Raw genomic sequence first — 57,671 nt, forward strand, 5'->3', positions numbered from 1 at the left:
CCACGATCAGTCACTTGCTTGACCGCCGCGACCTTGAATTCTTCCGTGTACCGCTTTCCACTCATGTTGACTCCTTTTGCCTAGAATTATGACTCAGGAGTATCTAGCGTAGTGGTGGCGATTCAGGGACGAAGCGGTCCTGGAATCGAACTATGTCCTCGCATGCGAGGAAATCCGCCTCGGGTTGCCGTTACCGGATTGGCGGTCGTGATGAGGATCTACGAGGATACGCCACCTCGAAATCCTAAGGAATGGTGCTGGCACCGCAGCTGGTTGACTGGCCACGACTCTGCATATGCTCTGCTGATGAAGTTCGCGTTCCTCAATGCGCTGACTGCACGTGAACTGGCCCAACTCTTCGCCTCACGCGAGCGCGGTAAGCGCACCCAGCTTCTACGAACTCTGCATTTTGATTTGCGCAACAGTGAGAATTTCGATCTTGCCGCCATGGCACGGGCATTTGGCACCGATATGAAGACAGTGGAGGGCGCGTTTCTGGACCGTCGCTTTACCAACCCGCTCGCATCCGATGGAGACCTCAAGTGGTGCGAGGAGTGCCTGGCCTACGGGATGCATTTTCCGGGATTGCAGATGGACTCGATTACCCGATGCCCGCATCACAACGTCCTCCTACGAAAAACCTGCCTGGAATGCGAACAAGCAATCCCGTACACGTTCGCACCAGCCAACTTCAATAAACCGTTCTGCTGTCCCAACTGCCAGGCCGAGATGGGATCACATTTGAAGGTAGCGCGGTCCAAACTTCCAGCATTGCCGCCAGAGTCGGCCACCAACATCGAGCGAATGAACCGGTTCATCGAAGCCTACTCGGCGAGAGTCGAGCGACAGCCTGCATTCCCTCATCCGGATATGCTAACTCTTCCCTGTGCCGAACCCGGAGAGACCGGCGCCTTTCGAGTCTTCGTCGAGCTAGTGGTCGAGGCGTTGCGGACTACAAACAGCCGACATCGGGCAAATGATGGTCTGATCGTCGCGAAATGTGGTTGCGGCGGCCGCCGTCCGTACGAACAGATGCATGAACACTTCAAGTTGGTTGACGATGCTGCGTTTCCGTTCGGAGCGGAGGCCGAACTGACTGTTGCCATACAGGTGTATCGTGCGCTTCGGCGCCGGCACTGGATAGCGTTACGCAACCACCGCGAGTGCGTGCGATCTGCCTGCCGACATTTGTGGTGGGACATGCGAGGGCAGAGGACCACAAGCTTCTGCGCGAAAGCTGGGACCTATATCCGGTGGCGCATGCTTTGGGAGGGGTGCGGCTCTCCACGATATCTGCAGGCCCGACGGAAAACGCCATATTTCGGCATTCTTGGATGGCTACAAGCTAGACCTGCCCCTTATCCTGATGCATGGGAGGACGATCAAAAAGCCTGGATGCTGTCCCACATCTTTGCCAGCGTCTGCTTGGCAAGTTACGACGCGATCGACCGGGCGGCCGAGGAAACGCGTGAATCAATGTGCTGGAGCACAGCGGCCGAAGCCCCGTTTGCTACAACGCACTGGGCTTTACGTGATGGCGAAGCCGGCATACCAACGACTTTGTTTTTACCGGCACGGCGCCCGAAGGGTACCGATGATGCATCGGCCACTTCATCGGCGCAGCACCATGCATGGCATTGCGCCCGGGTTCGGCAAATTGCAGAATCCAAAGCAAAACATCCGACTACCCGGGCCGACGCCATTATTACGAATAACCGTTTCGAAGTTAGACCGACGTAATCAGAACCTGACTCTGTCCGACGCAACATGAGCGGGCAAGTCACGCGTCCACTACTCACTGCGTCAGCCGACGGGCGGAAACGCGAGGTGACAAAGCAGGGCTCGGCAAATCGACATGTACCGTCGCCCGGTCGCGAGGTGTGACGCGCGCTCCTGAAGCGACGTCGCCGTTTCGCCTGTTTGATATCGGGTCGGCTGTTGGGGCGTATGGAGACCCTGAGAGACGCACGCGTCACATTTATTGCAGCAGCCAAGAACTTCCCTTACGTGATTATTGTTATTATCACGTAAGCGTCCTCTAAAACTCCTTTACAATCAGTCTTGCCGAGGTACTGGCACTAACTCACCAATGCCACAAATTTTGGTCGCAATGTTCAAGTACTACCTTCGCAAAGCGGTGAACCGACCAGATTGGCACGTGAAGGGGGTACGATCCCATGTGCTAAACTCAAAGGATGGTTCGTCACATACTTTACTCGTTGCTTGTAGTGATAGCGCTTCAGCTAAGCTGGAGTGTCGTCACCGTATACTGCATGCACGAGACTGGGATTTCGGCGAACCACTTGGGTCACCATGAGCACAATTCCAGTACGGAGGAGTTGTCGCTGGCGGCCAAGGACGGACAATCTACTGTCAAGAAAAGTGCTGTGCACGATGCGCATTGCGCGTCATATGCGAATCTTGCGCTCGCCGCGCCCGATTCACTTGAGGCGCCTCCCATCACATTGACCTGTGCGAATGCTGCGATCGGAGCAATCGTTCCACCCACGTCCATCTTCCCCTCTCCCCCAGAACGTCCTCAGTGGATCAGTCTCGCCTGATCCAGCGGCTGCTCCTTTTTTGTTCCTTCTTTGACAAGCCCAACCTTGCATCTTTGACTGTGCAATAGGGATGCCGCTGGCTATTTCTCATCAATAGCCCAAGGAGTTCCTATGCAATTCATTGAAACCGTGCAGGGCGAATTGTCTCTGCACGTAAGAGTGCCCTGCGCTCTAACCAAAACGCTTTTACGAAACTGGTTTGACGCTGCTCTGACTTTTCCCAAAAAAGGAGAACAGCCATGAGCATCAAGCAAGTCGAATATTCGGAGCAGTTGTCGAACGTTGAGCGGTGCAATGTCGCTGCTGGCGACCACGATGAAGCGGACATGACCGAAATGCTCAACGAACTGCGCGTCCTGCTGCCGGGTGCCCAGCTTCTAACCGGCTTCCTCATTACCTTGCCCTTCAATTCGGGCTTCAAGGAAATCGTTCAGTCCGAAAAATGGATGTTCATTGCGGCTTTCCTGTGTTCCCTGTCTAGCCTCATTTTATTCACAGCGCCTGCCGTGCAGCATCGGATGCTGAGGCCGCTAATCGATCGCATTCACTTCAAGGATGTCGCCAGCAGGCAGATGCTGGCGGGAGCTGCGTTCCTTTCACTAGCGTTGGTCCTGTGTGCGAATCTCGTTACTGCAGAAGTCCTGGGGCATCCGCTTGGTGGTGCTGTAGCAGCCCTAGTGACTTCGCTGATCCTGGTGATATGGTGGATTTACCCTTTGTGGCTGCGTGTTTTTCGCAGGCCGCGAGTTCCAGGAGCGCGCGGAATCTCACCAGACGATTCGTCCTTTGAACGCCCCGCTTCGCAGGAGGAGAAATGAGCAATGCGAAGAGCGAGGGCTTGGGAAGGATTTTTGCCCCATTAAACAATAAGGACGAGTTCTGGGAGCAGGCGCTCAGGATATCTGAACAACGATTGACTGTCCTGGCGTCGAATATTGCAAACGCTGACACGCCGAACTACAAAGCACGGGATATCGACTTTAGATCGGCACTCCAGCAGGCTCTTGCTGCCAGCGAAGCCACGGCCGATGCCACTGAGTCGGGCAGCATGCTTCCCGCGAAGTCCGAGTTTGTCGTGCCGGTCGTCTATCGCGTACCGGTACAAGGAGCTATCGATGGAAACACCGTCGATATGGATGTAGAGCGTACGGCATTTGCGGAACAGGCTTTAAAACACGAGTTCTTCTTGCAGAAGGCGATAGATCAATACAAGGAAATCGCCACATTGTTCAAGGGGATGACGTGATGGTGCGTTCTATTTTTGACCGTCATAACAAGACGCCCGGCAGTTGGTCGCTGACTCTGCGCATGAGCGTTTTCGCAAGCCTCGCTCTCACCATCATCGTGCTCGCCGTTTCCGCGATGATGTATTCGGAACTGGTGCGCCAATTGCAGAGCAAGGAAGAAGCCGAATTGCTCGACAACATGCAGATTCAGCGCGACACGCTCGAACATCTGCTTGGCCGCAAATTCCCGCCGACTCAATGGCAGTACGAGTGGCGCGAATACCAGGAACAGTCTCACAAATTCGCTTGGCAGCTGTTGGCGCCGAATCGATTCGTGCGCAACGAGTCCCCACACCTTTCGGCGTTCGTTACAGCGCTGGCTGCGCCGGTGCGGCCCGGGCAATACGTTCGTATCGACGGACCACGGCAAACTTGGCTCGTGTTCGATATGGCGGTAGAGACGCGCGGTCCCGAAGCACTGGAGATTCATGGCCCATCCCTTGGTCCGAAAGGCACTGTTCTGCGAGGGATAATCGACATCACGCAAGATCGCCTGTTACTAGCGGCCTACCGGAACAAACTGGTGGCTGTCATTGGCGCTGCCATACTGGTATCGACCTGGCTCGGGTGGCTGCTTGCACGCCGCAGTCTGGCGCCAGTGCGGGCCATGTCGAAGGAAGTCGGACGCATCAGCGCCGAAAAGCTCGACGCGCGCATTGCCCAGCAAGGCTGGCCTATCGAGCTGCAGCTTCTCGCTGAAAGCTTCGACAACACGCTGGCGCGACTTGCAGGTTCGTTCGAGCAGTTGAGCCGCTTTCCTTCGGACATCGCGCACGAGTTCAGGTCCCCGGTCAACAATCTCGTCGCTGCAGCCAGCGTGACACTGGCGCGCGCGCGGACCCCGGCGGAATACCAGAAGACACTCGAAGTCGTTGTAGAGGAGGGCAGCCGGCTGTCGCACATGGTCTCCAGCATGTTGTTCCTGGCCCGCACGGACAACGCCGAACAGCACATCCACCCGGAGATACTTTCAATTGGTCGGGAGTTCTACAAGCTAACCGAGTTTTATGGTGTGGTAGCAGAAGAGCAAAATGTGAGGCTTGAAGCGCAGGGCGATGGCGAACTGGTGGCGGATCCGCAGTTATTTCGCCGGGCTTTATCCAACCTGTTGTCGAACGCATTGCGCTACACGCCACCAGGAGGCACCGTGCGCTTGAGCGCTGTTTGCGCAGGTGACCGCGTGACGATTTCGGTCAGCGACAATGGTGCCGGTATCGCACCGGAGCATCTTCCCTTCCTCTTCGACCGCTTTTATCGTGTTGATGCCGCACGCAGTACGACGGACAGTACAGGACTTGGACTGGCGGTAGTACGCTCGATCGCGCTGCTGCACGGTGGCGCGGCAGGCGTCGAGAGTACAGTGGGAGAAGGAAGTACCTTCTCCCTGCACCTCCCGCGCCCGCGGCCGGCACCGTAGATTTTTCGAGATATATATCGCGCGACTGAAAAACGCTTCGTGTTCACCGTGTTATACTGATTTGATCATGGCCCGTAAAATCTTTCACATGTTTATGTTCGTAGTGGCATTCCAGCTCAGCTGGAACGTCATCACGTCGTATTGCATGCACGAGACGGGCAGGGCTGCCAACCACCTCGGACACCACCAGCACGAATCCACCTTGGAAGAGCTGGCAGCGGCAGCCAAAGACAAGCCGGATTCGTCGAAGAAGGTGAATGTGCACGATGCGCACTGCGTCTCTTGCGCCCACCTTTCACTTGCTGCGTCTGATCTTGTTGAATTGCCGTTCGGCGTTAATGACGTCGAACGTACCCTTGCAGGCACGGTCCTCGCACCTGCATCCGCATTCTCTTCTCCTCCCGAACGTCCTCAATGGGCTGGTCGCGCTTGATCCGCGGCTGACCCGACCATTGCACTTCTCTTTTAGATAGTAAGCATCTCCACGTAGCGCTACGCCTGCGTGGCCGGGCTGCCGTCGGCTATTTTCCTTCATAGTCTTCGGAGTCATTATGCAATCCAGGCACTTTGTGCTGGGAGCGGCACTGCTGTTGCAGGCCGTCTTCCCTGCTGCCCATGCAATGGGGCAGCAAGCTTTATCAGTTTTACCGGCAAGCGTCGGGCAAACCAACGTATCCGCACCGGCGCTCACGCTCGAGCAGGCCATCGGTCTTGCGTTCTCCAGCAATCCGTCGCTGCGTTCCGCAACACGGGCAATCGGCATTGCGGATGGCGCCGTGCTGCAAGCCGGCACACGTCCAAATCCCGAGCTGTCAATCTCAAGCGAGGGAACCAACCGGAATACGCGCACGGAAACCGCGCAGCTGAGCCAGGTGTTCGAACTCGGCGGGAAACGTTCAGCCCGCATCGCGGTCGCGCAGCAGGAGCGCAGTATCGCCCTAGGCCAGCTTGCCATCCGGCGCGCCGACTTGCGTGCTGACGTTATCACCGCCTACATGGACGCCCTGACGGCGCAGGAGCGTGTGACCTTGGCCCAGGCCTCGGTCGACCTTGCGCACAAGTCGACGGATGCTACCAGCCGGCGCGTCGCCGCCGGCAAGATATCGCCGGTAGAGCAGACGCGCTCGACCGTTGCCGAGGCCGCGGCCCAGCTCGAGCTGAACCAGGCGAATGCCGACCTGGCGCTGGCCAAGCGCCGCCTGACTGCCTTATGGGGCACGACGGAACCGCTCAAGCAGGACTTGCAGGAACCTCAAGCCGCTTTCGTACAGCTGCCGCCGTGGAGCGAACTGCAATCCAGGCTTGATAGCGCACCTCAACTGCGCGTCGCGCAATCGCTGGTGACGGGCCGCGAAGCGCAGGTGACGCTCGAGCGTGCACAGCGTATCCCGGACCTCACGCTCAGCCTCGGTTCCCAGCGCGAGCGTGAACTCGGACGCACGCAGGGCGTGGTCGGTATCTCGGTGCCGATCCCGCTGTTCAACCGCAACCAGGGCAATCTATTGTCCGCATTGCGCCGCGCCGACCAGGCGCGTGACGACCTGGAAGCCGAGCGGCTTGGCTTGAACCAGGCCCTGGCCGACGCCTACCAGCGCGCGGAAGTGGCCAGTACGCAGGTGACGTCGCTGCGCGAGCAAATCGTACCAGCAGCGCAAAGTGCATACGACGCCGCCGCTACCGGCTTTGCACTGGGCAAGTTCGCATTCACTGACGTGCTTGATGCCCAGCGCACGCTATTCCAGTCCCGTACTCAATACCTGCGCGCGTTGGCAGATCGTTATCGCTCGATCGCCGACGTGCAGCGCTACGTGCCGCCTGAAGCTGGCGCGAGCATCAATCCTATCGAGGGAAAATCCCAATGAAGTCCATTACCGAAACCAAATCCTGGAAACCCGTGATGCTTGTCGTCATCATCGGCGTCGTTCTGGCTGTCGCCATCATGTTTTGGAAAAGAGACGCTGGCACGGGTGCTGGCGAAGGCGCAGAACGCGCCGAAGCGCAGGCGTCTGCCAAGGAAGGCAAGGGCGGGCAGGCTGCGGAAGAAGGCGGCCACGAAAGCGAAGAGGGACTGGTCCGGCTGACCGCGCCGCAGATCGAGCAGGCCGGGATCAAGACCATGACGGCAGCCGCGGCGACAGTCGCGACGACCGTTCAGCTTCCGGGCGAAGTCCGTTTCAACGAGGACCGCACGGCGCACGTCGTGCCGCGCCTGCCCGGCGTGGCCGAGGCGGTTCCTGCGGAACTGGGTCAGACCGTCAAGAAGGGCCAGGTACTGGCCGTGATCTCCAGCCCTGAGTTGGCGGAGATGCGCAGCACCTTGAATGCGGCACGCACGCGCCTCGACCTGACGCGTACTACCTACGAGCGTGAAAAAAAGCTGTGGCAGGACAAGATCTCGGCCGAGCAGGATTACCTGCAGGCGCAGCAAGCCTATCAGGAAGCTCAGATCGCAGAACGTAATGCCCAGTCGAAGCTGACCGCGCTGGGTGTCACGCCGGCGAGTGGTGGTCTGAACCGCTACGAACTGCGCGCCCCCTTCGACGGCGTGATCGTGGAAAAGCACATCAGCCTGGGCGAAGCCGTCAAGGAGGACGCCAACGTCTTTCTGCTGTCGGATCTGTCGCGCGTGTGGGTGAACGTGATCGTGACACCGAAAGATCTCGGCTTCGTGAGGGTCGGCGAAACCGCGACTGTGAAAGCCGCCGCGGCCGACCTGGTCGCATCTGGCAAGGTCACCTATGTTGGCGCGCTGGTCGGTGAGCAGACCCGCTCGGCAACCGCTCGCGTCGAACTGGCCAATCCATCGATGGCATGGCGTCCGGGCCTGTTCGTCAACGTGGAACTCGTCCAGGGTTCGAAACACGCTGCCGTGGCGGTCAGCAATGACGCCTTGCAGACCGTCGAGGAAAAGCAGGTTGTGTTCGTCAAGGTCGACGAGGGTTTCAAGGCGCAGCCCGTCACCGTGGGTGCCAACGACGGCAAGTTCGTGGAAATCCGCGAGGGCCTACGTGCCGGCGCCGTGTATGCCGACAAGGGCAGTTTCGTCCTCAAGGCGGAGCAGGGCAAGGACGGCGCCGAGCATGGCCATTGATAGGGAGAATAGCCATGTTTGAACGAATCATCCGATCAGCCATCGAGAACCGATGGATCGTCATGCTCGCCGTCCTGACGATGGCAGCCATTGGCGTGTATAACTATCAGCGCCTGCCGATCGACGCCGTGCCGGACATCACCAATGTCCAAGTGCAGATCAATACCTCGGCCCAGGGTTATTCGCCGCTCGAGGTCGAACAGCGCATCACGTTCCCGATCGAGACAGTCATGTCAGGCCTTCCCGGCCTCGAACAAACCCGCTCGCTGTCGCGCTATGGATTGTCGCAAGTCACCGTGATCTTCAAGGACGGAACGGACGTCTATTTTGCACGCCAACTGGTCAATCAGCGCATCCAGGAAGCGCGCGACGGCCTGCCGCAGGGCGTCTCGCCGACCATGGGACCGATCTCGACCGGCCTCGGCGAAATCTATCTGTGGACCGTCGAGAGCGAGCCGGGCGCCAAAAAGCCTGACGGTACGCCCTACACGCCGACTGACCTGCGCGAGGTGCAGGACTGGATCATCAAGCCACAACTGCGCCAGGTCCCGGGTGTCACGGAGATCAACTCGATCGGCGGCTACTCGAAGGAGTACCACATTACACCGGACCCGGCGAAGATTAGCTCGTACAACCTGACGCTGGCTGCAGTCACAGAAGCGATCGAACGCAACAACGGCAACGTCGGCGCCGGCTACGTCGAACGCCGGGGCGAGCAGTTCCTGGTGCGGGCACCAGGTCAGGTGCAGACCTTGGACGACATCCGCAACACCATCGTCAGCAATGTGCGCGGCGTGCCGGTGCGCGTGCGCGATGTGGCGACCGTGGGTCTGGGGCGCGAACTACGCACCGGCGCAGCCACCGAGAACGGCAAGGAAGTCGTGCTCGGCACCGTGTTCATGCTGATTGGCGAGAACAGCCGTGTGGTGGCGCAGGCGGCCGCGGAGAAGATGGCCGCCATCAACAAGACCTTGCCGCCCGGCGTCAAGGCCGTCCCAGTCTACGACCGCACGGCGCTGGTGGACAAGGCGATCGCCACGGTGAAGAAGAACCTGCTCGAAGGCGCGGTGCTGGTCATCGTGATCCTGTTCCTCTTCCTCGGTAATATACGCGCCGCCATCATTACGGCGATGGTGATCCCGCTGGCGATGCTGTTCACCTTCACCGGCATGGTGACCTACAAGATCAGCGCCAACCTGATGAGCCTCGGCGCACTCGACTTCGGCATCATCATCGACGGCGCCGTCGTCATCGTCGAGAACTGCGTGCGGCGGCTGGCGCACGCGCAGGAACACCACAAGCGCGAGCTTACGCTGCGCGAACGCTTCCATGAAGTGTTCGAGGCCGCGCGTGAAGCACGCCGACCGCTGCTGTTTGGCCAGCTGATCATCATGGTCGTGTACCTGCCGATCTTCGCCCTATCCGGTGTGGAGGGCAAGATGTTCCACCCGATGGCATTCGCCGTCGTGCTAGCACTGGCCGGCGCGATGATCCTGTCGATGACCTTTGTGCCTGCAGCCGTTGCGCTATTCATCGGCAAGCGCGTCTCCGAGAAGGAAAACCGCATGATGACGATGGCGCGCAACGCCTATGCGCCCATGCTGGACAAGGTCCTGGCCAACGGGCCAGTGGTGGTCGCCTCGAGTGTGGTTCTGGTGGTCCTTTCCGGCTTGCTGGTGTCGCGCCTGGGCAGTGAATTCATCCCGAACCTGAACGAGGGCGACGTCGCGATTCAGGCACTGCGCATCCCGGCTACCAGCCTGACCGAATCGCTGGAAATGCAGAAGAAGCTGGAGGCCGGTCTGAAAGCGAAATTCCCTGAAATCGACCGGGTATTCGCGCGCACAGGTACGGCGGAAATCGCATCCGATCCGATGCCGCAGAATATCTCGGACGGCTACATCATGCTCAAGCCGGAATCGGCCTGGCCGGCGCCGAAAAAGACCCATGCGGAACTGGTCGAGGCGATCCAGAAGGAGGCTGAGAAGTACGTCGGCAATGCCTTCGAATTCTCCCAGCCGATCCAGCTGCGTTTCAATGAGCTGATCTCGGGCGTACGCAGCGATGTCGCGGTCAAGGTGTACGGCGACGACATGGACGTGCTGGCACGCACCGGTGCGGAGATTGCAGCAGTCATGCAGCGCATCCCGGGCGCATCCGAAGTCAAGGTCGAGCAGACCGGCGGCCTGCCGATGCTGTCAGTGAATATTGACCGCGAGAAGACGGCCCGTTACGGCCTGAACATCGCCGACGTGCAGGACGCCATCGCCACCGCGACGGGTGGGCGCCAGGCCGGCACCATGTTCGAAGGTGATCGTCGCTTCGATATCCTCGTACGCCTGCCCGAAGAACTGCGCAGCGATATAGACTCGCTGCGCCGCTTGCCTATCGCGCTGCCAGCCGGCGAGACGAACGTCGGCGCTGCGGGTACCAGCACCGGCAGCGCCTCCTATGTACCGCTTTCGGAAGTCGCCACGCTGTCGTTTGCGCCGGGGCCGAACCAGGTCAGCCGCGAAAACGGTAAGCGCCGCATTGTCGTCAGCGCCAACGTGCGCGGACGCGATGTCGGCAGCTTCGTGCCGGAGGCGCAGGCCGCAATCGAACGTTCGGTGAAGATCCCGGCGGGCTACTGGACTAGCTGGGGCGGCACCTTCGAGCAGCTGCAGTCGGCGACCCAGCGTCTGAAGCTAGTGGTGCCGCTGGCCTTGTTCCTCGTGCTGACACTGTTGTTCGTCATGTTCGGCAACCTGAAGGATGGCCTGCTGGTGTTCACCGGCATCCCGTTCGCACTGACCGGTGGCATCGTCGCATTGTCCCTGCGCGGCATTCCATTGTCGATCACGGCGGCGGTCGGATTCATTGCGCTGTCTGGTGTCGCGGTGCTGAACGGCCTGGTCATGATTTCGTTTATCCGTACCTTGCGCGAGCAGGGCATGGGACTTGACGAGGCGATCGTGCAAGGAGCGCTGACGCGTCTGCGGCCAGTGCTGATGACGGCACTGGTGGCATCCCTCGGCTTCGTGCCGATGGCGCTTGCGACCGGTACAGGCGCGGAAGTGCAGCGCCCACTGGCCACGGTGGTCATCGGCGGCATCCTGTCGTCGACGGCGCTCACCCTCCTGGTACTGCCGCTGTTGTATCGCATGGTCCACCGCCGCGCCGAGGAGGCTGAGATCGCCGAACTGGCGCAACCGGTGCCTCAGTGAATCCAGCCGGATGGCGCACGTTGGCAAACGTCGCCATCCGGCCATGTCCAGACAAGAGTAAGAAGGCATGAACATGTCTGACCGTCATGAAGTCCCACCCGATGTCTTGTGGGTCGTTCTTGGAACTTCCGTGCTCACGATGGTGACCGTGTTGCTCTGGCTTGCGGTGCTGGATTACCTGGAACGGAAAAAGCGACCCCGGAATTCAAGTACAAAAAACAAAAAGGGAAGCGTCCTGAAAAAGTCGCACAAGACCGGCCGGCGTCGCTAGCGTGTTCGACGAAACGCCTACGGTCATCTGACGATAGCTCGTATTCACGCAAGGAGGTAATGTGGCAGCAGGACATTCTCATTCTCACGCTGGTAGCAATACCAACGAACGGTCGCTGTGGCTGGCTCTGGGCCTGACATCGACATTTCTCGTCATCGAAGTCATCGCCGGCATATGGAGCAACAGCCTCGCGTTGCTATCGGATGCCGCGCATATGTTCACCGATACGACTGCGCTAGCGATCTCTCTCGCGGCCATTCGAATCGGCCGACGCGCGGCCGACAAACGGCGTACCTTCGGCTATTACCGCTTCGAGATCCTGGCGGCGGCATTCAATGCGCTGCTGCTGTTCGGCGTTGCAGGCTACATTTTGTACGAAGCTTACATGCGCCTTAAGAATCCCCCCGAAATCGCTTCCGGGACGATGTTGATCGTCGCCATCGCCGGTTTAGTCATTAACCTGATGAGCATGAAGCTGCTTGCCGGAGGCAAGGAAGGCAGTCTGAATGTGAAAGGCGCCTATCTCGAGGTCTGGAGCGACATGCTCGGTTCCGTCGGCGTCATCGTCGGTGCGTTGTTGATCCGCTGGACCGAAGCCCAGTGGATCGATTCCGCTATCGCCGTCCTGATCGGGCTATGGGTGATTCCGCGCACCTGGATTCTGCTGAAGGCAAGCCTCAATGTACTGCTTGAAGGTGTGCCAGACGGGATCGATCTCTCCGAAGTCGACAAGGAGATCAGGAGTATTCCAGGAGTCGACAACTTGCACGATCTGCACGTCTGGGCCATCACGAGCGACAAGATCAGCTTGTCTGTCCACGTGGTATGCGATGGAGACGCACGCGACTTCCAAGACTTGCTGCAAAGCGTGCGTCGGCGCCTGGCGGACAAGTTCGAGATTCATCATTCGACGGTACAAGTGGAGCGCACGCCCTGCGAGCAGGCCGGCGAGTCGGATAACCACGTCTTCGCCGAAGGCGCCAAGGATTGAGTCACGAGAAAGGAAAGCAAATGGAAAAGTCGAAAAAAGTGCGGCTCGAACTGCCGCTGGTTCTTCCCGACGTCGATGATCCGCGTGACCCGTGCATAGGACGGCTGATCGGGCTGCTGAACGGACGCCCCGGACTGGAACACGTCCATGTGAAAACGTTGGAAGGAGAGCCGGCGTCGTTATGCCTGCATTACGATCCGGCGGTCGTGAGCGTCGCACGGCTGCGCGAACTCGTTACCGCCGCCGGCGCCCAGATCACCGAAAAGTATGCGCACTATGTTGGCATCGTACCGACAGCCTTGCATCCGCGCGGCGCGCGTCTGTTCGCGGAACGCCTGCGGTGTATTCCCGGTGTGCTGGAAGCGGAAGTATCCGGAGCCGGCAGGATCCGAATCGAATACGAACGCGCGGCGGTGCCGCGGGCGCAGCTCGAAGGGCTGGTGCGCTCGCTCGGCGCCGAGATGACGGATGGAGAAGCGTCGGTCACCGCATCCGGGCACGCGGGCGAACATGCGCACGACGGACAAGCGGACCATGGGCATGGACATGAGCATGAGCATGACGGCAAGGAGCATCGTGCGGACCACCAGCACGCACATGCCGGCAAGGACGGTCACGCTGGTCACGACCACGCTCACGGGGGGATTTTCGGTGAGCATACGGAATTGATCTTCGCGGTCCTGGCAGGCGTTTGTGTGCTGGCAGGCTGGCTGGTCGAGCGCAGCGATTCCGCGCCGGACTGGGCATCGCTGGCATTGTTTATCGGTGCATACCTCTTCGGCGGATTCTTCACTACGAAGGAAGCCATCGAAAACCTGCGCGCACGCCGCTTCGAGATCGATACGCTGATGTTGGTGGCAGCCGTCGGCGCCGCGGCGCTGGGCAACTGGGCCGAAGGCGGCCTCCTGCTGTTCCTGTTCAGCCTCGGCCACTCGCTTGAACATTTCGCAATGGGCCGCGCGCGCCGGGCAATTGAAGCACTGGCCAAGCTGGCACCGGAGACGGCGTTGCGCAAACGCGGCGACTCGACCGAGGAAGTGCCGGTCGAGTCGCTCGCACCGGGCGATGTCGTCCTGGTCAAGCCGAACGAAAGGCTCCCGGCCGATGGCGTCGTAGTAAAGGGCACGTCCAGCGTGAACCAGGCGCCGGTCACGGGCGAAAGCGTCCCAGTCGACAAGTCACCGGTCCAGGACGGCAAAGCCGCCATCGGTGCATTCGACCGGGTCGATGCCGCCAACCGCGTCTTTGCCGGCACCATCAATGGCGCCGGCGCGATGGAAGTGATGGTCGCAAGGCTTGCTTCACAATCGACCATGGCTCGCGTGGTGCAGATGGTGGCGGAAGCAGAAGCGCAGCGCTCGCCCACTCAACAGTTCACCGACAAGTTCGAACGCGTATTCGTTCCGGTCGTCCTGGCGCTGGTGGGCCTCTTGATGCTCGCCTTCCTGGTGGTGGATGAGCCGTTCTCCGCTAGCTTCTACCGCGCGATGGCGGTGCTGGTGGCCGCAAGCCCTTGCGCGCTGGCGATTTCGGTGCCGAGCGCGGTGCTTTCCGGCGTTGCGCGGGCAGGACGCAGCGGTGTCCTGGTGAAAGGCGGCGGGCCGCTGGAAAACCTGGGTAGCCTCGATGCGATCGCCTTTGACAAGACCGGCACCTTGACGGAGGGGCGACCGAAACTGACCGACGTGATTCCGGCCGAGGGCGTGAGCGAAGCGGAATTGCTGGCCGTGGTCGTTGCGGTCGAAGCGCATAGCGATCATCCGCTGGCGGCCGCCCTGGTCAAGGGTGGCACTGAACGGCTGGGCAAGGGTGGAGCTGGCGTACAGGCGGACGACGTACGCGGACTGATCGGGCGCGGTGTCCAGGCCAGCGTCGATGGCGAAACCACCTATATCGCCAAGCCGGTATTGTTCGATGAACTGGACGACAACCGCCTGCCTCCCGACCTGGTACAAGCCAATACCGGGCTGGTGGCGTCCGGCAGGACGACGATGGTCGTGCGCAAGGGGCAGCGCTACCTGGGCGTCATCGGCGTGATGGATACGCCGCGGCCGGCGGCGCAGGCGGTGATGGCGCGGCTGCGCGAAATCGGTATCGAACGCCTGGTCATGCTTTCGGGCGACAACCAGCAGGTCGCCGATGCGGTGGCGCGCACCGTCGGCCTGACCGAGGCCCGGGGCGACCTTATGCCGGAGCAGAAAGTCGAGACGGTCAAGATGCTGCGCGAGCGCCAGGGCAAGGTGGCGATGGTCGGAGACGGCGTCAACGACGCGCCGGCCATGGCCAACGCGACGGTCGGCATTGCGATGGGCGCGGCCGGATCAGACGTGGCGCTGGAGGCCGCGGACGTGGCCCTGATGAGCGACGATCTCAGTCAGCTACCGTTCGCTGTCGGCCTGTCGCGCCGCACGCGGCGCGTGATCAAGCAGAACCTCTGGGTCAGCCTCGGCGTCGTAGCTGTCCTGATCCCGGCCACGATCTTCGGGTTGAATATCGGCACCGCTGTCCTTTTCCACGAGGGCTCTACGCTGCTCGTGGTGATCAATGCCCTGCGCTTGCTTGCGTATTCGGACGAAGGCCTAGCGAACACAGGCAGCAGCGCCGCAACGGCCGGTGCGTCGCTCTCCGCAAGCGTGCAAGCGGTGGATTCATCGAAGGCATCATCGTGACCGCGGACCTGTCGACCGTCCTGAAGTACGCGGCGATGCCGGCAATCGCCGTCGTACTTGGTGCACTGGCATCGCTGGTCAGGCAGCCGAGCGCCGGCCTGCGCAGTGCGATCCAGCACTTCGCAGCCGGTACCGTGTTCAGTGTGCTGGCCGTCGAACTGCTGCCCGACTTGATGCACCGACGCCTGCCATGGCCAACCTTCATCGGATTCACCGTCGGTGTTGCTTTCATGCTGGCGCTGAAGTGGTTCGGTGAAAAAGGAGAGAGCGAGAACGCCGGACGCAATACCCGCAGCCTGGTGACTGCCATGGGCGTCGATACCAGCCTCGATGGCGCGTTGATCGGACTGTCGTTCGCCGCAGGCGCAAAGCAGGGTCTGTTATTGACCATTGGCCTGGTACTGGAACTGCTGTTCCTCGGGGTCTCGTGCGGGACATCGCTGCGTGGCTCAGGCCAGTCGGGATTTAAGGTCGCCGGTACCGCGGGGCTGCTCGGTCTGACAGTGTTGGCCGGTGCTGGCCTCGGAGCGCTAGCCCTGAATGCGGTCGCGCCAGTCTATGTCGACGCGCTGCTGTCCTTCGGCGTGGCCGCGCTGCTTTATCTGGTCACGGAGGAATTGCTGGTGGAAGCGCATGAAGAGCGGGAGACGCCCGTGCAAACTGCGATGTTCTTTCTAGGCTTTATCCTGCTTTTTATGATCGATATGCTCGTCTGAACTGATCCTGTACCTGCAAGTTCAGGCCGGGCCGCGTTCGACATCACCGGCATTTCTTTCTTCGCCGCTCTCGATGTTGACGCGGCCGGTCGGCGCGTCCTGGCTTTCGACGCTGCCGATCGCAGGTTGCGCACTACTGTCGGTATGCTCAACATCCGTATCGACGTTCATGCTGCCCGTCGTCTCGACGTCGGTTTCGCTCTCCGGACTGGTGTCGTCTTCGGGAGCAGGGGCTGGAATCGTGGTGCGTTTTTTCGTCGCCATGATGTTCTCCGAAATTCAGGTTTAACGCTGTTGGCTTGCGTAATTCTCGGGGAAGAGTTCGCGTTCCACCAGTTCGATCAGGATATGAATGACCTTGATGTGAAGCTCCTGCGTACGGTCCGCGTAGGCGCCCCCCGGACAGCAAATGCAGACGTCGCACAGGTCTTGCAAAGGGGATCCGGGCTTTCCTGTCAGGCCGATGACGCGAATGCCTCGTTCACGCGCAGCCTGTGCGGCCAGCAGGATCGAAGGACTCTTGCCGCTGGTGCTGATCGCCAGTAACACGTCGTCGCGGCGGCCATGCGCCTCGATATAGCGTGCGAATACCTGGTCGTAACCGAAGTCGTTTGCAACACAGCTCATGTGCGTCGGATCGCTGATGGCGATGGCTGCGACGGCAGGGCGGTTGCGTCTGAATCGACCGGTGAATTCCTCGGCAAAATGCATCGCATCGCACATCGAGCCGCCGTTCCCGCATGAAAAAGCCTTGCCCGATTGACGGAACGTGGCCACCAGTAACTTGGCGGCATCGGCCACATTGTCGAGATTGCGCTCGTCCTGCACAAAGCTGTCGAGTGCCGACCGTGCCTCGATGAGATTGTTCCTGATTTGCTCGATCATAGGTATCCCGTTCATGTGCATTGATTTTACTCGGACATCGGACAGTCCCCGGTCCCAGTAGAGCAACGCGAATAACGCTGTTCGCCTCGATTGGCTAAAGCTGGTTCGCCGCTCTGGCGGATGGATGGGCCAGATCGTGAAGAATGGCGCAGTCGCGGATGGAAGCGGGCAGGTTGCATTTGCAGCGAAGCTCGACGAGTTTGGCTTTCAGGGTCGTCAACGACGTCATCTGTTCCTGGATGCGCTGGATATGATGATCGAGGAGATCGTTGATTTCGTTGCATTCCTGTGCCGGTTGTGCCTGCAGAGAAAGCAGCGTGCCGATCTCAGCCAGCGGCATTTGAAGGGTCCGGCAGTGTCGGATGAATTGCAGCCGCTCGAGATGCTGTGTGCCATAGGTGCGATAGCCTGACGGTGTTCGTTCCGGCTCGGGCAGCAAACCGATCCGTTCGTAGTATCGAACCGTTTCGACATCGCAACCCGCTTCCTTGCTCAATTCCCCAATACGCATCGCTCCTCCGAATTCGCTTAACCCTGTAGCCGCTACAGACTGGGAGGAGCATACGATAGATCAGGCATTGATGCATCTCACACTTGACCCTGTAGCCGCTACATGGTTTTGAATATGCAGGAGTCCACATGAAAGTAGAGGAAACAATGCAAAACGCGCCAGAGCAAAATTCGGATTTATGCATGGGAGCATGCTCGAACTCGCCGGATGCAGGCCTTTCCTCAGCCATGGATTCTGGCTTGAAGGACAGCGCACTGCCGCAGTTACTGCAATGCCATATCGCGAATATGTGCTGCCCGACGGAAGAGCGTCTCATCCGAAACAAATTGGAGGCAATGCCGGGAGTGGACCGGCTCAACTTCAACCTGATGCGCCGCATCCTTAGCGTGCATCACCGCCTTGACAGTGAGGATTCGCTGCTGCGTGCACTCGATGCGATCGGGATGCATGCCACGCTGGTGCAAGCCGATGCCAAGGCAAGTCCGAGCGCGGTAGAGGATGCGCCGCTCGATACCTTGCAAAAAGCGTTGCTGGGCGTTTCCGGTCTGGCGGCGTCAACTGCCGAAGTGCTTGCATGGACCGGACATTCCGACGCCTCACCGCTGGTGATCGCCCTGGCCACCATCTCGATCCTGAGCGGCGGCGTGCCGACCCTGCGCAAGGGCTGGATCGCCCTCAAAACCCTCACGCTGAACATCAACTTCCTGATGAGTCTCGCCGTGTTCGGCGCCATCGTGCTGGGCCAGTGGCCGGAAGCGGCGATGGTCATCTTCCTGTTTGCCGTTGCCGAGATGATCGAGTCGATGTCCTTGAATCGCGCGCGCAATGCGGTACACCAGCTGCTGACGATCGCGCCCGACACGGCCAGCGTGCTGGGCCCGGACGGCAGCGTGGAGATGCGGCCGTCGGACCAGATCGAGGTCGGCGCGCTTATCCGTGTGAGGCCCGGCGAGCGCATCGCCCTGGATGGGGTGGTCGACGATGGCATGTCGGCCGTGAACCAGGCGCCGATCACGGGCGAAAGCATGCCGGTCGAAAAGCAGCGTGGCGATGTCGTATTCGCCGGGACGATCAACGAACACGGCGTGCTGGATGTACGGGTGAGCGCCAACAGCGGCGACAGCACCCTGGCGAGGATTGTTCGTGTGATCGAGGAGGCACAGGGCCGTCAGGCGCCCACCCAGCGCTTCATCGATCGCTTCGCGCGCTGGTACACGCCGGCCGTCGTAGTAGCCGCACTTTGCATAGCCGCCGTGCCGCCGCTGGCATTCGGGTTGCCTGCCGGCGTCTGGCTGTATAAGGCGCTGGTGATGCTGGTGATTGCCTGTCCGTGCGCGCTTGTGATCTCGACACCGGTGACTGTGGTCAGCGGTCTGACGGCTGCGGCACGGCGTGGCATCCTGGTCAAGGGTGGAGAATTCCTTGAGGCGGGCGGCAAGATCGCCGCGATCGCACTGGACAAGACCGGCACGCTCACCCAGGGCAAGCCGGTAGTAATGACGGTCGAGGTCCTGGCGGCGGCCCGGCCGGACGATGTCCTGCTACTGGCCGCAAGCCTGAATGCCAACTCCACCCATCCGCTGGCGCATGCCATGCTGGAAGCGCGGCCGAAGGGGCGCATGATGCGTCAGGTGCGCGGCTTTACCGTGATCCCTGGGCGCGGTGTACGGGGCGAGATCGGCGGCAAGACCTATTACCTGGGCAACCAGCGGCTGTTGGACGAGCAGGGCGCCGATAACGCTCATGTCTCGTCCGTGCTTGAAGGTATCGAGAGCCGTGGACAGACGGGAGTGGTGCTTTTTAACGCAGAGGAAACGCTGGGGGTGATTGCGATGGCGGATACGCTGCGACCTGAGGCGGCGCAAGCCATTACTGAACTAGCGGCACTTGGTGTGAAGACGGTGATGCTGACCGGCGACAATGCCCGCACCGCAGAGGCGATTGCTCACGCGGCCGGCATCATGGAAGCACGTTCCCAGCTTCTGCCGGAAGACAAACTTGGTGAAATCGAGCGTCTACAGACGTCATTCGGCGTGGTCGGCATGCTCGGCGACGGCATCAATGATGCGCCGGCACTAGCCCAAGCCAATGTCGGCTTCGCGATGGGGGCTGCTGGCAGCGACACTGCAATCGAGACCGCAGACGTGGCGTTGATGGATGACAATCTACGTAAGCTGCCACAATTCATTCGCCTGAGCCGTAGTACGCGGCGCATCCTGGTGCAGAACATTGCTGCGGCGCTGGCTATCAAAGCGGTATTTTTTGTCATGGCGCTCAGCGGCATAGCAACATTGTGGATGGCAGTGTTCGCGGATGTCGGAGCGAGCTTGTTAGTTGTGGCCAACGGACTGCGGCTCCTAGGAATGTCGACAGAGCGAGACAAATAAGCTGACTTCGAACAAATATCCTGTGTACTTACCGATTATCTTTCGCTGCATTAGATCTGAAAGAAAATCTGCTGTTAGATGTGAAGTAACTCAAGATTGAAATATTGTTGCAGCAGTAAAGGCTTCTCGCGATATCACATGCCATTAGGGATGTGGCATGGCCTCGTCGACTGAGAAACCGTCTTCGAAACATTCTTTTCGAAGCCACCCCGTAGTTGGCATTTTTTCTACCAAGAAAGCTGTCGGCTTGATAATATATTCCCTTAACTTTTGCAGTCTGCATTCAGGGGAATACTGTGTCTTCGAAAAGTGACTTTGAGCGGTTTACTGCTTGGCTACATGAACCGGAAACTCAAGCGTCGCCAGACGTTCGGCGGTTGGCTAATCTTGTCCTTGCTAACTTTGACGAACTCGCACTCACTTCCCGCCATCGAAGCCAGCGTTCTATCTACTTGGCTGATCTTGCGCGCAGGTCACTCGCACAGACGCCTGACGGCGCACCTGAAATGCAAGCCGTAGCAGCCAATATAACTTGGCCTTGGTGGCGACTACGACTGAACCGCCCCGGATTTGATGGAGGCTCCAACTCTTGAGAGAATGGAGCTATGAACAAGAAGCCAAGCAAATTTTCGCCGGAAGTCCGGGAACGTGCAGTCCGTCTGGTACGTGAGCAGCGTAACGAGCATCCGTCGCTCTGGGCGGCAGTCGAGTCAATTGCAGCGATGATCGGCTGCACGCCGCAAACGCTGCATGAGTGGGTCAAGCGCGACCAGGTTGACCAAGGTGAGCGCGCAGGCGTGACGACAGACGAGCGCGAGCGAATCAAAGCCCTGGAGCGTGAGAACAAGGAGCTGCGGCGGGCCAACGAAATCCTGAAGCTGGCGAGCGCGTTTCTCGCCCAGGCGGAGCTCGACCGCCGTTTGAAATCCTGAAGGCCTTTATCGATCAGCATCGCGACACCTTCGGGGTCGAGCCGATCTGCAAGGTCTTGCGGATTGCCCCGTCGGGTTATCGGCGCCATGCCGCACAGCTTCGTGATCCGTCGAAGTTATGCTCTCGGACGAAGCGAGATGAGATCCTGTGCCCGGAAATCAGCCGCGTCTGGCAAGCCAACATGCAGGTTTATGGTGCCGTCAAAGTCTGGAAGCAGATGAACCGGGAACGCATCGTCATTGCTCGCTGCACGGTGGAGCGCTTGATGAAGCGGCTGGGGTTGCAAGGTGCTGTACGCGGCAAGCGAATCCGGACAACGATTCCAGATGCTGCCGCCCTGCGTCCGCTGGATCGGGTCAATCGGCAATTCTCTGCTGATCGGCCAAATCAGCTGTGGGTGTCGGATTTCACATACGTCTCGACGTGGCAGGGCTGGCTGTACGTGGCCTTCGTGGTGGACGTGTTCGCCCGGCGCATTGTCGGCTGGCGGGTTAGTTCGTCGATGACCACTGATTTCGTTCTGGATGCGCTTGAACAGGCACTGTATGCTCGCCAGCCCGGTAACGATGGAACTTTGATCCATCACTCCGATAGAGGCTCGCAATATCTAAGCATCCGCTACACCGAACGCCTGAGCGAAGCCGGTATCGAACCGTCAGTTGGTAGTCGGGGCGACAGTTACGATAACGCGCTGGCTGAAACGATCAACGGCTTATACAAGACAGAATTGATTCATCGTCGGACCTGGAAGACTCGGGAATCCGTGGAGTTGGCGACCCTGGAATGGGTGGCCTGGTTCAACCACCATCGACTGATGGAACCAATCGGCTATATCCCGCCCGCCGAAGCTGAGGCAAACTACTATCGGCAGCTCAAAATCGTCGCCGATGAAACCGCATTAACTTAAACCAACCAGCCTCCACGATTTCCGGGGCGGTTCAGGGTGGCACGCTCCAGTCAATTATATTGATTGCCTGGTCTGGAAGACCAAGAAGCAATTATGGCGCGACAGGCGTTCTCATCGCATGCCAAAATTAATCTCAGCCATGTTCTTGAGGTCCAGACGATCTGCTTTTTGTTTTTACACGGTCTGGGCCGAACTCGGACCTTTGCTCGGAGTAGTGTAGAAGTACCATTAGCTATTCGGCAAGCAACTTGGCAAGGAAGCGCCAAATTGTTATGGGATTAGAAGATGACTGTGTCATGTCGATATCCACATTTTCTGGGGATAACCTTTGTTCATCAAGTGCGTGAGCCGCTCCCCAGGCGGATGTACTCGGTATGCCTGCTGAACGGGCAGGGCGGTATCGCTAGTGGCTCTTGAATCAAATTGCACGGTTTCCAGATACAGAAGCTGTAATGGGCCATGTCTGCCTGGCGCAATCGCAGGGTGTTAGATTGTCAGTCCGGCAGAGTAAAAAGTGGGAGCGGTCCAAAACTTAGTTTTTGATCTTGCGCCTGTTATTGATGCCATAAGCGTAAGCGTCTCGTCCGGAACGATTGCTTCGTTCTAGCTCGACATTAGAAAATATAATGTCGAGTTTGTAGTTACGAACGTGAGAGATGGGGTTGGTTGATCACGGATATCACAAATCGTCATTGGACAATTGTTGTGCAATGCAGCATGATGAACATGTCTCCTCTATCTTCTTCCAAGAAAATAGATTCAACCCGCCTCCCGGCGGGTATTTTTTTGCCCGTTTCTCTCCTGTCTCAAGACTGCAGTGTGCAGTGTTCTTGATTAGCTTTGGCGCTAGGGATGCTGAAATTGCACGACCCTAGGGGATTGCTTGCGCTAGGCCAGGCCGAACTCGCTCGATCACACATCGCCTTGCGTTTGCTGTTGGTCTCTCGACAATTTTTTGAAGCCGTCGGGTTTGCGCGGCCCGCCATTTAGTTCTTCCAATAGAGCCCAGCCAGGAAGTATTGGAATGCCAGCCTCCGGCTGAGCATTCTTCCACGACAGCGATCGCATGCGATGCCGTGATGTGTCACGGAAAATCTGCCGATTCGAATCGCTGGTCTCGGTACCTGCGGAACTTATCCTTCGCCTGTCAATTCATCATCAACAATCTCGCCCGGCCGCCTGGATCCGAGTGTGACGTCACTCGCTCGCGACGCAAAGTCTGCTGCGTCAGCTCGCTTACGGATCGGTCCTATTCATTCGAAAAATATTGCCGTTATGCAATCCTTTGCCCTGGCCGTTGGCCATTTTCCGTCCCTAAACCCCGTCCGTCGTCCGTTGAAGCAAAAATGCCCCCAGCTTCTGAAGTAAAAATGCTACTCGCCGGTCGTGGGGGCGCGGTGAAGTGCTGGCCAATGAATGGCCGAGTTCCACCCCAGGAGATGGTGAGGCCACTAGGTCCTGGTTCACGCGCGGGCTCAGGTTCTCCGCGCTGCCCGGCTGCGCCACGTGATTCGGTTCCAATCGGCCCAAAGCTACCGTCAAAAGGGACGCCGGCTGGAGTGGCCAGGCGTTCCGAAGCGCGTCTTGATCGCGCGGTCGTTAGCAAGGCGCAATAGCGGGGCATAAGGAATGGAAGCTGCCTGCCGCGCGGTTCCTGCTACAGGCGGACGACTTCCCACCTGCCCAGTGGCATACTGGCCCCCAGCTTCCCGAACCTGCCTTCGTGGACGGCGAAGCAGAGCAGGTGAGTGGGCCTTGAGAACCCTACATAGACCATTTTGGCCGACTGCACGACTAGGTTGTGCGGCTTGGCGGACAGGGGATCCCCTTTTAGCTGGCCCGCGAGACGTTCGGATTCGTAATTGCCGCCGCCGCCCCGTTCGTAAAAGGACTCCATGTAGAGCGTTGCCGCATGCGTTTCCCCCTTTACCCGGTGCACCGAGGCAATCTCGACTGTGACTCCGTCGTGCTTGAAAAAGTTGGCTGCTTCGCTGCCGGTTTTCATTGCTATTGCCGGCGTGCCTTCGCTCCGGGTTGTTATGAACGCGGAACTCTTGTCCACCTTGCCGCCGAACTGCCGCAGGAACTCGGGCAGGGCGGCTTGGATCTTCCCCAGCACCGCCGTGCCCTGTCCGCCCAAGACGTCGGCGCACCACTCGTACACCTGCGCCTGGTAAGTCGGCCAATAGTCGTGCCTGTCCTCCCGTAGGAATCTCAGCATCCTCGCTCTCGAGTACGGCATCCCCTCCGGATTAAAAAGAGCTTCCTCCCTCAGAATGCGCAGCAGGGCGTTGCAAATGCTGCCCTCGATCGACGACATGGTGCGGTCTTCCTTATCGTAGTATTCGAGGTGGCTCGCTAGATCAGAGTAGTCGGGCTTCTGCTGCTGTTCTTCCTTTGAAAAGCCCGGGTAGTAATCGCAGAGCCGTACTTTTCCGTCCCCCTTCTGTGTTGCCCACGCGATAGCTTTGTACCTGTTTTTCCGGCCGTCCGGAATCTCTCCGGTGTCGAGCAGCGTTCGGATGAGGGACGCGAACGTGGGGACCACCTGCTCCTTCGTCGTGTCGGAGTACACGATGAGTCTGGGCTTGACGGATACGGGAAGGCCGTCGGCTCGCATTTGTCTCCCGTCGATCTTCAGCGGGGAGACCGCGAACGGACTGACTATCCCCGCGACCATCGGACTCAACCGGTAGCTCCCGTTGAGCTGTAGTACTGTCGCCCGGTCCTTCCAGAAAGCGTGCGCCGAGGCGTCCCTACCTTCGAAAATGGCTTGGTTCTTGTCGCCGATCCGCTGGTAGATGCTCCGTGAGCAAGGGCTTACCATGAAGGCCTCTTCGAGCAGGTCATGCTGGTGCTGTTCCATGTCCTGCATCTCGTCAACGAACACGTAAGCGAACCTTCTCTGGAGAAGCTCACCTGCGAGCGGATTCTTCCGTAGGGACAGGCTTGCGAGGAAGTACGCATCGTCGTAGCACAGGTATCCGGCCTTCAGTATCTGGGCCTTGAACGCGGACACCCAGGCTCCCACGCGCGCCTTCTCGGCTTCATTCCAGTCGGCGTAGTTCTGTGGCTTGGTGTTGCCCCGTGGCTTGCTAAAGTCGATGGCTTTGCCGCCATAGCCGTCCGTGAGGACGGCCTTACCGTTTTCCATACTCCACCTGATGGCTTTTTTCGATGCCATCAGGTAGCGCCTGGCGTTCCTGTTTTCCTCATCGGTGAAGTCCCTGATCTTGAAAGGCGGACGCGAGAATCTCTGGTCATAGATGCCGTCGTCTATTCTAAGCAGTGCCTTATTGAAGCGGTTGGCGTAGTAGGGCACGGCGAGGAATTCGTCCACGAACGACTGGATGGTACCGACGAAGTTCGGGTACCTGAATAGGTTGGAGCAGCGGGAACCGATCCTGTCCCTTATCTCGTCGATAGCGGCGTTGGTGTGGGATATGACGAGGACGCCCGCACCGTCGGCGAAGGGAAGGTGGCGGTCAAGGATCAGCAGCTTCGCGAGTAGCGCTGTCGTCTTGCCGCTGCCGGGTACGGCCTGGAGGTCGATGGTGTCCAGGTTTCTGATGAAGTCGCGGCGCTCGCTATCGAATGACTCACCGGCCGGAAGGAGGATGCTCTCGGCGTAGGCGATGTCCTCGTCCGTAACGCTAAACGCCGCAGGCATATTCAATTGCCTTCACGAGGTATTCGACGTGTTTGTCGCCCGCGACCTTCGACTTATCAATTTCGCCCTTCGCTATCGCCTGCGCCAGCCGGCTCGCGATTTCGGTCTTCTTCAGCGACTGGCTCTCCAGTTTTTTGGCGAGGGTCACGTCGAAGTCGGTCCACTCGGTGCCGCTGTGAACAGCTTTCGCTATCTCTTGGAATTTCGGTCCGAACGCGGCGGATTTCGATAGGCAGTATTCCAGAGTCCACTGCGGCGCAATGAAGGACTTAACACACTGGCCGTCGTACTTGACTGTTTTGGCGGCGATGGCAGCCGCGAGCATCGCTTTGTCTCCCTTAATCGCGCCGTCCTCGTTGTCCGGAGAAACGTCTGAATCCGTAATTACTGCCACCGGCTTGGGGAAATCGGGCTTGGCCTTGCGCTTGAAGATATTGGCGTACCGAATGAAGGCGAGGCTGTTAACGTTGATAACGGCGATCCCCTTCTGGGTCAGGTTATATCCAAGGAGCTTGGCGAATTCAGGCACGAGCAGCTCTTCCGACCATCCCTCGACTAGGATCACTCCTTTCGAGAAAAACAGGTTAGCTTTCGTGACGTCGAGGAACCGTTGGAGGAACGCGTAGTCGTCAGTTGCTAGCTCTGTGTGCGCAGGGCCCATCGGGAATGCTTTGCCTTCGCTGCATATAACCAGATCCTTCAGCTCTACTTTCGATCCGATATTCGGGCTGTGCGTGGTCAGGATGAGCTGCACATTCGCCTGCTTTTGGAGCATTTCGACGGCCTGCATCTGGGCCTGAGGATGCAGGTGCGCCTCCAGTTCTTCCACCAACCCCAGGCGTATCCCGGTCCATCCGCCCTTGTTCAGGTGAAGCAACTCGGACGCCATGAAAAGGCGGTTGAGCGTGCCCAGCCCGGGCTTCGTTTCGCCAGAGATCGAAAGCTCCAGCTTCTCCAGGAGGTTCCTGAGCTGACCGCGCTCCGTGACCGCGAGCCCGGTTTTCTTGCCCGGTTCGTAGAGTGCCGCGATATAGCCATCGATGTCGTCTTTCAGAGCCTTGCCGAGCTGGTCCGGAATCGTTGCCCCCGCATGGTCCTTTCCGTCGAAATAGCCTTCGATCGAGCCGTTGAAGCCTGCGAGCTGCTCCATCAGCACGTGGCCGATACCCTTGTTCTTGAACGCTTCGTGCCCGACGAGAATCTGCGAAAGCCTCGAGTTCTTCCTGGCCACCAGTTCGTCTTCCGCGTCGCGCAGCGGCTTCAGGTACGTAACCTTGAGGTACTCTTTGGCTTCAGGGCTGAGCGCCTTGCCTTCGGCGTCTGCGCCAGCGCGTACTTCGTATGGCAGGACATGACCGGTAAGCGGGTTCTTCTTCGCGTCGAGGATAAGGCGGAGATAGGGCAGGGGCGCCAGCACGCCACGCTCCCAGCAGAGGAACTCGGTGAAGTTCTTCGCTTCCGGCGGCCCGAGGCCGGACAGTATCACCTCGATCCTCATCCTGCACTGCGTGTGGTGGAAGTCATCCTCGCCGACGCGGGCCCAGTCATAGCTGTGCGTCTTGAGAACGAGGCGGATGGCGTCGATGATGGCAGACTTGCCCGAGTCGTTTTCGCCGATCAGTACGTTGAGGCCTGCGTTCAGGCAGAGGTCGAGGTGCGGCGTCCCCAGCGCAAACGCCGCGCCCGTCCCGAACTTGCGGAAGTTCCACAGCTTGATATTGGAAAGGTGCATATTGAAAATTTCCGTAAGGATTCTATTTTCATCAGGCATTGTATGTGAAATAAGCTAGACGCAGGCTGGGCCTGTGGCCTCACCGCTCTGTTCGCGCCTGCTAGCTAATGGTCGCTTGCTCTAAGTGAATGATGTCCGCAGCGTCCATGCACTTGGAAGTGAATTTGTTAGATATCTGCCGAGTGGAGCATCGTCCGTTGAAGTAAATCTGCCACCATCCCTTTCTGATTATTTCAAGAGTGTAGACCGTCCTCCCTGTCGTCTACGCGTGGCAAATTTGGCCGAAAGATCAGGCAGCAGTTGCGTCAAGCTTTACGATAGAGTGTTCACTCGGTTGCACTGCAACAAATTATCTCCTAACATACACTTTCATGATGCTTTTAATGCAACTTTTTAAGGAGTGTCGCTGTGCGTCCTTTGCCCTATGCCCCTGATGTAGAAACGGTTTCTGAAGGCGAAGCACACCTCACAGACCAGATCGTCGAACAGATGGCGGCCGCCAACCGCTGCGCGTTCGAGCGCCACCGTCACGCAGTCCGCGACGCCCATGCCAAGTCCAATGGCCTGCTGATTGGCGAACTAGCGGTGCATGCGAATTTGCCGCCCGAGCTGCGCCAGGGGATTTTCGCCGAGGCGCGCAGCTACCACGTTGTCGCGCGCCTATCCTCGGCACCCGGCGACATCCACTCCGACAAGATTCCGGCACCGCGCGGCTTTGCGCTCAAGGTGATGGGCGTGGAGGGCGAGCGCCTGTCGCCCGGCATTGCTGGCGCCAACCAAGACTTCCTGATGGTGAACTTTCCGGTGCTCGCCTTCGGCACCATCCCCAAGTACAAGCAGATGCTAGCGCTGCTCGAAGCCAATTCACATGCGCCGGATACCTTCCAACGGCTGGTGGCTGGCACCGCGCGTGGCGCGAAAGAGCTAGTGCAGGCACTGGGTATGGAACCAGGCGCAACGCTCGAAGGATTGGCGCGCGATAATTACCATCCGCTCGGCGAGACTTACCACACGCAGGCGGCGATCCGCTTTGGCGACTACATTGCCAAGCTCGCGCTCGCGCCCAAGTCTGCGGAGGTGCGTACGTTAACAGGGCAGCCTCTGACAGAGGTGCATGATGCCTGCATGCGCGACGCCGTCAGCGCCTTCTTTGCCGAGCATGGCGCCGAATACGAACTGTCGGCGCAGTTGTGCGTCGATCTGGCGGCGATGCCGGTCGAAGACGCCGCCGTACGATGGAGCGAGGCGCGTTCGCCACACTGCCCTATCGCCACGCTGCGCTTCCCTCCGCAACCGACGGCGACGCCGCAGCGCCAAGTGTATGGCGACGATGTCCTTTCCTTCAACCCCTGGAACGGCATCGAGGCACACCGGCCGCTGGGCGGCATCATGCGCATCCGGCGCGCGGCCTATGAGCGTTCGAGCGCATATCGCCACACGATGAACGCGCGGCCGCGCACGGAGCCATCGCAGCCTTCCGACATTCCCGATTGAGGAGCCAGAACCATGACCGAGAAAACCACCGACCCGCGCCTGGACGACGAAACCTGGCTGCAGGAAGTCAGGCGCCGCATCGACGCGGTGGCGCACGACGCGCCGCATCTTGCGAAGATCGCGCTGGAAGCGATGGTGCGAAAGCACAATCCCGACCTGAAGGGCAGCGCCAGGTCGGCCGGGCGCGCCGGCAAGCAATCCGGCAACGTGTCCGAGCTGACCGCCATCGCGCAGCTCAAGCCGGGCGGCGCCGACCGCCTGCGCCGCATTTTCGATCTCACCAACGGCAATATGGACGGCGCCCAACGCGTCTCCACCTTGCACGACATGCGTTTCGTCTTCTTCGACAACGACACCCGCATCCTGTTCGCCACCACCTATGACGGCGACTGGGACAGCTACATCAACGATTTCGCGACCAAGATCCCGGAACTGATGGACCTGCTGTTCGCGAACGTGGAAGGCTGGCCCGGCATCGCCAGTCCGCAAGTGAAGGACTTCATCGCCTCGCACCAGATCGACGCCGCCGGCTGGTTCGTCGCCAATCCGCAGGTGACAGTGGTCGACACCCGCCGCTACCAGCGCATGGAAAAGGCGCTGGATGCCTTCTTCGACGCCATGGCCGCGCATCCGCCCGCAGACGAGACGACGCGCAAGGCGCTCGATACGCTCACGGCCGCGATCTCGCAGCCGGAAGGGGTGGATTACTGACATGAGCCTGCTCACCGATCTGAAGGCGCGCTTCCGGCGCGAACGGGTCACGCTGGCCCTGGACGACATCCAGGCCCTGATCCTGCGCTCGCGCCCAGAACCCTATGTCGGCATCCACGCGATGCTGCATATCGACGAGGCGGAAGGAGGACGCGACCTTGTGCGCCGCCTAGCCGCCCACATCCCCTCCGCGGCTGGCTGGACCGACGACCGCGAAGCCTGGATTGGCGCGGCGCTCAGTTTCCAGGGCCTGAAGGCGCTGGGCCTACCGGAATCCTCGCTGAAGAGTTTTCCCCTGCCCTTCCAGCAAGGCATGGCGGCACGCGCCGAACAACTGCGCGACATCGGCGGCAATGCGCCCGAACACTGGGACGAGGCCTTCCGCCCCGGCGCCTGCCACCTCGCGCTGACGATCTACGCGCGCGACGAGGCCGCGCTCGACGTCGCACGCGCCAAGGCCATGGGCGAACTGGCGCGCTCGCACGGCGTGACCCTGGTCGGCACCCATGCCTTCGGCGCCGATGCCGACGCCAAGAATCCCTTCGGCTTCCGCGATTCGATTTCGCAGCCGGCAGTCGCCGGCAGCGGCGTCGATCCGGTGCCGGGCCAGGAGCGTGCGATCGCGGCCGGCGAATTCATCCTCGGCGAAGACAGCGAGAACGGGGCGCCGGTGGCGATGCCCGATCCGCCTGAACTGGGGCGCAACGGCTCCTTCGTGGTGCTGCGCAAGTACGCCAGCCAGGTCGGCGCCTTCAATGATTTCGTGCGCAGCCATGCCTCCGGCGAACAGGAGGAAGAGCTGCTTGCTGCTAAGCTGGTCGGCCGCTGGCGTAGCGGGGCGCCACTGATCCTGGCGCCGGGGCGCGACGATCCGGCACTGGGCGCCGACCCGAACCGCAACAACGATTTCGATTTTTCGACGGATCCGCGCGGCCTGGTCTGCCCGCATGCGTCCCACATGCGGCGCCTGAATCCGCGCGACAGCAGGCTAACGATCCTGACCGATGTGAACATCCACCGCATTATCCGGCGGTCCTCGACCTTCGGCCCCAAATGGAGTCGCGAGGTAACGGCGGCAGACGATGCACGGAGTGAGCGCGGCATCTTCTTCATCTTCATCAGTGCACGCGCCTATGACACCATCGAGTTTCTTCAACAGGAATGGATCAACCGCGGCAATTTCATCGACTTGGGCACGGAGCGCGACGCTATCGTCGGCCTGCACGAGACGCCTGGCAGTTTCACGCTGCCACAGTCGCCAGTGCGGCGCCGGTTGGACGGCGTGACTACTTTCAACCAGCTCAAGGGCGGCGAGTACCTGTTCATGCCCTCGCTGGCAGCGCTACGCTGGATCGGCGAGGCCGGTTGGGCACGTTAATAATCTGCGGAACAGGAAGCTGTAACCGTTGGCCCGCAGGCGTAGGAAGACTGCTTCACGGATGCGCCGCCAACCGTCGGCTTGCAGCCACTCTTGAAGAGGATTCTAGTGAATACCTCGAATTTAAACTCCATACACTAGAGAACCCGATAATATGGTTTCTAATGTCGAAGAAGAACGAATGCGTCCTGAGCGAGAGCTTGGGCTGGTAGTACAGGCGGAATTCTTCGTGTTCGATGGCTTGCCACAGGGCGGTTTCCAGCAGAATTTGAATTTATTGAGAGTTTTATAAGTCATATGCAGCGTTGGTAACGTTCGATAAATATCGTACGTTCGTTCGTGGTTGATTAACGACAGAGAACGGGTTTTTGGCACGTTTTAATAAATAGAACGTTGTGTAGGAGTTATCCTACATAGATTGTTATTACACACTTTATCCGGCAAATGTAGTGCGCGCGGATCACTTTATCTAGAACGTCCATGACTTTATCAAACATCAAAATCGGCATGCGGCTGAGTGCTGCCTTCGCTCTTGTCCTTCTACTTCTAGGCAGTACGCTGTTATGCGCCTTGTGGCAACTTGGCCGCATTAATGACGCGAAAGCGACGATGGTCGAAACGAGTCACAAGGCCAAGCTGGCCGCTGCATGGCGTGAAGGCATTGCGACGAACAGTGTTCGAACGCTGGCAAGGGCAAGAAGCAACGACCCCGCCGAGGACACCATGCTTGACCGAGAGATGAAGGAAGTCAGTGCCCAAGTAAGCAAGGTGCAGGAAGAGCTCGAAAAGCTCGTCAAGAGCGAGAAGGGCAAAGCAAATTTACGGGCGGTCGCCGAGCAGCGTAAGGTATATAGCGATGTTCGCACCGAACTGTTCAAACGCAAGGCTGTGGAGGGCGCCGGCCCGGAATTCAAGGCTTCTATTGCCGACAAGCTTGTGCCGGAGATGAAAAAATACGTTGCCACGGTCGACAACGTCGTTGCCTTTCAGGATTCCCTTTTCCAAGAAGCGAACATCCACATCGACGAAGTCTACGCAGAGTCGAGAACATTCCTCGTCGCCCTGGGTATCGCCGCCCTCGGCTGCGGTATCGGGCTTGGGATTATACTTACCCGTAGCATTACGCGTCCGCTAGTACGCGCCGTAGACCTTGCCCAGCAGGTAGCGAATGGCGACCTGACGGCTGAAATCGAGGTAACGTCAAAGGACGAGGTGGGTGTGCTACTCTTGGCTCTTAAGCACATGAACCAAAGCCTGCTCAAAACCGTAACCGAAGTTCGTTCCGGAACGGATACCATCCTCACTGCTTCTCAGCAAATCGCGGCGGGTAACCTGGATCTTTCCGCGCGTACTGAGCAGCAGGCCGGTTCGCTTGAGGAAACCGCGTCATCGATGGAAGAACTGACAAGTACGGTACGCCAAAACGCCGAAAACGCACGCCAGGCGAACATGCTGGCGGCAAGCGCCTCTGACGTCGCGATGAAAGGCGGCGAGGTCGTTGCGCAGGTCGTGGTCACGATGGCGTCCATCAATGAGTCATCGAAAAAAATTGCCGACATCATTGGCGTTATCGACGGCATCGCATTCCAGACCAACATTCTGGCGCTGAATGCTGCCGTCGAGGCCGCCCGAGCGGGCGAACAAGGACGGGGATTTGCCGTGGTTGCGTCTGAAGTCCGCAACCTGGCGCAACGTTCGGCCTCTGCTGCGAAGGAGATCCGTACCCTCATTAGCGACTCAGTGGGCAGGGTTGGCGCCGGCAGTCAACTCGTGGAACAGGCGGGTACCACCATGAGCGAAATCGTCCATGGGATCACGCGTGTTACCGACATCATGTCCGAGATCGCCAGCGCGAGCGTAGAGCAAACCAAGGGGATCGAACAGGTCAATGCCGCCATCACACAGATGGACGACGTGACACAGCAAAATGCCGCTCTGGTTGAGGAAGCTGCAGCAGCGGCTAGTTCGCTCGAAGACCAGGCGGCCTCACTTTCGCAGTTAGTCAGTACGTTCAAACTGGACGGCAGTACGTCCGATAAGTTCGGGACGTCTTTGTATCGATCGTCAGATCAGCCGGTTAAAATCGCACGTTCGTCATCGCGACAGCTCGTTGTCTAATGATTTACTTTCGTGCGTGAGTGCGGCTTCCAGACGTCTGCTGTATATAAGATGTATACATAAATGGCTCTCGAACTATTTGCTGCGCCAGGTGCCGCCGTGTTGTTCGTCCCCCCGTGTCAACATGCCCGGCATGGCATGTTCTGTCCAATCCAATAAGCTCGACAATATTTTTGCTAATGTCGAGTTAAGGTTTGGGGTCGCACCGGATTTCCCTGAAGCGCTGTGCGTGTGTCGCGAGACCTGCGCTTTATTCGGCGGCGGCGTCCCCGCGGGTTGCTGCAAGTTCCTTGCGAGGCAACTCTTCCAGAGAGATGCCGCACTCGAGCCAAGCCTTGAGCCAGGCCGGCTTCCGTCCGATGAAGTAAAAGTGAAACTTCTTATGAAGTAAAAGTGAAACTCGCCGGAGAAATGAAGTAAAAGTGGAACTTCTCCGCCGACTTAGCCCTCATGGTCGGAAAGCCAGGTGTGGTGTAGTCCTGAGCGTCATGGCGCGATTACCGCGGTGATGAAGAACCAGATCGACTGGATTCCGCTGGAGATGGGCGCGATCAGGCCGAGCCAGGGACGCACGCTGGCAGTTATGCAGGTATGCGGCGGCTCACAGTCCTTCAATGTGGTGAATACCCTGCGCCTGCTGGGACGCTGGATGCGTATGTTCACGATCCCGAACCAGTCCTCGGTGCCAATGGCCTACAAGAAGTTCGACGACGCTGGCCGCATGCGCCCGTCCGCCTACTATGACCGCGTGGTCGACGTGATGGAAGAGCTGTTCAAGATAACGCTGCTGATGCGTGTGCGGACGGACTACCTGACGAACCGGTACAGCGAACGTAATGAAAAAGCGCTGAAAGCCATCAACCGTCAGATCCAGAAAATATGAGGCGACTGCGGGAGGATGCGTATTTCGACGACAATTACCTGAAGTTCATCTGGGAGCGATAGCAGAGGTCGATACCGCGTAAGTCATCCTCTTTTCGATCTGGCTCGAGGTGCAGCGTCAACCATATTCATGGGCCTGGCCCGCAAGCTTGCGCCGCACCCGCCTGCTTGCCGTCGTGCGGCACAAAGCCAGGAAGCCCAGGAGTCTGGTCGACAGCACCTTGTTCCTGTGGTGAATGATGAAGAAGTTGCGCTTGAGGGCGGGCAGCGAGGTTCGTACCACTACCAGCCGACCGCTCGCGAGGAAATCCTCGACCACGAGCCGGGACAGGCAGGCCAGCCCCAGTCCATGCGCGGCCGCATGCTTGATCGCCTCCGCGTTGCTGAATTCGCCTGCCGAGCGCAAGCTGTGCAGGTGAGGGACGAGCGCCTGCTCGACCGCCTCACGGGTTCCCGAACCGGGTTCGCGTAGTAGCCAGCCGGCGTTGCGCAAGGCCTGCAAGGACACGGTCCCGTCGCTGGCGGCACCGTCGGTAAGCAGCGGGTGGCCGGCGGCGGCAACCACCACAAGGTCGTCTGCTATCCACGGTTCGACCTGTAGCTGCAGGTCATGACATGGCCCTTCTACCAAGCCGAGATCCAGCTCGAAATTCGCGACCGCCGTTGCGATGTCGGACGTATTTGCAATGGTGACGCGAGGCGGGCCCTGGGGCGACGCGGCGAATGCCTCCGCCAGTATCGCCGGCAACAGGTAGATGCCGATCGTCGTGCTGGCTCCGAGATGCAGGCCGAGGCCTGTCAAGCTGTTCTGCTCGGCGAACTGGCGTTCGATCGTCGTCGCTGCGTCCAGCATCTGGCGCGCCTGGGGCAGCAACAGGCGGCCGTTGTCGTTGATGAGCAGGCGCTTGCCGACCCGGTCGAACAGCTGGACGTCGAGCATCGCCTCGAGCTCGTTGAGGGCTGCACTGGTCGCGGATTGCGACAAGGCCACCTGGTGAGACGCTGCCGTGGTGCTGCCCGATCCTGCGATGGCGAGGAAGATCTGAAGCTGGCGAAGGGAGAGGCGCATCGTTGGCGGGCGTCGAGTTGTGCTGACGCCCAATTATATTGAAACCACGCCGCTTGCCAAAACGCTGCGCATTTCCCTATTGCTTCAGAACGAAATCGGCCAGCGCACGCAATTCCTCGGGCTTGAGCTGGGGGAAGGGCGGCATCGCCGCCTGTCCCCATTTGCCCGAACTGCCGCCATGGATGCTTTTTTCAAGGAGGGCTTGCGCTCCGGGATTGCCGCGGTATTTTGCGGCCACCTCATGGTAAGCCGGCCCGACGATCTTCTTGTCGATTGCATGGCAGGCCAGACAATTGTTGGAAGCGAGCAGCGCTTGCACGTCGGGATCCTTTCCCGCCGCCGGCTTCGTAGCGCCCGATGCCCACGCGAGCCTGAGTTCTGCCGGCAAATCGGCTTCCTTCGCGCTGCCATAGGTCACCGCGAGATAGGCGCCGATGACCTTGACGTCGTCATCGGTGAGCGGGGCGCCATACATGTGCTGCATCTTGCCGACTTCGCCGGTCCATTGGACTAGGGTCATGCCTGGCGGCTGGTACTTGATGTAATCGGCGGAATGACAGGTAGCGCATTTCTGCGTGGCGATGACATAGCCGGGCAGGCGCGACGACTTGAGCTGCGCTGTCTCGGCAGGAAGCTTGAGTGTATGAACTTCGGCGTACGCCGGCGCGGCCATGCCTGCAACGAGCAGGAAAACAGGCAAGAAGGATTCGATTCGTTTCATGGGCGCCTCCTCAGGCGATGGTCACGGGGTAGGATTCGATCACATGGCGGCGATAGCCCCCCGGGTTCCAGGTCGGGTCCGCCGGCTGCACTTCGCCGGCACGGTTGGTGGCCCTTACCATCAGGACAGTCTGGCCGCGTGCGGCGAAGCTTACCGGCAGGCGCCACTCGCGGAACGAATAACGCCCGAGGTCGGCGCCGAGTTCCGCCGCCCGCCAGGTCTTGCCGCCATCGATCGAAACATCCACGGCCTTGATGCCCGCGCCGCCGTCGAAAGCGATACCCTTGAGCTGGACCGTACGGCCGGCGGGCAGCACGCCGCCGCTGGTGACGCTGGTGATAAAACTGCGCACCGGCAGGGTCGAGATCGGCCTGGTCCTGGACGGCGTGGTGCCGGGTGCCACGCACAGGCAGTCATTGTCTGGCACGCGATAGGCCGTCGTCATGAACAAGGCATCGTGGCCTTCGAAAGGCTTGTCGAGCACCTCGATTTCGGACAAGTGCTTGACCCAGTAAGTGCCGAAATAGCCGGGAACGATCAGCTTCAGAGGATAGCCGTTCAGGTAAGGGATGTCCTGGCCGTTCATGCTCCAGGCCAGGAGTACGTCGTGGCCAAGCGCGTGTTCGATGTCCAGCGTTTTCCTGAAATCGGAGGTCGACGGCAGCACAGGCTGGTCCAGGCCGTTGAACATCACCTGTCGTGCATTGGCGCCGACGCCGGCCTTTTCCAGCACTGTCTTGAGCGGCACCCCGACCCAGCGCGCATTGCCCATGGCGCCGTTTGCCAACTGGGCACCGAAGACGCGCGGCGACGAGAACCCGCGGCTGTTGCCGGAGCACTGGTTGACAGCCACGACTTCGACAGGCTCTCCCAGCGCCTTGAGTTCGGAAAGCGACAAGCTCAGGCTGCGCTTTACCGCACCCTTGACCTCGAGCCGGTAGGTCTCAGGATCGATCGACATCGGCAGGTTCGCCAGATGGTAGCGCACGAAGAACGCGTCATTGGGCGTGATCGCCCCGTTGTTGAAGACCTCGAACGGTGTTTCGAGGTGCGGCGGACGGGTCGTGACGCGGATCAAGGGACGCTTTTGCGGATAACTGACCAGTTCGCGCGGGCCATCGGCAAACGAGACCCCGTCGTCCTTGGCGATGGCGGCAAGGCTGGCGCCCGGGGCGGCGGCCAACCCAGCGGCAATGAAACCAGTGTGCCGAATGAAACGGCGGCGTCCCTCGAAAGGGCGCGCGCTATCGTAGGGACCTGCAGGTTTGGCGGTGTCGTCGCCTGATCTTCTTGTCATGGCTGTTGTCTCCTGTGATTGACCGGGCGCCGGGTTCCCGGCGTGATGGTCAGCCTAATATACGTCGCATTATTATTTCTACAAAATTGCTGGATAAATTAAAAGTCGGAATTCAACCTGATATTTTGGTAAATTCCGTACCGAGGATGACAATTTACGGAGGTCAGTCCAGCAGATGCCGAATGGCGTCGCGCTCCTGCACCAATTCATCGACTGCCGCCTGCAGTTTTTCGCGCGCGAAGGTATTGATGTCCAGGCCACGGATCCGATTTGCCTGGCGCCCGTCGCAGACGACCGGCACGCCGAAGAAGATGCCTTCCGGGATGCCATACCCGCCGTCCGACGGCAGCGCCATCGAGACCCAGCGCCCGCCGCTGCCCCTCACCCAATCGCGTACGTGGTCGATCGCGGCATTGGCCGCCGATGCAGCGGACGACTGGCCGCGTGCTTCGATGATGGCTGTGCCGCGCTGGGCCACCGTCGGGATGAACACTTCTCGGTTCCAGCGCTCGTCGCGCAGCGCGAACGAGGCAGATTGGCCATCGACGAGGGCGAAGCGGTAATCGGCATACATGGTGGGCGAGTGGTTGCCCCAGACTATCAATTGCGAAATACTGTCGACACTCTTGTCCAGATGTAGCGCCAGCATGGCCTGGGCGCGGTTGTGGTCAAGCCGGATCATCGCGCTGAAGCAGGATGGATCGAGGTCCGGCGCCGCGTGCATGGCGATCAGTGCATTCGTGTTGGCAGGATTGCCGACGACAAGTACCTTGACTTCACGCTTGGCGACCGCGTTCAGGGAGCGTCCCTGCTTGGCGAAGATCCCTGCATTGGCGGCAAGCAAATCCTTGCGTTCCATACCTTTGCTGCGCGGCTGTGCGCCGACAAGAATGGCGATGTCGGCGTCGCGGAAGGCGACTTCCGGATTGTCGGTCACCAGGACTTCCTGCAGCAGTGGAAACGCGCAGTCTTGCAACTCCATGTCGATACCACGCATGGCGCCCAGGGCATGTGGCAGGTCGAGCAACTGGAGAATGACAGGCTGATCGGGGCCGAGCAGGTCACCGTTGGCGATACGGAAAAGCAAGGCATAGCCGATCTGGCCTGCGGCGCCGGTAACTGCAATGCGAGTCGGGGTTTTCATGTGCGCTCCAATAGTGTTGAGTGAAAGTTACAACTTCAGTGTATTGAGCCGGGAACTAGCTGTAAAACGAATAAAATGAGTATTATCAAGCTAAATATCAGCTTGATTTTCTTGCTGTCCGTCGTGTTTCATGAATTAGGCATTTCGATTTAAGCTACGGTTGCCAGCGCATGCTGCGCGCTATATTCAAAATTGGAGAGCCATGTCTTTCAGCGAAATCATCGCCACCTCGTCGGGTCTCAAGCCTTTAAGGCAATTGAGCAGTCCGATTGAAGCAATCAGGCAATTCACACCGAATTGGTTCGCCGTGACGATGGGTACCGGTATTCTCGCGCTCGCGCTCGCACAATTCCCTTATGCCGTTTTCGGGCTGCATCAGCTTGCCGAAGGCCTTTGGCTGCTCAACATCCTGCTGTTCGTCGTGTTCGCCGCGATGTACGGCGCGCGCTGGCTGTTGTTCTTCGACGAGGCAAAGCAAATCTTCGGGCACGCGACGGTATCGATGTTCTTCGGCACCATCCCGATGGGTCTGGCGACGATCATCAACGGTTTCCTGGGGTTCGGCGTGGCGCGCTGGGGGCAGGCCGCGGTCGCGGTAGCGCAATGCCTGTGGTGGATCGACGTCGCCATGGCGCTGGCCTGCGGCGTACTGATTCCGTACCTGATGTTCACCCGCCAGCAACACAGCATCGACCAGATGACTGCGGTGTGGCTGCTGCCCGTGGTCGCAGCCGAAGTGGCGGCCGCCAGCGCAGGCCTGCTCGTGCCGCACCTGCAGGACAGCGCGGCGCGCTTCACGGTGCTCCTTACGGGTTATGTGCTCTGGGCTTATTCGGTGCCCGTTGCACTCAGCATCCTCGCGATCCTGCTGCTGCGCATGGCGCTGCACAAGCTGCCGCACGAAAGCATGGCGGCATCGAGCTGGCTGGCCCTGGGCCCGGTGGGTACAGGCTCCCTGGGCATGCTGGTGCTCGGTGCGGATGCGCCTGCGACGTTCGCCCTGTTCGGCATGGAAGAGGTCGGCCGGGTCGCATACGGCCTGGGGGTCGTGAGCGCACTGCTCCTGTGGGGGCTGGGCCTGTGGTGGATGCTGCTCGCGACACTGATCACCTGCCGCTATTTCCGGAGCGCGGTACCCTTCAACCTTGGCTGGTGGGGGTATACATTTCCGCTCGGCGTATTTGCCGTGACCACGCTGCGGCTTGCCAATGTATTCGATTCGCTGTTCTTCGACATCGCCGGCGCGCTGCTCGTAGCGGTGCTGGCCATGCTGTGGCTGGTGGTCGCGTGGCGCACGGCGAATGGCGCCTACCAGGGCAAGCTGTTCGTCTCGCCTTGTATTGCTTCGCTGCAGCGCCCGTGAGCTTAGGTGGTACGGCGCCAGGCGCCGGCAACCCCGCGCGCCTGCGCCAGCGTGTCCACGATCTGCCGCGCTACGTGAGGGCCGGCGCAGACAGCGAGCGGACTCGGATGTGGCATCGACAGCACCTGGATATCGGGCCGGCTGGCGCGGATGGACGCTTCGGCGCGCCTGGCCGTGCGTCCCGCGCACACCACGACGCGCAGCTCCGGCAAGAATCCGAGGACGTCGTCGAGCAGCGCGATGCCGGCGCGGATGTCGCCGGCGCGCAGCTGCATCGGTGGGCCATCGACCGGCGGCAGCCAGGGAACCGTGTTCCAGATCACCGTCTCTTCGCGCGCCACGCAGGCCTGCGCCAGGAAGAGCTTGAGGTTGCGCTGCGCCGGACCGGGATTGTCGCGCGACACGAAACGCGGCCGCATCGCCTGGCGCGCCGGCGCTTCCAGCAGGACCAGGATGCGGGCGAAGGTGCCGCCATCGCGCGGATCGAACCACGGCATCTCGCGCATGCCGCCGGCGTGGCTTTCGACCCAGCGGTTGAGCGCAGCCACTGGCGCGGTATGGCGTTCGCGGTAGCGGCGCGTAACTTCCTCCGGGTCGTCGAGATTGCGTTCCTGCGCTTGCCCGGTCATGGCAGGACGCGCGCCGTCATTTTTGCCATCCCCATTTGGTGAAAATCGCGCTGCCCTGCGGCGACTGCAGGAAATCGACGAACTGCTTCGCAGCCGGGTTGCCGCTGCCGTGCTCGGTCAGGGCGACGCCGGCATCGCGGTAGATCGCGTAATCCGGTTCGATCGACACGACGTCGGCGAGTTTGGGGTTGGAGACCTGCCAGATGTTCCAGATCAGCCATGCATCGATGTCGCTGCGGCTGGTCCAGGTGTCGCGCGCGATCGCGCTGTTGGCAGCATAGCTGGCGATGTTCGTGCGGATCTTGCGCACTGTATCGAGATTGCCTTTCCTACCCGCCATGTCCTCCCAAACGCCATTCTGGCCAGCCCCGTTGACGACCAGGATGCGCACGCCGGGTTTGACGAGGTCGGCGACGCCATGGATATGCTTCGGGTTGCCCGGACGAACCAGGATCGACAGCGGACGCAGGTAGAGCGGCGTGATGCTGGCTTCCTGGATGCGGCCGCCCATCGCAACGGTGAAGTCCGTCATCATGGTTTCCGAGCCGCTGTAGATCACGTCGGCATCCTGCTTCGCGCGTTCGATCCAGCCCGGTGTCGGGCCCGCCGTCACTGTCACCTTGATGCCGTGCTCCTGCTCGAAGGCGGCAGCCGCTTCCTTCATCGCCGGCGCGGGACCGCCGGGGCCGTACACCAGTACCGGCTGTGCGGCACAGGCGATGCCTGTCATGAGCGCGAACATCGCGCCTGCAGCGAGTCGGCGAGCGGTGTTATGACAGAGATATGATTTCATTGGATTTTTCCTTTTTTTAGTTGGCATAAATATAAGTCGGGAAGAGGGCGCTGTGCCTATACACCCAGCAACTTGATCAGAGCAAAGCTGACCACGCCCAATCCTGCGAGTGAGCCGATTACCACCGAGGCCACCTTGGCGCCGGCACGCAGTACGGCGCGGGCATCGACGCCCAGTCCGAGGGCCGCCATCGACATGATGGTCAGGAAGTTCGCCGCGTCGTGGGCAGGCGCCAGTGCAGCCTGCGGAATCCAGCCCATCGAACGCAGCACCAGAAGCAGCAGGAAACCGACGATGAACCACGGCACGAGGTGCGACAGCGCAGGGCGTGCCCGGCCGCTACCGCGTCCGAACATCGACAAGACCAGCACGACCGGACCCAGCATCAACACGCGCACCAGTTTCACCAGGGTGCCGATGTGGACGCTCGCGGCCGATACCGATGCGGTCGCCGCCAGCACTTGCGGCACCGCATAGACGGTCAAGCCGGCGAACACGCCATACTGCACCGGGGTGAACGACAGCAGTCCTACCAGCAGCGGCAGGCCCAATACGACGCCCACGCCAAGCACGGCGGTGAAGGCGATCGAGGCGGCGACGTCCTTGCCGTCGGCATCGATCACCGGCGCCACTGCAGCGATCGCGGAATTGCCGCAAATCGAATTGCCGCATGCGATGAGGATCGCCATCTTCTGCGGCAGGCCCGCGCTGCGCCCAATGAAATAGCTGAACACGATCGCAACCACGACCACCGCCGCGATACCGCCGATGAGGCCGAGGCCGTTGGCCAGCAGCGCACCGGCACTGACCGAAGCGCCCAGCAGCACGACCGCGATCTCGAGCAGCAGTTTGGCGCCGACATGGATGCCTGGATCGAAGCGCGGGTCGAGGCGGTGCAGGGTGCGGATACCGGTGCCGATGAGAATGGCCAGCACCAGGCTTTCGAGCCAAGCGCGGCCGAACACGTGGGTTTCGGCCACTTCGAGCAGATAGGCAGCTGCCGTCACCGCAGCACAAAGCAACAGGCCGGGAACGGCGGCGGACAAATTGTTCACTTGATTCTTCATTATTTTTCTCATATTCATATACGTCGATGTAATAAGTATCGCTGTACTGAATTGTTTGGTCTATTTTAAAATTACGAACATATCTTTCTAAAATATTGAACGATGACATTGGATCAGTTGCGTATATTCGTCGAGGTCGCCGAACGCCAGCACCTTACCCAGGCCGCCGCCGTTCTCTTCCTGACCCCTTCGGCGGTCAGCACTTCCATCAAGTCGCTGGAAGAGCGATACGGAACGGCGCTGTTTCACCGTGTCGGCCGGCGCATCGAAATCAGCGACGCGGGACGAATTTTTCTCGTCGAAGCACGCCGCGCGCTCGCGAGCGCCCAGGCAGCCGAGGCGGCGCTGGCCGATTTGGGCGAGCTCAGACGCGGGTCGCTAACGATCCACGCCAGCCAGACCATCGCCAGCTATTGGCTGCCGGCCTTGCTGGTACGCTTCCGCCAAGCATGGCCGGGAATCGATTTGCACATGGAAGCGGGCAATACCGAGAGCGTCGCCGAGGCCGTGCTGCAAGGCGGCGCCGATCTCGGTTTTGTGGAGGGAAACATAGAACCGACCGGCCTGGAGGAGGAGACTGTCGGCGAAGACAATATGGTGGTTGTGGTTGCGTCCGATCATCCCTGGGCCGACGGCAGGACGCTGACGGCCAGAGAACTGGAAGCTGGACAATGGATTTTGCGTGAAGCCGGTTCGGGCACGCGGTCCGCTTTGGAGACCGGACTCGCCGCGCTCGACGTGGCGGTCGTCAATCTGCAGATCGCACTCGAACTTCCCTCAAATGAGGCGGTGCGCAGTGCGGTCATGGCGGGACCGTTTGCCACCGCGATGTCGGAACTGGTCGTGGCGCCGCATGTGCAGGCCGGCTTGCTGGCACGGGCGCACTGCGCGCTCCCGGCGCGCAGCTTCTCGATGCTGCGCCACGCCCAGCGGCATCGCAGCCGCGCCGTCGCCGCCTTCGAAGACATGGTGCGGACCAGGAAGCGGCCGGATAACTAAGCCAAGAGGTCCAGCCGCAGCCTGTCGCGGTCGTCGCCAAGTGCGCGGCTGGCCAGCCAGACCACGCCGCCGGCGGCCAGTCCGCTGCTCCCGGCCAGCAGGAACAGCAACAGGATCTGGTATTCGACGGCGCCGAGCGGATCCATGCCGGCGAGGAGCTGGCCGGTCATGATGCCCGGCAGCGTGATGATACCCGCCGCGGACATCTGGTTGATGACCGGGATGAGGCCTTTACGCACCGCATCGCGCATCAGCGGCGCAAGCGCTGTGCGCAAGGATGCACCCAGGGCCAAACGGGCTTCGATCTGATTGCGCGACACAACCACGCCGCCGAGGAAAGCGTCGAGGGCCAGACTTGCCGAATTTAGCACGCTGCCCAGCACGATGCCCATCAACGGGATGGCATAGCGCGGGTCGTGCCAGGGCGTGGGGCGGATGGCCGTCATCAGGGCCAGCACCACCGTGGCCAGGCTCGACAGCGCTACCACTGCGCCCGCGATACGGTAGTTGCCCCAGCCGGCCAGGCGCTGCGTCGGCCTCGTTGCGACTTCGCGCGCGGCAGCGGCGATCATGAGGCAGGCGATGGCCAGCGTCAGCGCCGGCGCGTCGGAACGGAATACGATGCGCAGCACGAGGCCGACGAGCAGCAACTGCAGCACCATCCTCAGACTGGCGACAAGCAAGGGCCGATGCAGGCGCAGGCCGAAGGCGATCGAAACCGCCGCATCGAATACGACCAGACTGGCCGCGAGCGCCATGTCCGACGCCGACAGTGCAATCTGGCTCATGCCACCTCGAGCCGGCCGCTCGCCATACGCAGGCACCGCTGCCCGAGGCGCTCGGCCTGTTCTTCTGAATGCGTCACGACCAACACCGACGTGCCTCGTTCGAGTTCCGAACGCAGTAGGGCTTCGAGAGCTGCGGTCGAGGCGGCGTCGAGCGCCGAAGCGGGCTCGTCTAGCAGGAGGACACGGGGCCGGCAAGCCAGGGAACGGATGAGCGCGAGGCGCTGGCGTTCGCCGGTCGACAGCAGCTCCAGGTCGGTATCAAGCGCAGCGGCCCGCAGTTTCAGCGCATCGGCCAGTGCCTGCGCCCGCTTCTGCTCCGATGCCGGAAGGTGCGCGCGCGCGGTCGCGTCCCACCAGGCCGGCTCGGCTGCTTGATAGACTACCATCGAACGCCATGCCGGCGCCGTCCAGCTTGCGCGCTGTGCGCCGTCCAGCAGCACCGTGCCCTCGTTGGGAATCAGGTCCGCGATCATGCGCAGCAACACGCTCTTGCCGGAACCGGATTCACCGACGATGGCGATGCATTCGCCTCGCCCCAGGTCCAGGTCGACCGGGCCGGCATGTGCCGAGCATAGCGCACGCAGTGCAAGACGAACGGATGGATCGAAACGAGCAAGGGAATGGAAAGACATGGGCATGGAGTATAGCCGGGTGCGGCTGCCCATAGTGCCGTGTTAAGGTGGCAAGGTACATTACAAATGGGACATCGATGGAGTTTTCTTCCGTATTCGCAGTCGCCACCGGCGCTGCGCTGGGAGCGCTCGTGCGCTGGTGGACGAGCGTGGCTTTGAATTCGCTGTTTCCGGAGATTCCACCCGGTACTCTGCTTGTCAATCTGGTGGGCGCATACATCATCGGGGTGGCGATACCTTGGCTAACCGAAACGCCGTCGCTCGCGCCCGAGATCCGGTTGTTCGTCGTCACCGGCTTCCTTGGCGGCTTGACGACCATGTCGAGTTTCGCCGGCGAGGCGGTGATCCTGCTGCGCGCCGGCCGCTTGGCCATGGCAGCCGGTGCAGTGCTGCTGCACGTTGCCGGTTCGCTTGTCATGTGCACGCTCGGCATGGGGACGGCCGCATTACTGATGCGCCGCTAACCGGCGCTTGCGTGCGTCGCCTTGCCCTCGGTTGCGAGCGGCAGCTCGCATCGCAACAGCACGGCCTGCACCGCGTGCAGTTGCGCATGGTGTTCGAAAAGGAACGCGCGAAGCGCTTCTTCCGTATCGACCAGTTCGACGCATTGCGGGTGGCGCCCTGCCGTTCCTTCCACGTGGGCGTGGGATGGCTTCTCACCCGGCAGGTAGCCGCTGCCGACATGGAACAGCAACGCCTGGCGGATGCCGGCGCGGCGTGCCTGCGTCAGCAGTTGGTGGGCGAGCTGCGGGGGACTGAGATGGTGCCACAGACGGGTGGCGCGGGCACGGGCCGACATCGGGATGTACAGGCGCAGGACGGCAAAATCGTTCATCGTGTGGCTCACTGTTCAGGACGCTGCGCTGCCGGCCTCGCGCGTTCGCGCGCACGGTAGGCATGGAGTTCGGACAGACGCAGGTCCTCGGGAAGCGCGCGCCGGTGCTTGGCCCGGCCGATGCGCTGGGCGCGGTAGATGCCGGTGTGCCCCGAGAACAGGTAGCTGACGACGCAGGCGAGCGCTGCGTACGGCGCGATCTCGCCGCCGAACAGTTCGATGGCCATGACGGTAGACGCCAGCGGCACGTTGGCGGCGCCGGCGAACACGGCGACGAAGCCGAGCGCGGCCAGTAGCGGGAAAGGCAGGTGCAGCAACGGCGCCAGGGCGTTGCCGAGCGTGGCGCCGATATAGAACAGCGGCGTCACTTCGCCGCCTTTGAAGCCACTGCCGAGTGAGACGACGGTAAACGCCAGTTTGCCGATCGAGTCTTCGAATCCCAGCGGCTGCTGGAACGCCTGGACGATGACCGGAATGCCGAGACCGATATAGCGCTGTGTCCCGCTCAGCCAGACCGCCAGGGCGACGATTGCGCCGCCCAGCAGGGGGCGTGCCGGACCGTACGGCACATGGCGCTTGGCCGTGTCGCTCAACGTGTGCGTCAGCGTCGCGAAGAGCATGCCTGCCATGCCGAACGCGATGCCGGCGACGACGACCGCAACCAGGCCGGTCGTACCGACAGCCGGTACCGCGCCGAGCACATAATGTGTGTGGTGGATACCCCACCATAGTCCCACGCGGTCGGCGACGATGGCGGCGACGATGCAGGGCAGGATCGCGTCGTAGCGCATGCGGCCGATCGCCAGTACTTCCAGGCCGAAGATCGCGCCCGCCACGGGCGTGCCGAACACGGATGAGAAGCCGGCGCTCATGCCGGCCATGACGAGTACCCGGCGTGTATCGCGGTCCAGACGCAACATGTGGGCGATTTGGTCGGCCAGCGTGGCGCCCATCTGCACCGCCGTGCCTTCGCGACCTACCGATGCGCCGAACAGGTGCGACAGCACGGTACCGCCAAGGACCAGCGGCGCCATCCGCAGCGGGATCGTTTTCTTCGGGTCGTGGATCTCGTCGATGATCAGGTTGTTGCCGGCCTCGACATCCTTTCCGAGGCGATGATAGATCCACCCCACGGCGAACCCGGCCAGGGGGAGCAGCCAGATGATCTGCGGTGACGCGACACGGATTTGGGTGACGCGCTCGAGTGCAAACAGGAAGAATGCGGACGCGGAGCCGGCGAGTGCGGCCGCGATGACGGAAAGCAGCAGCCACTTCGCCATGTAATGCAAAAGCTCGACTTGTTCGGGTGTGTGATCAGGTTTCATCGGTCCAGTGAGTGAGCCCAGCTGGTCCGGATCGAGGCATGCGCCTACCTTCCCGGCCGGGAAAGGTAGGCATCATCAGCTCGGGATTGAGCGGTTACGGGAGGAATGCCATCTCCAATTAAAGTCAATCATAGCAAGGTTTGCTTGTTCCGCCAAATCATCGCGCGGCGTCCTGAGCGCAGGCGACGCCGAATTCGACCTTTTAACCTGCTGTAAAAACTTCGATCCACTCGTCTTCCCGCCATTTCCTTGTTTAAACGCCAATCAGGTGACCGGTTTCGTTAATGCGTTGGATGACGAACGAATCGTCCTCGAACGTGCATTCATTCACGCAGCAAGGCGTCTGCCGGAGTTGCCAATAATGACTGAGAGAAAGCCCAAGGCAATGCAACAACAGCACACGGTTGACGCTGTCGTGCCCGACCAGGACGACGGTCTGGCCGGCGTGTTTCAAAAGCACGAAATGGAGGACACTCATGACGCGTACCAACACCTGTGCGAGCGTCTCGCCGCCGGGTATCAAGGCCATGTCGGGTTTCGAAAACCACATCCGTGCCGGCCCGGGCCACAAGGACTCGACACGATCGTGCGTCAAACCTTGCCACTGGCCGTAGTCGATGTCGGCGAGCTCGCCGAGAACGCTTGCAGGCGCGCCGGTTGCGCGCTCGATCGCCGTGCCCGTATCGATGCAACGGGATAAATTGCTGGTGTAAATGGCATCCGGCTGCCAGCCACGCGCCACGCGCCGTCCCAGCGCCTCCGCTTGGCGCCGTCCGAGTTCGGAGAGCGGGAATTCGGCGCATCCACGAAATCGCGGCGGATCGATGCCATCGACGTGGCCATGACGAACGACGACGATGCGTGTAACCAGGCGCGTCATCGGGCTAAGCTGTTTTCAACCTACCCGCGCACGAACGCATCGCGGCCGGCGTAAGAGGCATCTCGACCCATCGCTTCTTCGATGCGCATCAGCTGGTTGTATTTTTCCACGCGCTCGCCGCGCGCAGGTGCCCCGGTCTTGAGGTGTCCTGTACCGAATCCGACCGTCATATCGGCAATGAAGCTGTCGACCGTTTCGCCGCTGCGATGGGAGACCATGGCGCCCCAACCGGCACGGTAGGCCAGTTCGACTGCGGCGCGCGTTTCGGTGAGGGTGCCGATCTGGTTCGGTTTGATCAAAACGGCATTGGCGACGTCTTCCTGAATTCCGCGTTCGATGCGTTTGACGTTGGTCACGAACAGATCGTCGCCAACCAGTTCGACCTTTTTGCCCAGCCGTTTGTTCATCATGCGCCAGCCGGCCCAGTCGTCCTCCGCCAATCCGTCTTCCAGCACGGCGATCGGATAGCGTTCGATCCATCCCTCGTACAGGTCGACCAGCCCGGCCGCATCGACCTTACGGCCCTCGCTGCGAAGGTGGTACAGGCCGTCCTCGTAAAAGCCGGACGACGCCGGATCGAGCGCCAGCACGATGTCGTCACCGGGTCGATAGCCTGCCTTTTCGATCGCTTCGAGGATTAATTCGACGGCCTCGGCGTTGCGCTTAAGGATAGGCGCGAAGCCGCCCTCATCCCCGACCGCCGTGTTGTAACCACGCTCCTTGAGGATGGTGCGCAGGCGATGGTAGATCTCGGCGCCGTAGCGTACGCCCTCGGCGAACGTGGGGGCGCCGACGGGGGCGATCATGAATTCCTGAAAATCGGTCGCTTGCCAATTGGCGTGTACCCCGCCGTTGAGGATGTTGAACATCGGTACCGGCATGCGTGGAGCGTGCGACGCGGACAGGGTACTGAACAAGGGCAAGCCCGCCGCCGCGGCGGCAGCGCGCGCCACAGCCAGACTCACGCCCAGAACGGCGTTCGCCCCCATCCTGCTTTTGTTCGGCGTACCGTCCAGCGCAATGAGAAGGGCATCGATGCCTTTCTGGTCGGTCGCGTCCTTGCCGGCAACGGCGGTGGCGATCTCGCCATTGACGTGGGCGACGGCATTCTTCACGCCCTTTCCGTCGTAGCGGCGCGGCTCGGCGTCACGCAGTTCGACGGCTTCATGAATGCCGGTCGAAGCGCCCGAAGGCACGGCGGCGCGACCGACGACGCCGCATACCAGGCGCACGTCGACTTCAACCGTCGGGTTGCCGCGCGAGTCGAGGATCTCGCGCGCATGGATGTCTTGAATGGCAGGATTCATAAGAATTTCCAGGGTGAAAGCCGGCATCGAACGCGTGCCCGGATAAGTTTGCGGTTACTCTATCCCAGTTCGTCCGGGGGTTGCGCGCGACCCGGCCGGGACGCAGCCGATCCGAGGAGTGAGGCGCCATGCACCGACTGATTTTGATCCGCCACGGCGAGTCCGCCTATAACGCCGATAACCGCTTCACGGGGTGGACCGATGTCGACCTCACGCCGCTCGGCATGGCGCAGGCGCGGGCGGTGGGCGCGACGCTGCGCGCGGCGGGCGTGGCGATCGACGTCGCGTTCACATCGATGCTCAAGCGCACCATCCGCTCGCAATGGATCATCTGCGAAGCAATGGACCGCATGTGGCTGCCGATTGTGCCGGACCCGCGCTTGAACGAACGCCATTACGGTGCCCTGACGGGGCTGAACAAGGCGACGGCCGAACGGGAATACGGCGCGGCGCAGGTCGCCGCCTGGCGCCGCTCGTTTGCCGTGGCGCCTCCGCCGATGGCGCTGCAAGATGCGCGCGCGTATGCGGATGATCCGCGTAACCGCGGTGCCCGGGCAGGCGAGATCGTGCTGAGCGAAAGTCTGGAAGATGTGGTTCGGCGCGTGCGGCCGTTTTGGGAAGAGCTGGCGGCGCCGGCGCTGCGCGAGCGACGGGGCGTCGTCATCCAGGCGCACGGCAACACCATCCGCGCGCTGATCAAGCATCTGGAAGGAATGAGCGACGACGACATCGCCACGCTCGACGTGCCGAACGCCACGCCGGTCGTCTACGAGTTCGACGCGGATATGCACGTGCGCCGTCGGTACGACATGCCGGCCGTGAGCGACGAAGGCCGGCACTCGCTGTTCTGATCGGGCCGGCGGCCGAGCCGTGTTTCTAGCGCACGCTTGCCAGGACGGCTTTGGCCGGGTCGGCCGGCGCATCGCCTTCCATCACCAGGATGCGGCTGGCGCCGGGATCCTTGGCCGACAGGGCGCTCGCAACCTCGCGCATCGGGCCGATGGCGGTGCCGTTTGCCATGCCCTTCGGATTGGTCTTGAAGCGCGCCACCGGCATCGCCTGACCGCTCGCGTATACCGAATACACGGTGTCCGGCTTCAGGGAAAACAACGACACCTCCAGCGCATCGGTCAGCCCCAGGTTGCGCGCCACCACGAAGCCGGTGGCGCCGCCGCCGGCCGGGCGCAGTGCGATGTTGACGGGCTCGGCGTTGGCGCGCGGCACCAGGTTGGTCGTGCCGGCGCCGGCCGGCACCGCGTGCGAGACGTAGACCAGCGCCTGCGGCGCCTGGCCCACCGGCGCGTGCGCCACCACCTTGTTGGCGGCGGTGTCGATGACGTCCACGCCGTCGCCGTTTTCCAGGCCGACGTAGACGCGGCTGTCGTCGTCGGAACGCCAGACGCCGTGCGGCAGGGCGCCGGTGGGAATGGTCGCCACCAGCGCCGGCGCGTCGCCGGTGCTGTACACCTTGACCACGTTCTCGCCGCCGACCGTCACATAGGCGCGCACGCCGGCCGGGGTGCGCGCGAACGCCAGGTGGTTCGTGATCAGGCCGGTGTCGATCACGCCCTTCACCGATTGCGTCGCGACGTCGATTCGGGTGACCTTGCCCACGTCCTTGTGCGTCATCCACACTTCCTTGAAGTCCGGCGAGAATTGCAGGAAGGGCGAGAACGGGCTGGTCACGGGGATGTGCTTGACGACCTGGTGCGATTTGACGTCGACGACATCGACCACCGGGTTGAAGCTCGAGACGACGAAGGCCAGCCTGCCGTCCGGGTGGAACATCACCATGCCAGGCCCGCCGGTGGTCTGGATGCGACGCGTTTCCTTGAAGGTGGCCGGGTCGATGACGGAAATATAGTCTTCGCCTCGCACCACCACCCAGACCTCGCGTCCGTCCGCCGTGAAGAAGCCTTCGTGCGGCGAGCGGCCGATGTAGGTGACGCCCTTGACCTTGTTCGTGGCGGTGTCGATGAAGGTGACGGAATTGGAACCGTTGGCGATCGCGATCAGCGTCTTGTGGTCCGGCGAGAAGCCCAGGCCGTGCACGTTGACCTCGCCCTTGTACAGCGGCGAGAGCACGTCCGGGCGCAGGTTGCCCAGACGGATCTGGCCCAGCAGGGTGTTGGTGGACGGGTCGATCACCGAGACCGTGTTGCTGTTCTGGTCGGCGGTGTAGACGCGGTCCTGGGCGCTTGGGAGGGCGTGGGCGGGGGTGAGGGCGCCGGCCAGTACGATGGCGAGTGCGGCGGCACGGATGGTGGTGCCGGCAAATTTAGTGCGTTGCATGGACTTCCTTATCGGTATGGGTGGTCGTGCCGGCGTCGTGGCGTTGCAGCCAGGCCCGCATGACATTGATTTCATTTTGTTGCTCAGCGATGATGCCTTGCGCCAGGTTGCGCAATTCCGGATCGGTGCCGTGCACCAGGATGGCCTTGGCCATGTCGATCGCGCCCTGGTGATGCGGGATCATCATCGTGACGAAGTCGTGGCCAGGGTCCCCGTTCATCGGCGCACGGCGCATGTCGTCGTCCATCACGGCCATGGCGTCGTCGGCCAGGGCCGCGTACGGCTTGGCGCTGCTGGCGACGAAGGCGGGCGGGGCGGCGCTTGCGATCGTGCTCGCATGCGCGTGCATGTGTGCGGGCATGAACGGCATGTCCTGGGCGGCGCAGGCGCCGGCCCACAGGCAGGCGGCAAGCAAATACATCGGTTTCAAACGGGTCCCTCCAGTTGTTCGTAGACGGCGGTCGCGACGCGCGCGAGTTCGCCCTTGTCGATGCCGGCCGACAGCGCATAGCCGAATTTGCCGTCGATCCAGTAAAACACGTTGACCGGGCCTTCCTTGGCGAACCGGAAGCCCGTGTCCTTGTTCTGCGCCTGCTCGGTCGAGACGTACAACGTCAGGCGCTGGCCGGCGCCGTCGTGGTACATGAATTGCGCCACCGGCCCGCTGGCGCCGGGCAGCAGGCGCCCCCCGATCAGTTCGTAGCCGAGCTTGCCGAGGTGCGGTGGATGGATTTTGCTGCCCAGGCGCTTGGACAGCCATGCCACCAGCTGGTCTTCCTGGTCGGCGCCGACTTCCACCGGGCGCCGCACGTCCGGGCTGTAGACCACGTGGGCGATGGCAGCCTGGTGTGCCAGGCCCGAGAATGCCGGCTGGGGGAAGGGCGCGCCCGCCTCGATCGACGCCAGACGATGATCGCGTTCGGCGGCGCCGCGCAGGCTCCAGCCGCCGCCGCCGCCGAGCAGCGCCAGCGCCAGGCCGGCGGCCAGCGCCTGCCAGGGCCAATGCCGTACGTCGCGCAGGCCGGGGCGGGCGCGCAGCGGCGCGGCCAGGCGCGCCGGCAGCGGTTCGTCGAGCACGGGGTCGAACAGCGCGTGCAGCGCGTCGTTCTGACCGATCCACGCCCGCACGCGCGCGGCGTCGTCCGGGCGCGCGGCCAAGTAGGCGTCGACCTCGGCACGCCGGGCCGGCGCCAGGCGACCGTCGGCGTAGGCGTGCAGATCGGCTTCGGTGATCGGTAGGATGCTCATTTCACGACTCTCAATGGAACGACGGGCGCGCGGCCGTCCATCAACGCGCGCAATTTCTCGCGCGCGCGAGACAGGCGCGACATCACGGTGCCGACCGGGACGCCGAGCAGGCGCGCCACGTCTTCGTAGCGCATGTCCTCGAGCCCGACCAGCAGCAGGATTTCGCGCTGCTCTTCGGGCAGCAGGCGCAGCGCGGCGTCCAGGTCGCGCAGTTCGAGGCCGGCGCTCACGTGTTCCTGCGCGGCCGGCAACGGCGTGTCGTCGTCCAGCGGTTCGGTGTCCAGGGCGCCGCGCCGGGCCTGGTCGACGCGCAGGTTGTGCATGATCGAGAACAGCCAGGCGCGCATATCGCTGCCGCGCCGCCAGCCGGACAGGGCGGTCCAGCCGCGTTCGACCGTATCCTGCACCAGGTCGTCGGCGGCGGCGCGATCGCCGACCAACGCGCGGGCATAGCGCCGCAGGCGCGGCAGGCAGGCCAGCAGGTGGTCGGCGGGATCGTCCGGCACGAAGGACATCGGCGCGCCGGCTCAGTAGCCGCCGGCCGCCAGTTTAGGGTCGACCTGCCAGGTTTCGTTCACCAGCTTGCCGTCGCGGTAGGTCAGTACGTATCGCACCTTGACTTGGACCTTGGCGTCGAATTGCACGGCAGCCGTCACGGTAGCGCCTTTCGGATTAGCCGACTCGCTCGCGTTCAGGACGGTAACGCGCGCAGGGCCGGCGGCGGCATTGAATTTGTCCCATACCGCGCCGATGGATGCAGTCCCGTCGTAGCTGCCGTCGAGCGGCCCGCCCACCCAGATCAGCCGCGCGTTGTCGGCATAATCGCGCAGGATGGCAGCGCGGTCCGCGGCGCCGATTGCGGTGAAATGCGCTTGCGCGGCGTCCAGCGCCGGGCCGGCCATGGCATGTGCGGCGGTGCCTGTACAGGCGATTGCGAAGATGATGTGCTTGATGGTCATATGGGCTTCCAGTCAGAATATCGCTAAAAAAGGCCGCGAGAAACATGTTCTCGTATGGATAAACGAGTCCGGTCGTGTTTTTATTCCGTTCTCGCGCAACTTTTTTTCGTATATTGCCGATGCAGGCGTGGAACGAAGCAGCTTAGCTCACGCTCTGCGCTGGCGTGCGCCGATGCAGCGTCCGGCTGACGCGATAGCCGATAATTTCATCTTGATCCTCGTGCCGATCTGTTTACGATGCCGCTGCGATTAGGGACCTGCTCATAATCGATACCTTCATCACGGACAAGACCGGCATGCTCACCGTGGGCAGCCCAACGTCTCATTCGGGTATGGCTGCCCCCGATGGCAGCGCGCAGGACGTACCGCGCATCGCGGCCAGCGTTACCGGAATAGCGAGCATCCGCTGGCCCACGCGATCGTCGTCGCGACATGAAAACGTGGCTCGACGCTGTAAAAGCCGGCTCGCTTTGAATCATCCAGCGGCGATGGCGCGCGGATTTGTGGAAGACAGCTGTAAGGGCCGGCTATCCAGCGTGAATCAGCGACGACTACTCGGACGCTTCACATCTGTTCGCCGGGAGGCGACGTTGACGCTAGCCAAGCGGCGAGTACGACAAACGCCAGCAGTACGACAGCTTCTACCCAAAGAATACGCTTGGAACGCGCTGGGAACCAGGAGCGCTGCACGGTAGCGCACCACCCCGGCGCGCAACCCGAGGATGGCGCCCAGCGCCGCCGCCATCCCTACGGCCATCAGCCTGATCGGGCCGGATTGTGCGACGCTTATGTAGCTTCCGAACACGAGCAATGGAACTGCAAATATGCCTCCGCCGGCGCCTATGAGCGACAGGATCATGCCGACTGCCAGGCCGAGCGACAACGGAATCAACATAATGACGCCTCAGGCCGCGCGCAGCCTGGAATATTTATATAAATAAATAGATTGTTTGTGCTTGAAGAGGATGAGAACGACAGGAAGGCCATCGGACGGCGCCGTCAACCACCGCGCCGCTCGTGATCCCTAAGCCCGGCGCAATCAAGTGCTGATGCTCTGCATTCATTTCGTCCAAGTGCCTTGACACGAGCCGCGCTCCGTCGCCGGCAATGGAGATGTGGATGCCACGTCGAAAACGCGCCAGTTCCATGTCCTTACTAAGGCCGATCAGCGAAAGGCTGGGTGGATGAACGGGGAGGGGGCACTTCGGGCGTCATTCGGGACGAAGAATGACAGGTTATGCCGTAAAGCCTCTTTCGATCGGCTTTCAAGGGGGGGCCGGCTTGTCGAGTGAAAGTTGTCGCAGCTTTAGCCGGCATTACGGAAGAGTGACGAGACCGCGTAAGACAGGCGCCCCAAATATCTGACATTATAGAAGTAATGACATATGTAACATGCGATGCATCAGCATCTTAACGTATTCCTTAATATTATCCACTTCGAACTTGACACTCTCAAATCGACAATATTTTTGGTAATGTCGAGTTTGCTGCGTAGTCGTATGAGACATGGGTTGGACGCATTTCAGGTATCACGAACCGTCATTGGACAGTCCTTGTGCGATGCAGCATGATGCTTATGTCTCCTCTATCTTCCTCCAGGAAAATAGATTCAACCCGCCTCCCGGCGGGTATTTTTTTGCCCGTTTCTCTCCTGTCAGAAGAGCTCGGCGGCCAGTGTTCTTGATTCGCTTTGGCGCCAGGGTACTGGACTCCCATAATCCTAGCGAAAAGCCAGCGCTTGGCCAAGCCGAACTCAGTCGTTCACACATCAACGTCTGTTCATTGTCGGTCTCTCGACAATTTTTCGAAGCCGTCGGGTTTGCGCGGCCCGTCGTCTAGTTTTGCGGACAGAGGCCAGCCAGGGTGTATTGGCATGCCAGCATCGGGCCTCAGCGTTCGTCCTCGACAGCGATCGCCTGCGATGCCGTGACGTGTCACAGAAAACGTGCCGATTCTGGCCGCTGGTCTATTTACCTGCGGAACTTATCTTTGACCTGTCCAGAACATCGTCAACAAATCCGCCCAGCCGCTTGGCTCCGATGTTGACGTCACTTTGTCGCTGAGCTACGCCCGCTGCGCCAGCTGGCGTGCGTCCTAGTTCTGAACCATTCTATTTTATTGCCATTATGAAATCTATTTCCTTGGTTGGGCTGGCCCGTTCCCGTCAGGTCTCGGTCGCGAAAACGCGCCCGTGAAACGCTGAAACCGTTCGGCAAATCTACTCAACATAACGCGGGCTATGTTGAGTAGTGTAAATTGTAAGTCATAAATATACTTGTTATGATACCTGTACGTTATGTTTAACTGGACCCGATGAGCCGCCCTCCTTTCCGCCTGCCCGACGATCAAGCCCGCCGCATCGCCCAGCGCGTCGCGGTGCTCGACCAGGACATTCCTCTCGACACCAGTAACCATCGTCCCTTCGTCGGCGCCTTTATCGAGGCCGTACACGACGCGACCGGCAGCTATTTCAGTCCGATGATCTACCAGCGGCTCCTGCGCGCCTATGCGCCGGCGCGGCGACCATCGACTGCAACTATCGCCAGCGAACGGGCACGCATCATGGACACTGCCGAGCAGCTCGAGCGTGCCGCCGGACTCGATGACGTTCAGCGCGAGCGATTTACGGAGGCGATTCGAACCGTCATCGCCGACGAGCTGGACCAGCGGCTGGCCAGTTTGCCGGTAGCCGATACAGCGACGGGTTCAAGCCAGGTTGAATTTTTCAAGAACCGGCTCGCAGAGTGCGAAAGCGAATTACGGGCCCTTCGCGCCACCGCGGCCCAACTGGTTACCGACCTGGCCCTCTCGACGCAGCGTGCCGAGATCGCTGATCGCGAACTCAGCGACCAGCGTCAGGCCAACGATAAACTTCTCGAGCAGCTACGTGTTGTCCAGGAAAGCGCGGATGGCAACCGGCGGTTCGCCCTGATGTCGATCGAAGAAGTGCGTGGCGAAGTGCGCCATTGGAAAGACCGCTGCGTCGATCTCGAATTGCAGCGGCAGCGTGACCTCCAGCAGCTTGACGCGATGCGTCGGCTGGTCAGTGAACAGGACAAAGCAAGGAACAAAGGATTTCGATGACAAACGCATTTGGGCAGCTGGTACCTGCTTCAGGCCTGGAAGTCAGCAACGCGCTTGGTGTAGTGGCCGATGATTGGCACGCCGCTGAAGTCTGGCTGCAAGCGATCGCGAACCGGCCACGCCGTAATTCCCCGCTGACCGTGACAGCGTACCGGCAGCACCTGGCAAAACTGCGCTGGTATTGTGAAAACGTAAGCATGAACCTGCCGTCCAAGTGGACTGTCCAGGACGTCGACGCCTTCTATCGTTTCCTGAAGGAGCTTCCCGAGCACGCATTGTGTGAACGCGACTATGCCGGCCGCTACGCCGAACTGGGTGAAGCCGGATACACGCCATTTCGGTGCGTACCCTCGGCAAGCAGCCGCTCCGACATCCAGAAGTGCGTGCACGCGCTGTTTCGTGCATGGCGGGAAGTCGGCTATATACAGGCCAACCCGATGGGTTTTCACGGCGCGGGAACGGAGAGAAAGATCAACGCCAACCGCGCGGTATCGCTCGACCTGTTCGACCTGGTGCTCGAGACCATGGAAGAACAAACGAAAGATACGTTCGAAGCACGGCAGCGGCATGTGCGTGACCGCTTCCTCCTGATCGCCTTGCGCGAGCTAGGCCTGCGCTCGAGCGAGTTGGTCAAAGCGAGCATGGGCGCGTTCCGGCGACTGTCTGATCCGAAGTCGGGACGGTCCTACTGGATCATGCACGTGACCATGGAAACAGCCAAGGGCGGCCTTGAACGCAAGATCCCCGTCACCCGGCAGGTATTCGAGGCCCTGGTGGCCTACCGCGAAGCGTTCGGCCTGCAGGCCTTGCCCGGCCCTGCCGATACAACACCCCTACTACTGTCGCCAAGGACGCAACGCAACGCCACTACCGGCCGGGGCGTGCCACTGAAAACTGTTTCTACGCGGCGGGACTTCGGCAAATGGCGAGCCATCACCTCACGCCACGGTTTGTACTATGTCGTGAAGCAGCGCTTGGGCGCCGCGGCGACGTTCCTTGAGTCGATCGGCGATCACGATCGGAAGACGCAGCTCGAGCAAGCATCGCCCCACTGGCTGCGTCATACCTTCGCTAAAGCCGCGCTGATGCAGGGGGAAGACATGCGTAGTGTCGCCGCCTGGCTAGGCCATCGTGACATCGGTACCACGATGATCTATACCGAGCAGGAGGCACTTGACCTGATCAGACAAACCGAACAGGTCCGGCCGGATGTCTTGGCGTTTGAAGCACAGTGGAGTCCGCCACGATAGGCACGACCGGATCCAGCGATGCGGCGCTCGGGCGCTGCAGGCGATTCTCTCTCGGTTTACAAGTCGCCAGAACACGCTATGGAACGAGTTGAGCGATTTGTGCGCGGTGTGAGTGCCAGTGTGATTGTGTGAACGTCGCCGGTGGTGTACGCAGGCGCTCAGGCGGTGGGCTT

The 57,671-nt window shown here is 60.9% G+C and carries 47 protein-coding genes, 1 pseudogene, 1 riboswitch and 1 other annotated feature (1 of these 50 running past the window's edge); of the genes and pseudogenes, 24 read left to right on the top strand and 24 right to left on the bottom strand.

The genetic code is table 11. The features are described from left to right. The first annotated feature begins 306 nt into the window (after positions 1-306). From ACI1V7_RS26650 to ACI1V7_RS26700, 11 genes are all read left to right on the top strand, one after another. Positions 307-1,740 carry a hypothetical protein gene (locus ACI1V7_RS26650; RefSeq protein ID WP_141839226.1) on the top strand — a complete coding sequence of 478 codons (1,434 nt, stop codon included), beginning with the start codon at positions 307-309 and terminating at the stop codon, positions 1,738-1,740. Positions 1,741-2,800: 1,060 nt separating this feature from the next. Further along, entirely contained in the window at positions 2,801-3,379 is a 579-nt protein-coding gene (locus ACI1V7_RS26655) for a DUF6328 family protein (RefSeq protein WP_185748793.1), read from the top strand. After that, positions 3,376-3,807, top strand: a complete 432-nt coding sequence (flgB, locus tag ACI1V7_RS26660; protein WP_141839225.1) for a flagellar basal body rod protein FlgB — start codon at positions 3,376-3,378, stop codon at positions 3,805-3,807. Before ACI1V7_RS26655 ends, flgB begins: the two co-directional genes overlap by 4 nt. Further along, on the top strand, positions 3,807-5,264 hold the full coding sequence (locus ACI1V7_RS26665; protein WP_404535380.1) for a heavy metal sensor histidine kinase: 1,458 nt from the start codon (positions 3,807-3,809) through the stop codon (positions 5,262-5,264). The genes flgB and ACI1V7_RS26665 overlap by 1 nt, the downstream gene beginning before the upstream one ends. A 67-nt stretch (positions 5,265-5,331) precedes the next feature. Then, positions 5,332-5,697 carry a DUF2946 family protein gene (locus ACI1V7_RS26670; RefSeq protein WP_141839220.1) on the top strand — a complete coding sequence of 122 codons (366 nt, stop codon included), beginning with the start codon at positions 5,332-5,334 and terminating at the stop codon, positions 5,695-5,697. Positions 5,698-5,815: 118 nt separating this feature from the next. Continuing rightward, complete coding sequence (locus tag ACI1V7_RS26675) at positions 5,816-7,126, top strand: TolC family protein (protein ID WP_141839217.1); 1,311 nt, start codon at positions 5,816-5,818, stop codon at positions 7,124-7,126. Further along, complete coding sequence (locus tag ACI1V7_RS26680; RefSeq protein WP_404535383.1) at positions 7,123-8,355, top strand: efflux RND transporter periplasmic adaptor subunit; 1,233 nt, start codon at positions 7,123-7,125, stop codon at positions 8,353-8,355. The genes ACI1V7_RS26675 and ACI1V7_RS26680 overlap by 4 nt, the downstream gene beginning before the upstream one ends. 14 nt (positions 8,356-8,369) lie before the next feature. Further along, positions 8,370-11,561 carry a CusA/CzcA family heavy metal efflux RND transporter gene (locus ACI1V7_RS26685; protein WP_141839212.1) on the top strand — a complete coding sequence of 1,064 codons (3,192 nt, stop codon included), beginning with the start codon at positions 8,370-8,372 and terminating at the stop codon, positions 11,559-11,561. A 332-nt stretch (positions 11,562-11,893) separates the two neighbouring features. Then, positions 11,894-12,823, top strand: a complete 930-nt coding sequence (locus ACI1V7_RS26690) for a cation diffusion facilitator family transporter (RefSeq protein WP_141839210.1) — start codon at positions 11,894-11,896, stop codon at positions 12,821-12,823. Positions 12,824-12,843: 20 nt separating this feature from the next. Beyond that, entirely contained in the window at positions 12,844-15,492 is a 2,649-nt protein-coding gene (locus ACI1V7_RS26695; RefSeq protein ID WP_141839208.1) for a heavy metal translocating P-type ATPase, read from the top strand. Then, entirely contained in the window at positions 15,489-16,208 is a 720-nt protein-coding gene (locus ACI1V7_RS26700) for a ZIP family metal transporter (protein ID WP_141839206.1), read from the top strand. Before ACI1V7_RS26695 ends, ACI1V7_RS26700 begins: the two co-directional genes overlap by 4 nt. A gap of 21 nt (positions 16,209-16,229) precedes the next feature. Here the strand turns inward: ACI1V7_RS26700 and ACI1V7_RS26705 are convergent, their stop codons facing one another. The 3 genes from ACI1V7_RS26705 to cadR all read right to left on the bottom strand — a co-directional run bounded on the left by ACI1V7_RS26705 (position 16,230) and on the right by cadR (position 17,604). Continuing rightward, positions 16,230-16,472, bottom strand: coding sequence for a hypothetical protein (locus ACI1V7_RS26705; protein ID WP_141839203.1), 243 nt, complete (start codon positions 16,470-16,472; stop codon positions 16,230-16,232). Positions 16,473-16,493: 21 nt separating this feature from the next. Next, the gene (locus tag ACI1V7_RS26710; RefSeq protein ID WP_141839201.1) at positions 16,494-17,093 is read right to left on the bottom strand and encodes an SIS domain-containing protein; all 600 of its coding nucleotides are present in this window, start codon (positions 17,091-17,093) and stop codon (positions 16,494-16,496) included. Positions 17,094-17,187: 94 nt separating this feature from the next. Then, positions 17,188-17,604: a Cd(II)/Pb(II)-responsive transcriptional regulator gene (cadR, locus tag ACI1V7_RS26715; protein ID WP_141839199.1), complete on the bottom strand. Its 417-nt coding sequence runs from the start codon at positions 17,602-17,604 to the stop codon at positions 17,188-17,190. Between the two features lie 128 nt (positions 17,605-17,732). Between cadR and ACI1V7_RS26720 the strand changes: the two genes are divergently transcribed. Continuing rightward, positions 17,733-19,991, top strand: coding sequence for a heavy metal translocating P-type ATPase (locus ACI1V7_RS26720; RefSeq protein ID WP_404535388.1), 2,259 nt, complete (start codon positions 17,733-17,735; stop codon positions 19,989-19,991). A gap of 605 nt (positions 19,992-20,596) precedes the next feature. Beyond that, a protein-coding gene (locus tag ACI1V7_RS26725) for an IS3 family transposase (protein WP_404535390.1) occupies positions 20,597-21,831 on the top strand; the annotation gives its coding sequence in 2 pieces (ribosomal slippage) (positions 20,597-20,885 and positions 20,885-21,831; 1,236 coding nt in all). Continuing rightward, positions 20,878-20,994, top strand: a sequence feature (AL1L pseudoknot). (Overlaps the previous gene by 117 nt.) 1,657 nt (positions 21,832-23,488) lie before the next feature. On the opposite strand, the gene ACI1V7_RS26730 is transcribed toward ACI1V7_RS26725, so the two are convergent. Beyond that, positions 23,489-25,501, bottom strand: a complete 2,013-nt coding sequence (locus tag ACI1V7_RS26730) for a UvrD-helicase domain-containing protein (RefSeq protein ID WP_404535392.1) — start codon at positions 25,499-25,501, stop codon at positions 23,489-23,491. Beyond that, positions 25,485-27,233, bottom strand: coding sequence for an ATP-dependent nuclease (locus tag ACI1V7_RS26735; RefSeq protein WP_404535395.1), 1,749 nt, complete (start codon positions 27,231-27,233; stop codon positions 25,485-25,487). The genes ACI1V7_RS26730 and ACI1V7_RS26735 overlap by 17 nt, the downstream gene beginning before the upstream one ends. Positions 27,234-27,641: 408 nt before the next feature. Here ACI1V7_RS26735 and ACI1V7_RS26740 point away from each other — a divergent pair, with 408 nt between their 5' ends. From ACI1V7_RS26740 to ACI1V7_RS26760, 5 genes and pseudogenes are all read left to right on the top strand, one after another. Beyond that, positions 27,642-28,727: a catalase family protein gene (locus tag ACI1V7_RS26740; protein WP_404535397.1), complete on the top strand. Its 1,086-nt coding sequence runs from the start codon at positions 27,642-27,644 to the stop codon at positions 28,725-28,727. Positions 28,728-28,739: 12 nt separating this feature from the next. After that, a complete protein-coding gene (locus ACI1V7_RS26745) occupies positions 28,740-29,438 on the top strand; it encodes a hypothetical protein (RefSeq protein WP_147936201.1) in 699 nt (232 codons plus the stop codon). Between the two features lies 1 nt (position 29,439). Then, a complete protein-coding gene (locus tag ACI1V7_RS26750) occupies positions 29,440-30,816 on the top strand; it encodes a Dyp-type peroxidase (protein ID WP_147936200.1) in 1,377 nt (458 codons plus the stop codon). A 480-nt stretch (positions 30,817-31,296) separates the two neighbouring features. Further along, entirely contained in the window at positions 31,297-32,934 is a 1,638-nt protein-coding gene (locus ACI1V7_RS26755) for a methyl-accepting chemotaxis protein (protein WP_404535399.1), read from the top strand. A gap of 451 nt (positions 32,935-33,385) precedes the next feature. Next, positions 33,386-33,817: pseudogene (locus ACI1V7_RS26760) on the top strand (NAD(P)H-dependent oxidoreductase); the annotation flags it as partial. Positions 33,818-33,934: 117 nt separating this feature from the next. Here ACI1V7_RS26760 and ACI1V7_RS26765 read toward each other — a convergent pair. The 4 genes from ACI1V7_RS26765 to ACI1V7_RS26780 all read right to left on the bottom strand — a co-directional run bounded on the left by ACI1V7_RS26765 (position 33,935) and on the right by ACI1V7_RS26780 (position 38,047). After that, complete coding sequence (locus tag ACI1V7_RS26765) at positions 33,935-34,885, bottom strand: LysR family transcriptional regulator (protein ID WP_141839173.1); 951 nt, start codon at positions 34,883-34,885, stop codon at positions 33,935-33,937. A gap of 76 nt (positions 34,886-34,961) precedes the next feature. After that, positions 34,962-35,606 carry a SorB family sulfite dehydrogenase c-type cytochrome subunit gene (gene sorB / locus ACI1V7_RS26770; protein WP_404535402.1) on the bottom strand — a complete coding sequence of 215 codons (645 nt, stop codon included), beginning with the start codon at positions 35,604-35,606 and terminating at the stop codon, positions 34,962-34,964. 10 nt (positions 35,607-35,616) lie between these two features. After that, the gene (gene sorA / locus ACI1V7_RS26775; protein WP_404535403.1) at positions 35,617-36,903 is read right to left on the bottom strand and encodes a SorA family sulfite dehydrogenase catalytic subunit; all 1,287 of its coding nucleotides are present in this window, start codon (positions 36,901-36,903) and stop codon (positions 35,617-35,619) included. Positions 36,904-37,066: 163 nt separating this feature from the next. After that, a complete protein-coding gene (locus tag ACI1V7_RS26780) occupies positions 37,067-38,047 on the bottom strand; it encodes a malate dehydrogenase (protein ID WP_404535405.1) in 981 nt (326 codons plus the stop codon). 202 nt (positions 38,048-38,249) lie between these two features. Between ACI1V7_RS26780 and ACI1V7_RS26785 the strand changes: the two genes are divergently transcribed. Continuing rightward, positions 38,250-39,410 carry a TDT family transporter gene (locus ACI1V7_RS26785; protein WP_141839166.1) on the top strand — a complete coding sequence of 387 codons (1,161 nt, stop codon included), beginning with the start codon at positions 38,250-38,252 and terminating at the stop codon, positions 39,408-39,410. A 2-nt stretch (positions 39,411-39,412) separates the two neighbouring features. Here the strand turns inward: ACI1V7_RS26785 and ACI1V7_RS26790 are convergent, their stop codons facing one another. From ACI1V7_RS26790 to ACI1V7_RS26800, 3 genes are read right to left on the bottom strand one after another with little or no spacing between them, the layout of a single operon-like run. After that, the gene (locus ACI1V7_RS26790; protein ID WP_141839164.1) at positions 39,413-40,039 is read right to left on the bottom strand and encodes a uracil-DNA glycosylase; all 627 of its coding nucleotides are present in this window, start codon (positions 40,037-40,039) and stop codon (positions 39,413-39,415) included. Between the two features lie 16 nt (positions 40,040-40,055). After that, positions 40,056-40,859 carry a substrate-binding domain-containing protein gene (locus ACI1V7_RS26795; protein WP_404535409.1) on the bottom strand — a complete coding sequence of 268 codons (804 nt, stop codon included), beginning with the start codon at positions 40,857-40,859 and terminating at the stop codon, positions 40,056-40,058. A 29-nt stretch (positions 40,860-40,888) separates the two neighbouring features. Next, positions 40,889-41,899, bottom strand: a complete 1,011-nt coding sequence (locus ACI1V7_RS26800; protein WP_141839160.1) for a YeiH family protein — start codon at positions 41,897-41,899, stop codon at positions 40,889-40,891. 102 nt (positions 41,900-42,001) lie between these two features. Here ACI1V7_RS26800 and ACI1V7_RS26805 point away from each other — a divergent pair, with 102 nt between their 5' ends. Further along, positions 42,002-42,898 (top strand): LysR family transcriptional regulator, encoded by an 897-nt coding sequence (locus ACI1V7_RS26805; RefSeq protein WP_141839158.1) that lies wholly within the window; start codon positions 42,002-42,004, stop codon positions 42,896-42,898. On the opposite strand, the gene ACI1V7_RS26810 is transcribed toward ACI1V7_RS26805, so the two are convergent. Both ACI1V7_RS26810 and ACI1V7_RS26815 read right to left on the bottom strand, forming a co-directional pair. Further along, entirely contained in the window at positions 42,895-43,686 is a 792-nt protein-coding gene (locus ACI1V7_RS26810; protein WP_141839156.1) for an ABC transporter permease, read from the bottom strand. The two genes, ACI1V7_RS26805 and ACI1V7_RS26810, sit on opposite strands and share 4 nt — an antisense overlap. Then, the gene (locus tag ACI1V7_RS26815; protein ID WP_229217788.1) at positions 43,683-44,324 is read right to left on the bottom strand and encodes an ABC transporter ATP-binding protein; all 642 of its coding nucleotides are present in this window, start codon (positions 44,322-44,324) and stop codon (positions 43,683-43,685) included. The genes ACI1V7_RS26810 and ACI1V7_RS26815 overlap by 4 nt, the downstream gene beginning before the upstream one ends. A gap of 71 nt (positions 44,325-44,395) precedes the next feature. Between ACI1V7_RS26815 and crcB the strand changes: the two genes are divergently transcribed. Next, a complete protein-coding gene (gene crcB, locus ACI1V7_RS26820; RefSeq protein WP_141839154.1) occupies positions 44,396-44,782 on the top strand; it encodes a fluoride efflux transporter CrcB in 387 nt (128 codons plus the stop codon). Here crcB and ACI1V7_RS26825 read toward each other — a convergent pair. The 4 genes from ACI1V7_RS26825 to eno form a co-directional block, all read right to left on the bottom strand. Further along, on the bottom strand, positions 44,779-45,153 hold the full coding sequence (locus tag ACI1V7_RS26825) for a DUF190 domain-containing protein (RefSeq protein WP_141839152.1): 375 nt from the start codon (positions 45,151-45,153) through the stop codon (positions 44,779-44,781). The genes crcB and ACI1V7_RS26825 overlap by 4 nt on opposite strands. 8 nt (positions 45,154-45,161) lie before the next feature. Further along, positions 45,162-46,478, bottom strand: coding sequence for a voltage-gated chloride channel family protein (locus ACI1V7_RS26830; RefSeq protein WP_141839151.1), 1,317 nt, complete (start codon positions 46,476-46,478; stop codon positions 45,162-45,164). Between the two features lie 59 nt (positions 46,479-46,537). Then, positions 46,538-46,603: riboswitch (Fluoride riboswitch) on the bottom strand. 128 nt (positions 46,604-46,731) lie between these two features. Beyond that, a complete protein-coding gene (locus ACI1V7_RS26835; RefSeq protein ID WP_141839150.1) occupies positions 46,732-47,358 on the bottom strand; it encodes a histidine phosphatase family protein in 627 nt (208 codons plus the stop codon). 20 nt (positions 47,359-47,378) lie between these two features. Further along, positions 47,379-48,665, bottom strand: a complete 1,287-nt coding sequence (gene eno, locus ACI1V7_RS26840; protein WP_141839149.1) for a phosphopyruvate hydratase — start codon at positions 48,663-48,665, stop codon at positions 47,379-47,381. Between the two features lie 128 nt (positions 48,666-48,793). Here eno and ACI1V7_RS26845 point away from each other — a divergent pair, with 128 nt between their 5' ends. Then, the gene (locus ACI1V7_RS26845; RefSeq protein WP_141839148.1) at positions 48,794-49,516 is read left to right on the top strand and encodes a 2,3-bisphosphoglycerate-dependent phosphoglycerate mutase; all 723 of its coding nucleotides are present in this window, start codon (positions 48,794-48,796) and stop codon (positions 49,514-49,516) included. A gap of 25 nt (positions 49,517-49,541) precedes the next feature. On the opposite strand, the gene ACI1V7_RS26850 is transcribed toward ACI1V7_RS26845, so the two are convergent. From ACI1V7_RS26850 to ACI1V7_RS26870, 5 genes are read right to left on the bottom strand one after another with little or no spacing between them, the layout of a single operon-like run. Continuing rightward, positions 49,542-50,957, bottom strand: coding sequence for a YncE family protein (locus ACI1V7_RS26850; RefSeq protein ID WP_141839147.1), 1,416 nt, complete (start codon positions 50,955-50,957; stop codon positions 49,542-49,544). Continuing rightward, positions 50,944-51,327 (bottom strand): CopM family metallochaperone, encoded by a 384-nt coding sequence (gene copM / locus ACI1V7_RS26855; RefSeq protein ID WP_370457380.1) that lies wholly within the window; start codon positions 51,325-51,327, stop codon positions 50,944-50,946. Before copM ends, ACI1V7_RS26850 begins: the two co-directional genes overlap by 14 nt. 56 nt (positions 51,328-51,383) lie before the next feature. Beyond that, the gene (locus ACI1V7_RS26860; protein ID WP_141839146.1) at positions 51,384-52,205 is read right to left on the bottom strand and encodes an anti-sigma factor family protein; all 822 of its coding nucleotides are present in this window, start codon (positions 52,203-52,205) and stop codon (positions 51,384-51,386) included. After that, positions 52,202-52,720 (bottom strand): RNA polymerase sigma factor, encoded by a 519-nt coding sequence (locus ACI1V7_RS26865; protein WP_141839144.1) that lies wholly within the window; start codon positions 52,718-52,720, stop codon positions 52,202-52,204. The genes ACI1V7_RS26860 and ACI1V7_RS26865 overlap by 4 nt, the downstream gene beginning before the upstream one ends. Positions 52,721-52,732: 12 nt before the next feature. Continuing rightward, positions 52,733-53,164 (bottom strand): nuclear transport factor 2 family protein, encoded by a 432-nt coding sequence (locus ACI1V7_RS26870; protein WP_141839142.1) that lies wholly within the window; start codon positions 53,162-53,164, stop codon positions 52,733-52,735. 2,313 nt (positions 53,165-55,477) lie between these two features. On the opposite strand from ACI1V7_RS26870, the gene ACI1V7_RS26875 reads away from it, so the two are divergent. Both ACI1V7_RS26875 and ACI1V7_RS28380 read left to right on the top strand, forming a co-directional pair. Next, a complete protein-coding gene (locus tag ACI1V7_RS26875; protein WP_404535415.1) occupies positions 55,478-56,248 on the top strand; it encodes a hypothetical protein in 771 nt (256 codons plus the stop codon). After that, positions 56,245-57,498: a tyrosine-type recombinase/integrase gene (locus tag ACI1V7_RS28380; RefSeq protein WP_425593031.1), complete on the top strand. Its 1,254-nt coding sequence runs from the start codon at positions 56,245-56,247 to the stop codon at positions 57,496-57,498. The genes ACI1V7_RS26875 and ACI1V7_RS28380 overlap by 4 nt, the downstream gene beginning before the upstream one ends. A gap of 76 nt (positions 57,499-57,574) precedes the next feature. Here ACI1V7_RS28380 and ACI1V7_RS26890 read toward each other — a convergent pair whose 3' ends face one another. Further along, positions 57,575-57,671, bottom strand: partial view of a hypothetical protein gene (locus ACI1V7_RS26890; RefSeq protein ID WP_404535416.1) — the end only. The gene runs 1,436 nt beyond the window's last position; only the last 97 of its 1,533 coding nucleotides appear in the window; its start codon lies beyond the right edge, outside the window; its stop codon occupies positions 57,575-57,577.

This window comes from Massilia paldalensis (assembly GCF_044901715.1).
In the GTDB taxonomy this organism is placed as follows: domain Bacteria; phylum Pseudomonadota; class Gammaproteobacteria; order Burkholderiales; family Burkholderiaceae_D; genus Telluria; species Telluria paldalensis.

What these genes read in the sequence shown, in the direction of transcription:
- ACI1V7_RS26735 (WP_404535395.1), bottom strand. Translation starts at nt 27,233, where the DNA reads ATGCACCTTTCCAATATCAAGCTGTGGAACTTCCGCAAGTTCGGGACG.
- ACI1V7_RS26845 (WP_141839148.1), top strand. Translation starts at nt 48,794, where the DNA reads ATGCACCGACTGATTTTGATCCGCCACGGCGAGTCCGCCTATAACGCC.
- ACI1V7_RS26685 (WP_141839212.1), top strand. Translation starts at nt 8,370, where the DNA reads ATGTTTGAACGAATCATCCGATCAGCCATCGAGAACCGATGGATCGTC.
- ACI1V7_RS26695 (WP_141839208.1), top strand. Translation starts at nt 12,844, where the DNA reads ATGGAAAAGTCGAAAAAAGTGCGGCTCGAACTGCCGCTGGTTCTTCCC.
- sorA (WP_404535403.1), bottom strand. Translation starts at nt 36,903, where the DNA reads ATGACAAGAAGATCAGGCGACGACACCGCCAAACCTGCAGGTCCCTAC.
- ACI1V7_RS26680 (WP_404535383.1), top strand. Translation starts at nt 7,123, where the DNA reads ATGAAGTCCATTACCGAAACCAAATCCTGGAAACCCGTGATGCTTGTC.
- ACI1V7_RS26665 (WP_404535380.1), top strand. Translation starts at nt 3,807, where the DNA reads ATGGTGCGTTCTATTTTTGACCGTCATAACAAGACGCCCGGCAGTTGG.
- ACI1V7_RS26710 (WP_141839201.1), bottom strand. Translation starts at nt 17,093, where the DNA reads ATGATCGAGCAAATCAGGAACAATCTCATCGAGGCACGGTCGGCACTC.
- ACI1V7_RS26830 (WP_141839151.1), bottom strand. Translation starts at nt 46,478, where the DNA reads ATGAAACCTGATCACACACCCGAACAAGTCGAGCTTTTGCATTACATG.
- ACI1V7_RS26670 (WP_141839220.1), top strand. Translation starts at nt 5,332, where the DNA reads ATGGCCCGTAAAATCTTTCACATGTTTATGTTCGTAGTGGCATTCCAG.
- ACI1V7_RS26650 (WP_141839226.1), top strand. Translation starts at nt 307, where the DNA reads ATGAAGTTCGCGTTCCTCAATGCGCTGACTGCACGTGAACTGGCCCAA.
- eno (WP_141839149.1), bottom strand. Translation starts at nt 48,665, where the DNA reads ATGAATCCTGCCATTCAAGACATCCATGCGCGCGAGATCCTCGACTCG.
- ACI1V7_RS26810 (WP_141839156.1), bottom strand. Translation starts at nt 43,686, where the DNA reads ATGAGCCAGATTGCACTGTCGGCGTCGGACATGGCGCTCGCGGCCAGT.
- crcB (WP_141839154.1), top strand. Translation starts at nt 44,396, where the DNA reads ATGGAGTTTTCTTCCGTATTCGCAGTCGCCACCGGCGCTGCGCTGGGA.
- ACI1V7_RS26795 (WP_404535409.1), bottom strand. Translation starts at nt 40,859, where the DNA reads ATGCCAACTAAAAAAAGGAAAAATCCAATGAAATCATATCTCTGTCAT.
- ACI1V7_RS26780 (WP_404535405.1), bottom strand. Translation starts at nt 38,047, where the DNA reads ATGAAAACCCCGACTCGCATTGCAGTTACCGGCGCCGCAGGCCAGATC.
- ACI1V7_RS26870 (WP_141839142.1), bottom strand. Translation starts at nt 53,164, where the DNA reads ATGACCATCAAGCACATCATCTTCGCAATCGCCTGTACAGGCACCGCC.
- cadR (WP_141839199.1), bottom strand. Translation starts at nt 17,604, where the DNA reads ATGCGTATTGGGGAATTGAGCAAGGAAGCGGGTTGCGATGTCGAAACG.
- ACI1V7_RS26745 (WP_147936201.1), top strand. Translation starts at nt 28,740, where the DNA reads ATGACCGAGAAAACCACCGACCCGCGCCTGGACGACGAAACCTGGCTG.
- ACI1V7_RS26805 (WP_141839158.1), top strand. Translation starts at nt 42,002, where the DNA reads ATGACATTGGATCAGTTGCGTATATTCGTCGAGGTCGCCGAACGCCAG.
- ACI1V7_RS26755 (WP_404535399.1), top strand. Translation starts at nt 31,297, where the DNA reads ATGACTTTATCAAACATCAAAATCGGCATGCGGCTGAGTGCTGCCTTC.
- flgB (WP_141839225.1), top strand. Translation starts at nt 3,376, where the DNA reads ATGAGCAATGCGAAGAGCGAGGGCTTGGGAAGGATTTTTGCCCCATTA.
- ACI1V7_RS26750 (WP_147936200.1), top strand. Translation starts at nt 29,440, where the DNA reads ATGAGCCTGCTCACCGATCTGAAGGCGCGCTTCCGGCGCGAACGGGTC.
- sorB (WP_404535402.1), bottom strand. Translation starts at nt 35,606, where the DNA reads ATGAAACGAATCGAATCCTTCTTGCCTGTTTTCCTGCTCGTTGCAGGC.
- ACI1V7_RS26705 (WP_141839203.1), bottom strand. Translation starts at nt 16,472, where the DNA reads ATGGCGACGAAAAAACGCACCACGATTCCAGCCCCTGCTCCCGAAGAC.
- ACI1V7_RS26765 (WP_141839173.1), bottom strand. Translation starts at nt 34,885, where the DNA reads ATGCGCCTCTCCCTTCGCCAGCTTCAGATCTTCCTCGCCATCGCAGGA.
- ACI1V7_RS26875 (WP_404535415.1), top strand. Translation starts at nt 55,478, where the DNA reads ATGAGCCGCCCTCCTTTCCGCCTGCCCGACGATCAAGCCCGCCGCATC.
- ACI1V7_RS26655 (WP_185748793.1), top strand. Translation starts at nt 2,801, where the DNA reads ATGAGCATCAAGCAAGTCGAATATTCGGAGCAGTTGTCGAACGTTGAG.
- ACI1V7_RS26850 (WP_141839147.1), bottom strand. Translation starts at nt 50,957, where the DNA reads ATGCAACGCACTAAATTTGCCGGCACCACCATCCGTGCCGCCGCACTC.
- ACI1V7_RS26720 (WP_404535388.1), top strand. Translation starts at nt 17,733, where the DNA reads ATGAAAGTAGAGGAAACAATGCAAAACGCGCCAGAGCAAAATTCGGAT.
- copM (WP_370457380.1), bottom strand. Translation starts at nt 51,327, where the DNA reads ATGCCGTTCATGCCCGCACACATGCACGCGCATGCGAGCACGATCGCA.
- ACI1V7_RS26860 (WP_141839146.1), bottom strand. Translation starts at nt 52,205, where the DNA reads ATGAGCATCCTACCGATCACCGAAGCCGATCTGCACGCCTACGCCGAC.
- ACI1V7_RS26865 (WP_141839144.1), bottom strand. Translation starts at nt 52,720, where the DNA reads ATGTCCTTCGTGCCGGACGATCCCGCCGACCACCTGCTGGCCTGCCTG.
- ACI1V7_RS26835 (WP_141839150.1), bottom strand. Translation starts at nt 47,358, where the DNA reads ATGACGCGCCTGGTTACACGCATCGTCGTCGTTCGTCATGGCCACGTC.
- ACI1V7_RS26825 (WP_141839152.1), bottom strand. Translation starts at nt 45,153, where the DNA reads ATGAACGATTTTGCCGTCCTGCGCCTGTACATCCCGATGTCGGCCCGT.
- ACI1V7_RS28380 (WP_425593031.1), top strand. Translation starts at nt 56,245, where the DNA reads ATGACAAACGCATTTGGGCAGCTGGTACCTGCTTCAGGCCTGGAAGTC.
- ACI1V7_RS26785 (WP_141839166.1), top strand. Translation starts at nt 38,250, where the DNA reads ATGTCTTTCAGCGAAATCATCGCCACCTCGTCGGGTCTCAAGCCTTTA.
- ACI1V7_RS26730 (WP_404535392.1), bottom strand. Translation starts at nt 25,501, where the DNA reads ATGCCTGCGGCGTTTAGCGTTACGGACGAGGACATCGCCTACGCCGAG.
- ACI1V7_RS26815 (WP_229217788.1), bottom strand. Translation starts at nt 44,324, where the DNA reads ATGCCCATGTCTTTCCATTCCCTTGCTCGTTTCGATCCATCCGTTCGT.
- ACI1V7_RS26800 (WP_141839160.1), bottom strand. Translation starts at nt 41,899, where the DNA reads ATGAAGAATCAAGTGAACAATTTGTCCGCCGCCGTTCCCGGCCTGTTG.
- ACI1V7_RS26790 (WP_141839164.1), bottom strand. Translation starts at nt 40,039, where the DNA reads ATGACCGGGCAAGCGCAGGAACGCAATCTCGACGACCCGGAGGAAGTT.
- ACI1V7_RS26675 (WP_141839217.1), top strand. Translation starts at nt 5,816, where the DNA reads ATGCAATCCAGGCACTTTGTGCTGGGAGCGGCACTGCTGTTGCAGGCC.